General features: G+C 72.9%; 46 protein-coding genes and 4 pseudogenes (1 of these 50 cut by a window edge). 27 read left to right on the top strand and 23 right to left on the bottom strand.

The features are described from left to right. Together ACFZCP_RS20095 and ACFZCP_RS20090 are read left to right on the top strand one after the other, a co-directional pair. On the top strand, window positions 1–1,327 hold the 3' portion of the coding sequence (locus ACFZCP_RS20095) for a SpoIIE family protein phosphatase (protein WP_391428404.1). It extends 1,190 nt beyond the left edge of the window; the window shows 1,327 of its 2,517 coding nt (coding positions 1,191–2,517); its start codon lies beyond the left edge, outside the window; the stop codon is at window positions 1,325–1,327. Between the two features lie 83 nt (window positions 1,328–1,410). Continuing rightward, entirely contained in the window at window positions 1,411–4,149 is a 2,739-nt protein-coding gene (locus ACFZCP_RS20090) for a SpoIIE family protein phosphatase (protein ID WP_391428402.1), read from the top strand. 147 nt (window positions 4,150–4,296) lie between these two features. Here the strand turns inward: ACFZCP_RS20090 and ACFZCP_RS20085 are convergent, their stop codons facing one another. Further along, window positions 4,297–6,135 (bottom strand): glycoside hydrolase family 15 protein, encoded by a 1,839-nt coding sequence (locus ACFZCP_RS20085; protein WP_391428400.1) that lies wholly within the window; start codon window positions 6,133–6,135, stop codon window positions 4,297–4,299. A gap of 201 nt (window positions 6,136–6,336) precedes the next feature. Here ACFZCP_RS20085 and ACFZCP_RS20080 point away from each other — a divergent pair, with 201 nt between their 5' ends. The 5 genes and pseudogenes from ACFZCP_RS20080 to ACFZCP_RS20060 all read left to right on the top strand — a co-directional run. Beyond that, entirely contained in the window at window positions 6,337–6,543 is a 207-nt protein-coding gene (locus tag ACFZCP_RS20080; protein ID WP_361121291.1) for a hypothetical protein, read from the top strand. A gap of 155 nt (window positions 6,544–6,698) precedes the next feature. Then, a complete protein-coding gene (gene sthA, locus ACFZCP_RS20075) occupies window positions 6,699–8,105 on the top strand; it encodes a Si-specific NAD(P)(+) transhydrogenase (RefSeq protein WP_391428398.1) in 1,407 nt (468 codons plus the stop codon). A gap of 472 nt (window positions 8,106–8,577) precedes the next feature. Continuing rightward, entirely contained in the window at window positions 8,578–10,047 is a 1,470-nt protein-coding gene (locus ACFZCP_RS20070; RefSeq protein ID WP_391428396.1) for an amino acid permease, read from the top strand. An 11-nt stretch (window positions 10,048–10,058) separates the two neighbouring features. Further along, entirely contained in the window at window positions 10,059–11,018 is a 960-nt protein-coding gene (locus tag ACFZCP_RS20065; protein ID WP_391428394.1) for a hypothetical protein, read from the top strand. 140 nt (window positions 11,019–11,158) lie between these two features. Further along, a pseudogene (locus tag ACFZCP_RS20060) lies at window positions 11,159–11,467 on the top strand (FAD-dependent monooxygenase); the annotation flags it as partial. Between the two features lie 55 nt (window positions 11,468–11,522). Here the strand turns inward: ACFZCP_RS20060 and ACFZCP_RS20055 are convergent. The 3 genes from ACFZCP_RS20055 to efeU all read right to left on the bottom strand — a co-directional run bounded on the left by ACFZCP_RS20055 (window position 11,523) and on the right by efeU (window position 16,201). Then, a complete protein-coding gene (locus tag ACFZCP_RS20055; protein WP_362690123.1) occupies window positions 11,523–12,692 on the bottom strand; it encodes a HoxN/HupN/NixA family nickel/cobalt transporter in 1,170 nt (389 codons plus the stop codon). 147 nt (window positions 12,693–12,839) lie between these two features. Next, on the bottom strand, window positions 12,840–14,102 hold the full coding sequence (efeB, locus tag ACFZCP_RS20050) for an iron uptake transporter deferrochelatase/peroxidase subunit (protein WP_391428391.1): 1,263 nt from the start codon (window positions 14,100–14,102) through the stop codon (window positions 12,840–12,842). 68 nt (window positions 14,103–14,170) lie between these two features. Then, a complete protein-coding gene (efeU, locus tag ACFZCP_RS20045; RefSeq protein ID WP_391428389.1) occupies window positions 14,171–16,201 on the bottom strand; it encodes an iron uptake transporter permease EfeU in 2,031 nt (676 codons plus the stop codon). A 201-nt stretch (window positions 16,202–16,402) separates the two neighbouring features. On the opposite strand from efeU, the gene ACFZCP_RS20040 reads away from it, so the two are divergent. Genes ACFZCP_RS20040 through ACFZCP_RS20020 form a run of 5 tightly spaced genes read left to right on the top strand, consistent with a single transcriptional unit; the run spans window position 16,403 to window position 20,421 of the window. Next, complete coding sequence (locus ACFZCP_RS20040; protein ID WP_391428387.1) at window positions 16,403–17,065, top strand: VTT domain-containing protein; 663 nt, start codon at window positions 16,403–16,405, stop codon at window positions 17,063–17,065. Next, on the top strand, window positions 17,062–17,664 hold the full coding sequence (locus ACFZCP_RS20035) for a phosphatase PAP2 family protein (protein ID WP_391428385.1): 603 nt from the start codon (window positions 17,062–17,064) through the stop codon (window positions 17,662–17,664). Before ACFZCP_RS20040 ends, ACFZCP_RS20035 begins: the two co-directional genes overlap by 4 nt. Next, entirely contained in the window at window positions 17,661–18,386 is a 726-nt protein-coding gene (locus ACFZCP_RS20030) for a phosphatase PAP2 family protein (protein ID WP_391428383.1), read from the top strand. The genes ACFZCP_RS20035 and ACFZCP_RS20030 overlap by 4 nt, the downstream gene beginning before the upstream one ends. Further along, window positions 18,368–19,033, top strand: coding sequence for a response regulator (locus ACFZCP_RS20025; protein ID WP_391428381.1), 666 nt, complete (start codon window positions 18,368–18,370; stop codon window positions 19,031–19,033). The genes ACFZCP_RS20030 and ACFZCP_RS20025 overlap by 19 nt, the downstream gene beginning before the upstream one ends. Beyond that, window positions 19,030–20,421 (top strand): ATP-binding protein, encoded by a 1,392-nt coding sequence (locus tag ACFZCP_RS20020; protein ID WP_391428379.1) that lies wholly within the window; start codon window positions 19,030–19,032, stop codon window positions 20,419–20,421. Before ACFZCP_RS20025 ends, ACFZCP_RS20020 begins: the two co-directional genes overlap by 4 nt. A gap of 166 nt (window positions 20,422–20,587) precedes the next feature. Here the strand turns inward: ACFZCP_RS20020 and ACFZCP_RS20015 are convergent, their stop codons facing one another. The 4 genes and pseudogenes from ACFZCP_RS20015 to ACFZCP_RS20000 all read right to left on the bottom strand — a co-directional run bounded on the left by ACFZCP_RS20015 (window position 20,588) and on the right by ACFZCP_RS20000 (window position 23,101). Next, window positions 20,588–21,415 (bottom strand): hypothetical protein, encoded by an 828-nt coding sequence (locus ACFZCP_RS20015; RefSeq protein WP_391428377.1) that lies wholly within the window; start codon window positions 21,413–21,415, stop codon window positions 20,588–20,590. A 54-nt stretch (window positions 21,416–21,469) separates the two neighbouring features. Then, a pseudogene (locus tag ACFZCP_RS20010) lies at window positions 21,470–21,753 on the bottom strand (proteasome subunit beta); the annotation flags it as partial. Between the two features lie 45 nt (window positions 21,754–21,798). After that, window positions 21,799–22,746, bottom strand: a complete 948-nt coding sequence (locus ACFZCP_RS20005; RefSeq protein WP_391428943.1) for a lysylphosphatidylglycerol synthase domain-containing protein — start codon at window positions 22,744–22,746, stop codon at window positions 21,799–21,801. A gap of 97 nt (window positions 22,747–22,843) precedes the next feature. Continuing rightward, window positions 22,844–23,101, bottom strand: coding sequence for a hypothetical protein (locus ACFZCP_RS20000; protein ID WP_391428375.1), 258 nt, complete (start codon window positions 23,099–23,101; stop codon window positions 22,844–22,846). Window positions 23,102–23,346: 245 nt separating this feature from the next. On the opposite strand from ACFZCP_RS20000, the gene ACFZCP_RS19995 reads away from it, so the two are divergent. Continuing rightward, window positions 23,347–23,730 (top strand): BlaI/MecI/CopY family transcriptional regulator, encoded by a 384-nt coding sequence (locus ACFZCP_RS19995; RefSeq protein ID WP_391428373.1) that lies wholly within the window; start codon window positions 23,347–23,349, stop codon window positions 23,728–23,730. Beyond that, the gene (locus ACFZCP_RS19990; RefSeq protein ID WP_391428371.1) at window positions 23,727–24,620 is read left to right on the top strand and encodes a M48 family metalloprotease; all 894 of its coding nucleotides are present in this window, start codon (window positions 23,727–23,729) and stop codon (window positions 24,618–24,620) included. Before ACFZCP_RS19995 ends, ACFZCP_RS19990 begins: the two co-directional genes overlap by 4 nt. Window positions 24,621–24,623: 3 nt before the next feature. Here ACFZCP_RS19990 and ACFZCP_RS19985 read toward each other — a convergent pair whose 3' ends face one another. Together ACFZCP_RS19985 and ACFZCP_RS19980 are read right to left on the bottom strand one after the other, a co-directional pair. Further along, entirely contained in the window at window positions 24,624–26,975 is a 2,352-nt protein-coding gene (locus ACFZCP_RS19985) for a glycosyl hydrolase family 65 protein (protein ID WP_391428369.1), read from the bottom strand. Then, window positions 26,972–27,712 carry a beta-phosphoglucomutase family hydrolase gene (locus ACFZCP_RS19980; protein ID WP_391428366.1) on the bottom strand — a complete coding sequence of 247 codons (741 nt, stop codon included), beginning with the start codon at window positions 27,710–27,712 and terminating at the stop codon, window positions 26,972–26,974. The genes ACFZCP_RS19985 and ACFZCP_RS19980 overlap by 4 nt, the downstream gene beginning before the upstream one ends. 86 nt (window positions 27,713–27,798) lie before the next feature. Between ACFZCP_RS19980 and ACFZCP_RS19975 the strand changes: the two genes are divergently transcribed. Next, a complete protein-coding gene (locus ACFZCP_RS19975) occupies window positions 27,799–28,458 on the top strand; it encodes a nucleoside/nucleotide kinase family protein (RefSeq protein ID WP_391428364.1) in 660 nt (219 codons plus the stop codon). Here ACFZCP_RS19975 and ACFZCP_RS19970 read toward each other — a convergent pair. Further along, entirely contained in the window at window positions 28,442–30,271 is a 1,830-nt protein-coding gene (locus ACFZCP_RS19970; RefSeq protein ID WP_391428362.1) for a hypothetical protein, read from the bottom strand. The two genes, ACFZCP_RS19975 and ACFZCP_RS19970, sit on opposite strands and share 17 nt — an antisense overlap. 711 nt (window positions 30,272–30,982) lie before the next feature. On the opposite strand from ACFZCP_RS19970, the gene ACFZCP_RS19965 reads away from it, so the two are divergent. The 4 genes from ACFZCP_RS19965 to ACFZCP_RS19950 all read left to right on the top strand — a co-directional run bounded on the left by ACFZCP_RS19965 (window position 30,983) and on the right by ACFZCP_RS19950 (window position 36,891). Continuing rightward, a complete protein-coding gene (locus ACFZCP_RS19965; RefSeq protein WP_391428941.1) occupies window positions 30,983–32,530 on the top strand; it encodes a phospholipid carrier-dependent glycosyltransferase in 1,548 nt (515 codons plus the stop codon). 85 nt (window positions 32,531–32,615) lie between these two features. Beyond that, window positions 32,616–33,533 carry an SIS domain-containing protein gene (locus ACFZCP_RS19960; RefSeq protein ID WP_391428360.1) on the top strand — a complete coding sequence of 306 codons (918 nt, stop codon included), beginning with the start codon at window positions 32,616–32,618 and terminating at the stop codon, window positions 33,531–33,533. Between the two features lie 474 nt (window positions 33,534–34,007). Then, window positions 34,008–34,388 (top strand): hypothetical protein, encoded by a 381-nt coding sequence (locus ACFZCP_RS19955; protein WP_362690172.1) that lies wholly within the window; start codon window positions 34,008–34,010, stop codon window positions 34,386–34,388. Window positions 34,389–34,488: 100 nt separating this feature from the next. Further along, window positions 34,489–36,891, top strand: a complete 2,403-nt coding sequence (locus tag ACFZCP_RS19950; protein WP_391428358.1) for a SpoIIE family protein phosphatase — start codon at window positions 34,489–34,491, stop codon at window positions 36,889–36,891. Window positions 36,892–36,946: 55 nt separating this feature from the next. On the opposite strand, the gene ACFZCP_RS19945 is transcribed toward ACFZCP_RS19950, so the two are convergent. The 3 genes from ACFZCP_RS19945 to ACFZCP_RS19935 form a co-directional block, all read right to left on the bottom strand. After that, window positions 36,947–37,111, bottom strand: a complete 165-nt coding sequence (locus tag ACFZCP_RS19945; RefSeq protein ID WP_391428356.1) for a hypothetical protein — start codon at window positions 37,109–37,111, stop codon at window positions 36,947–36,949. A gap of 69 nt (window positions 37,112–37,180) precedes the next feature. After that, window positions 37,181–38,047 (bottom strand): peptidoglycan-binding protein, encoded by an 867-nt coding sequence (locus tag ACFZCP_RS19940; protein ID WP_391428353.1) that lies wholly within the window; start codon window positions 38,045–38,047, stop codon window positions 37,181–37,183. Window positions 38,048–38,258: 211 nt separating this feature from the next. After that, entirely contained in the window at window positions 38,259–39,137 is an 879-nt protein-coding gene (locus ACFZCP_RS19935) for a hypothetical protein (protein WP_391428351.1), read from the bottom strand. Between the two features lie 185 nt (window positions 39,138–39,322). Between ACFZCP_RS19935 and ACFZCP_RS19930 the strand changes: the two genes are divergently transcribed. From ACFZCP_RS19930 to ACFZCP_RS19920, 3 genes are all read left to right on the top strand, one after another. Then, complete coding sequence (locus ACFZCP_RS19930) at window positions 39,323–40,078, top strand: TetR family transcriptional regulator (protein WP_391428349.1); 756 nt, start codon at window positions 39,323–39,325, stop codon at window positions 40,076–40,078. A gap of 184 nt (window positions 40,079–40,262) precedes the next feature. Continuing rightward, a complete protein-coding gene (locus ACFZCP_RS19925) occupies window positions 40,263–40,679 on the top strand; it encodes a zinc ribbon domain-containing protein (protein WP_391428347.1) in 417 nt (138 codons plus the stop codon). Window positions 40,680–40,936: 257 nt separating this feature from the next. Then, on the top strand, window positions 40,937–43,699 hold the full coding sequence (locus ACFZCP_RS19920; protein ID WP_391428345.1) for a hypothetical protein: 2,763 nt from the start codon (window positions 40,937–40,939) through the stop codon (window positions 43,697–43,699). Window positions 43,700–44,057: 358 nt separating this feature from the next. Here the strand turns inward: ACFZCP_RS19920 and ACFZCP_RS19915 are convergent, their stop codons facing one another. Both ACFZCP_RS19915 and ACFZCP_RS19910 read right to left on the bottom strand, forming a co-directional pair. Further along, window positions 44,058–44,444 carry a PPOX class F420-dependent oxidoreductase gene (locus tag ACFZCP_RS19915; protein WP_391428344.1) on the bottom strand — a complete coding sequence of 129 codons (387 nt, stop codon included), beginning with the start codon at window positions 44,442–44,444 and terminating at the stop codon, window positions 44,058–44,060. Window positions 44,445–44,503: 59 nt separating this feature from the next. Continuing rightward, window positions 44,504–45,682 carry an aminotransferase class I/II-fold pyridoxal phosphate-dependent enzyme gene (locus ACFZCP_RS19910; RefSeq protein WP_391428343.1) on the bottom strand — a complete coding sequence of 393 codons (1,179 nt, stop codon included), beginning with the start codon at window positions 45,680–45,682 and terminating at the stop codon, window positions 44,504–44,506. 413 nt (window positions 45,683–46,095) lie between these two features. On the opposite strand from ACFZCP_RS19910, the gene ACFZCP_RS19905 reads away from it, so the two are divergent. Beyond that, a complete protein-coding gene (locus ACFZCP_RS19905) occupies window positions 46,096–46,926 on the top strand; it encodes an SAM-dependent methyltransferase (protein WP_391428342.1) in 831 nt (276 codons plus the stop codon). A 153-nt stretch (window positions 46,927–47,079) separates the two neighbouring features. Then, window positions 47,080–48,468 (top strand): alpha-lytic protease prodomain-containing protein, encoded by a 1,389-nt coding sequence (locus ACFZCP_RS19900; protein WP_391428341.1) that lies wholly within the window; start codon window positions 47,080–47,082, stop codon window positions 48,466–48,468. Window positions 48,469–48,623: 155 nt separating this feature from the next. Here the strand turns inward: ACFZCP_RS19900 and ACFZCP_RS19895 are convergent, their stop codons facing one another. Beyond that, a complete protein-coding gene (locus tag ACFZCP_RS19895) occupies window positions 48,624–48,809 on the bottom strand; it encodes a hypothetical protein (protein ID WP_391428340.1) in 186 nt (61 codons plus the stop codon). Window positions 48,810–48,908: 99 nt separating this feature from the next. Next, on the bottom strand, window positions 48,909–50,057 hold the full coding sequence (locus ACFZCP_RS19890; RefSeq protein WP_391428339.1) for an ROK family protein: 1,149 nt from the start codon (window positions 50,055–50,057) through the stop codon (window positions 48,909–48,911). 138 nt (window positions 50,058–50,195) lie between these two features. On the opposite strand from ACFZCP_RS19890, the gene ACFZCP_RS19885 reads away from it, so the two are divergent. Further along, window positions 50,196–51,398, top strand: coding sequence for a Gfo/Idh/MocA family oxidoreductase (locus ACFZCP_RS19885; RefSeq protein WP_391428338.1), 1,203 nt, complete (start codon window positions 50,196–50,198; stop codon window positions 51,396–51,398). A 90-nt stretch (window positions 51,399–51,488) separates the two neighbouring features. On the opposite strand, the gene ACFZCP_RS19880 is transcribed toward ACFZCP_RS19885, so the two are convergent. After that, entirely contained in the window at window positions 51,489–52,184 is a 696-nt protein-coding gene (locus ACFZCP_RS19880; RefSeq protein ID WP_391428337.1) for a L,D-transpeptidase family protein, read from the bottom strand. 117 nt (window positions 52,185–52,301) lie between these two features. After that, window positions 52,302–52,937: a maleylpyruvate isomerase family mycothiol-dependent enzyme gene (locus ACFZCP_RS19875; RefSeq protein ID WP_391428336.1), complete on the bottom strand. Its 636-nt coding sequence runs from the start codon at window positions 52,935–52,937 to the stop codon at window positions 52,302–52,304. A 70-nt stretch (window positions 52,938–53,007) separates the two neighbouring features. Between ACFZCP_RS19875 and ACFZCP_RS19870 the strand changes: the two genes are divergently transcribed. Beyond that, on the top strand, window positions 53,008–53,904 hold the full coding sequence (locus tag ACFZCP_RS19870) for a LysR substrate-binding domain-containing protein (RefSeq protein WP_391428335.1): 897 nt from the start codon (window positions 53,008–53,010) through the stop codon (window positions 53,902–53,904). Between the two features lie 137 nt (window positions 53,905–54,041). On the opposite strand, the gene ACFZCP_RS19865 is transcribed toward ACFZCP_RS19870, so the two are convergent. Next, entirely contained in the window at window positions 54,042–54,626 is a 585-nt protein-coding gene (locus tag ACFZCP_RS19865; RefSeq protein ID WP_391428334.1) for a TetR family transcriptional regulator, read from the bottom strand. 83 nt (window positions 54,627–54,709) lie between these two features. Here ACFZCP_RS19865 and ACFZCP_RS19860 point away from each other — a divergent pair, with 83 nt between their 5' ends. Beyond that, complete coding sequence (locus ACFZCP_RS19860; RefSeq protein WP_391428333.1) at window positions 54,710–55,513, top strand: SDR family NAD(P)-dependent oxidoreductase; 804 nt, start codon at window positions 54,710–54,712, stop codon at window positions 55,511–55,513. A 117-nt stretch (window positions 55,514–55,630) separates the two neighbouring features. On the opposite strand, the pseudogene ACFZCP_RS19855 reads toward ACFZCP_RS19860, so the two are convergent. Both ACFZCP_RS19855 and ACFZCP_RS19850 read right to left on the bottom strand, forming a co-directional pair. Beyond that, window positions 55,631–55,945: pseudogene (locus tag ACFZCP_RS19855) on the bottom strand (SDR family oxidoreductase); the annotation flags it as partial. A gap of 22 nt (window positions 55,946–55,967) precedes the next feature. Further along, window positions 55,968–56,119: pseudogene (locus ACFZCP_RS19850) on the bottom strand (IS110 family transposase); the annotation flags it as partial.

The following is a 56,119-nucleotide window of genomic DNA, read 5'->3' as shown; positions in this document are numbered from 1 at the left end:
CAGCCGCATGGACACCTCCGTGGAGGAGCCGGCTCCTGCCGGTCCCGAGCCGCACGTCCCCGAGGAGGCCGTGACCGGGGATCCGTCGATGACGCCGCTGTACCGGCCCATCGCCCTCGCCATCGCGCTGACGGACGCGGTGACCGCCCGGCAGGTGTCGGCGGTCGTCGTGCAGGAGCTGCTTCCCGCGTTCGGCGGGCGCCGTCTGGCCATCTACCTGCTCCAGGACCGGCACCTGTACCTGGCCTGGGAGACCGGCTTCCCGCAGGGCTTCCTCGCCCCCTTCGAGGGGGTCAGTCTCGACGCGCACCTGCCGGGCGTGGAGACCCTGACCACCGGCCGCCCGCTCTTCTTCGAGTCGATGCAGCAGCTGGACGCCACCTATCCGGGCATACCGCTGGACGCCGAGGAGGGGGCCCGTGCGTTCCTGCCGCTGATCTCCTCCGGCCGGCCGGTCGGCTCGTGCATCCTCGGCTTCGAGCGTCCGCGCAGCTTCAGCACCGAGGAGCGCACGGTCCTCACCGCGCTGGCCGGACTGATCGCGCACGCGATGGAGAAGGCGCAGCGCTACGACACCGAGGCCACGCTCGCCCGTGGTCTGCAGCAGGCGCTGCTGCCCCACCGCCTGTCGGCACACCCCCAGGTGGAGACGGCGGGCCGCTATCTGCCGGGCACCCAGGGCATGGACGTGGGCGGGGACTGGTACGACGTCGTGGAGGCCGGGGACGGGCTCGCGCTGGTCATCGGCGACGTACAGGGCCACGGGGTGCAGGCGGCGGCCACCATGGGCCAGCTGCGCAGCGCCGTACGGGCCTTCGCACTCGGCGACCGGCCGCCCGACGAGGTGATGAGCGGGACGAACCACCTGCTGATCGACCTGGACCCGGGACAGTTCGCCAGCTGCTGCTACCTGCGGCTGGACCCCGCCACCGGACGGGCCCGGGTGGCCCGGGCGGGGCATCCGCCGCCACTGCTGCGCAGCGCCGACGGACGCACCCGGGTGCTGGACATCCCGGGCGGTGTCGTCCTCGGCGTCGATCCGCGGGCCCAGTACCCGGTGGCCGAGCTGCATCTGGAGCCGGACGCGATCCTCGCCCTGTACACGGACGGTCTCGTGGAGCGGCCCGGCGCCGACATCGACGACGGCATCACCGCACTGCGTCTGGCGCTGGCGAAGGCCGGTGCGGCCGCCGGACGCAGGGGCGGGCGTTCACTGGCCGGGGTGGCGGACCGGCTGACGTCGACCGCCCGGCATTCCACCGACCGCCCCGACGACGTGGCGCTGCTGCTCGCCGCCCTCCGCCGGGCGCCCGGGTACCGCCGATGACCGGGGCGCGCCGCCGGACCCGCGGGCCGTCACCCCGTACAACGGTCTCGCCTGACGGGGCCGGGCAGTGTAGACATGGCCTCATGGTCCGTCTGCCCGCGCGGCCCACGACCCGGCCGCTCCGTCGTTCCGGGCACCCGCGCGCAGGGACGGGCCCCGGGCAGGCGGAGCCGGGCGGGGACGGCGGCAGGCGTGGTGTGCTGCGCTCGGCGGTGACCGGGAGCAGCGTCGCCGGGCAGGTGTTCGTCCTCCAGGTCGTGATCGTGCTGCTGCTGATCGTGTCGGCCGTGGTGGCGCAGGTGCTCCAGGTGCGGCACGACAGCAACACGGAGGCGCGCAACCGCTCCCTCGCCGTCGCCGAGACGTTCGCCCATGCCCCGGGCACGGTGGCCGCGCTGGCCTCGCCGGATCCGACGGCGATCCTGCAGCCGAAGGCCGAGGCGGCCCGCAAAACCTCCGGCGTGGACTTCGTCGTCGTGATGAACACCGACGGCATCCGCTACACCCACCCCAAGCCGGACCGCATCGGCAAGAAGTTCGTCGGGACCATCGCCCCGGCCGTGGCCGGGCACACGGTCGTCGAGCAGATCAACGGGACGCTCGGCGAGCTGGTGCAGGTCGTGGTGCCGGTGAAGGACGCCGACGGCAAGGTGGTGGGCCTGGTGTCGGCCGGAATCACCACCGCGCACGTGGGCGGGACCGCCAAGCAGCAACTGCCGCTGCTGCTCGCGGCGGCGGCCGTCGCGCTCGCGGTCGCCCTCGGCGGCACGGCCCTGATGAGCAGACGGCTGCTGCGGCAGACGCACGGCCTGGGCCCGTCCGAGATGACCCGTATGTACGAGCACCACGACGCGGTATTGCACGCGGTCCGCGAGGGCGTGCTCATCGTCGGCGGCGACGGCCTGCTGCTGCTCGCCAACGACGAGGCGCACCGCCTGCTCGACCTGCCGGTGGACGCCGAGCAGCGGCATGTGCGGGAGCTGGGTCTGGACGACGAGACGGCCGGGCTGCTCTCCTCCGGGCGGATCGCGACGGACGAGGTGCACCTGGTCAAGGACCGGCTGCTGGCCATCAACCAGCGCCCCACCGATCTGCGCGGCGGCCCGCCCGGCAGCGTCACCACCCTGCGCGACTCCACGGAGCTGCGCGCGCTGTCGGGCCGTGCGGAGGTGGCGCGGGAGCGGCTGAACATGCTGTACGACGCCGGAGTGGGCATCGGCACCAGCCTGGACGTGAGCCGCACCGCCGAGGAACTCGCGGCGCTGGCCGTGCCCCGGTTCGCGGACTTCGCCACCGTGGACCTGTTCGACGCCGTGCTGAGCGGGGAGGAGCCCAGGCCCGGGACCGCGCTGCGCCGGACGGCGTTCAGCGGTATCCGCGAGGACGCCCCGCTGTACCCGGTGGGCGAGCGCATCCGGTTCGTGACGACCTCGCCGCAGGCCCGGAGCCTGACGACCGGGCAGTCCGTCGTCGAGCCCGTGCTGAGCGAGGCGCCCGGCTGGCTCGCGCAGGACCTGGAGCGCACCGGGCAGGTGGTGGACTCGGGCATCCACTCCCTGATCACCGTGCCGCTGCGGGCGGGCAACCTGGTCCTCGGTGTGGCCAACTTCTGGCGTTCGCAGAAGCCGGAGCCCTTCGACAGCGAGGAGCTGGCTCTTGCCGAGGAACTGGTCACGCGGGCTGCCGTGTCCATCGACAACGCCCGCCGCTACACCCGCGAGCACAGCATGGCGGTGACGCTCCAGCGCAGCCTGCTGCCGCGCTCCATGCCGGAGCAGAGTGCCCTGGAGATCGCCTACCGCTATCTGCCGGCGCAGGCCGGCGTGGGCGGTGACTGGTTCGACGTGCTGCCGCTGTCGGGTGCCCGGGTGGCCCTGGTGGTGGGGGACGTCGTGGGCCACGGGCTGCACGCGGCGGCGACGATGGGCCGGCTGCGCACGGCGGTGCACAACTTCTCGTCGCTGGACCTGCCGCCCGACGAACTCCTCTCCCTGCTGGATGAGTTGGTGGGGCGGATCGACCAGGACGAGACCCCGGACGACGGGGCCGCCGCGGTCACCGGTGCCACCTGCCTGTACGCGGTGTACGACCCGGTCTCCCGGCACTGCACCATCGCCCGGGCCGGCCATCCGCCGCCCGCTCTGGTGCATCCCGACGGCCGGGTGGAGTTCGCGGAGGTGCCGGCCGGTCCCCCGCTGGGCCTCGGGGGGCTGCCGTTCGACACGGTCGATCTGGAGCTGGCGGAGGGCAGCCGGCTGGTGCTCTACACCGACGGCCTGGTCGAGGACCGGGACCGGGACATCGACATCGGTCTGGAGCTGCTGTGCGACGCCCTGCGCCGGGCGCCGGGCGCCTCGCCCGAGGACACCTGCCGGTCCGTGCTGGAGCGGCTCCCGGCCCGGCCCAGCGACGATGTCGCGCTGATCGTGGCCCGTACCCGGGTCCTCGGCGGCGACCGGGTCGCCGAGTGGCAGGTGCCGTCCGATCCGGCGGCCGTCTCCCAGGCACGGGCCTTCGTCGCCCGCCGGCTGGCAGAGTGGGGCCTGGAGGAGCTGTCGTTCTCGACGGAGCTGATCCTGAGCGAGCTGGTCACCAATGCGATCCGCTACGGGCGCGGCCCGATCGGCATACGGCTGCTGCGCGAGCGGACCCTGATCTGCGAGGTCTCCGACCGCAGCACGACCTCCCCGCATCTGCGGTACGCGGCGAGCACCGACGAGGGCGGCCGGGGCCTGTTCCTGGTCGCGCAGATCGCGGACCGCTGGGGCACCCGTTACACCCCCGACGGCAAGATCATCTGGGCCGAGCAGCCGCTGCCCTGAACGCGCGCACCAGGGCAGTGCGGGGCCCCGGCCGAGCAGTCCGCGCCGGCGCCCGCCCGGGGCGGGCGCGCTCGGGGCGGGCGCGCTCGGGGCGGGCGCGCTCGGGGCGGGCGCGCTCCGCCGGGAACAGCCGTCCAAGCCAGGCGGTCAGCCCAGGGCCCGGTCGAGGTTGAAGGCGGCGCTGATGAGGGACAGATGGGTGAACGCCTGCGGGAAGTTGCCCTGCTGCTCACCGGTACGGCCGATCTCCTCGGCGTACAGGCCGAGATGGTTGGCGTAGGTGAGCATCTTCTCGAAGGCCAGCCGGGCCTCGTCGAGCCGGCCGGCCCGCACCAGGGCCTCGACGTACCAGAAGGAGCAGATGGAGAAGGTGCCCTCGTCGCCGCGCAGGCCGTCGGGGCTGGCCTGGGGGTCGTAGCGGTAGACGAGGGAGTCGGAGACCAGGTCCTCGGTGAGGGCGTCCAGGGTGGACAGCCACTTGGGGTCGGTGGGCGCGATGAACTTGGCCAGCGGCATCATCAGCACGGAGGCGTCGAGCACGTCGGCGTCCTCGTACTGCACGAAGGCGCCCCGGCGCTCCGACCAGCCGTGGTCCATCACCCGCCGGTAGATCGTGTCCCGTGCCTGGCGCCAGCGGCGATGGTCGGCGGGCAGCCCGCGGTGGTTGGCGAGGCGGATGGCGCGCTCGATGGCGACCCAGCACATCAGCCGGGAGTACAGGAAGTTCTTGCGGCCGCCGCGGGTCTCCCACACGCCCTCGTCGGGCTGGTCCCAGTGGTCGCACACCCAGTCGACCAACTGGCACACATCGTCCCACTGGCCGCTGGAGATGGGCTGCGCCCACTTGTCGTAGAGGTAGATGGAGTCGATCAGGGCACCGTAGATGTCGAGCTGGAGCTGGTCGGCGGCGGCGTTGCCGACCCTGACCGGCGCGGAGCCCAGGTGCCCCTCCAGGTGGGGCAGCTCGCGTTCCGGCAGGTCGGCGCGGCCGTCGATGCCGTACATGATCTGCAGCGGTCCGGAGGCGGCGCCGTCGCCGGGGCTGATGTGCGTGGTCAGGAACTTCATGAAGGCCTCGGCCTCTCCGCTGAAGCCGAGCCTGAGCAGCGCGTAGACGGCGAAGGCGGCGTCGCGCACCCACACGTAGCGGTAGTCCCAGTTGCGCTCGCCGCCGAGTTGCTCGGGCAGGCTGGTGGTGGGCGCGGCGACGATGGCGCCGGTGGGGGCGTAGGTGAGCAGCTTCAGGGTGAGGGCGGAGCGGTGCACCATCTCGCGCCAGCGGCCCCGGTAGCGGGACTGGTGAAGCCAGGTGCGCCAGTAGGCGACGGTGGTGTTGAACTCCTGCTCGGCCTCGGCGTGGGCGCAGCCGCGCGGCATCACCTCTGCGCCGAGCTGGTCGAGGGCGAACACGGCTGTCTCGCCCTCGCTCAGCTTGAAGTCGGCCCAGGTGTCACGGCCGTCGTGCTCCACCACGACGGTGGAGGTGAGCGACAGGGACCGGTCCGGGGACTCGAAGACGACCACGCCGTCCACGGACCGCAGCGTGTGCGGGTCGGCGCCGTAGTTGAAGCGCGGCGCGATCAGGGCGCGGAACGGGACGGTGCCGCGGACGCACACCACGCGGCGGATCAGCCGGTGCCGGCGCACCTCGCCCGACTTGTCGCAGCAGACGGGCATGAAGTCCTGCACCTCCCCGACGCCGTCCTCGGTGAAGAACCGGGTGATCAGCACGTTGGTGTCCGGGAAGTAGAACTGCTTGGTGCGTGCCGGTACGGACGCGGCCAGCTCGAAGCGGCCGCCGCGCTCGGCGTCCAGGATGGCCGCGAAGACGCTGGGGTCGTCGAAGGACGGGCAGCAGTACCAGTCGATCGTGCCGTTGGTGCCGACCAGGGCGATGCTGCGCAGGTCCCCGATCAGGCCGTGCTCGGCGATCGGCAGGTAGCGGGTGCTTGCGGACGACTGCTGGTGGAAGGGCATGCCGGCCATGTGAGGCCTCCGCGGTTGCGAGGTGCGGGCTCTTTTCCAGCTTAGGGGCGAGTGCTCGGCGGCGACGTGGGCAGACGCTCCTCGACCCGGCCCCGAGGCGCCCTCCGGATGCAGGGTGCGCCGAGGCGGGGAATCGTAAGAACGTGCCCCGTTCGGCGGCACCGGCACGGATGCGGTCATCCGGACCGAGGAGGAGGCATCATGTCGACATCCACACCCGAAGAGTCCCGGTCGTCCGACGACCACTGCACCCCGGACGCCCTGCTCCACTCCGCCCCCGCGAGGGACGTCACCCCGGAGGACCTGGTGATGGCGGCGGGCAGGGACGTCACCCCGGCGACCCTCGACTGGGCGCGCCGCAAGCTGGAGACCGAGGGCCAGGCGGCCGTGGAGAAGCTGCTGCCCTAGGGCGGTCCGGGAAGCGTCGAGGACACCGAAGGGGAGGCGTCGGGCAGGGCGCGCGCCGTTCGCGCCGGGGCACGTCCGTCCGGCGTCCTGTCCTGTCCGCGCGGGGAGGGCACAGGCCTTCCGCAGGGCACCCGGCGGCTGACACACTCCGGAGGATGCCCGACTTTGACGTGCTCGTGATCGGATCAGGACCCGGCGGGCAGAAGGCCGCCATCGCCGCGGCCAAGCTCGGCCGCCGGGTCGCCGTCGTCGACCGCCCCGACATGCTCGGCGGGGTGTCCCTGCACACCGGCACCATCCCCTCCAAGACCCTGCGCGAGGCCGTCCTCTATCTGACCGGTCTCACCCAGCGCGATCTGTACGGGCAGAGCTACCGGGTCAAGGACGACATCACCGTCGCCGACCTGACGGCCCGCACCCGGCACGTGGTCGGCCGGGAAGTGGACGTCGTGCGCAGCCAGCTGGCCCGCAACCAGGTGGCCGTGTTCTCCGGGACGGGGCGGTTCACCGACCCGCACACCGTGGCCCTGCGCGACGAGGCCACCGGGAACGAACGGCTGCTGAGCGCCGGGCACATCGTGATCGCCACCGGCACCCGACCGGCCCGCCCGGACAGCGTGGAGTTCGACGGGCGCACGATCATGGACTCGGACAACGTGCTCTCACTGGAGCGGGTGCCGCGCTCGATGGTGATCGTGGGCGCCGGCGTGATCGGGATGGAGTACGCCTCGATGTTCGCCGCGCTCGGCAGCAAGGTCACCGTGGTGGAGAAGCGGCCCGGCATGCTGGACCTGTGCGACGTCGAGGTCGTGGAATCGCTGAAGTACCACCTGCGGGACCTCGCCGTCACCTTCCGCTTCGGGGAGACCGTCGCGGCGGTCGAACGCCATGCGCGGGGCACGCTGACCGTGCTGGAGAGCGGCAAGAAGATCCCCGCCGACACCGTGATGTACTCGGCGGGCCGCCAGGGCCTGACCGCCGGACTCGACCTGGAGAGGGCGGGGCTCGCGGCCGACCCGCGCGGCCGGATCAGGGTGGACGAGCACTACCGCACCGAGGTGCCGCACATCTACGCCGTCGGTGACGTCATCGGGTTCCCGGCGCTCGCGGCGACCTCGATGGAGCAGGGCCGGGCGGCCGCCTACCACGCGTGCGGGGAACCGGTCGGGCGCATGCACAACCTCCAGCCGATCGGCATCTACACGATCCCGGAGATCAGCTTCGTCGGCCGCACCGAGGACCAGCTCACCGAGGACTGCGTCCCCTTCGAAGTGGGCATCGCCCGCTATCGGGAGCTGGCCCGGGGCCAGATCATCGGCGACTCGCACGGCATGCTGAAGCTGCTGGTCTCCCCGGTGGACCGCACGCTGCTCGGCGTGCACTGCTTCGGCACGGGTGCCACCGAACTGATCCACATCGGCCAGTCCGTGATGGGCTGCGGCGGCACGGTCGACTACCTGGTCGACGCTGTCTTCAACTACCCGACGCTGGCGGAGTCGTACAAGGTGGCAGCCCTGGACGCGACGAACAAGCTGCGCCAGATCGACCATCTCGGGGACTGAAGCGACCATCTCGCGGGCCGAGGGGGCTGAGGGGCCTGCGGCACGGCAGGCGGCAGGCGCAGGCGGCAGGCGGCAGGCGGCAGGCGGCAGGCCGAGCCTCTCGGGGGGCGCGGTGAAGGGTCCCGGCCGGCCGGGGCCGCCCGCACCGGCCGCACCCCACAACCAGTGCGGGCCGCGGCACCCGCGACAACCAACAGCTCAGCGCAGGTTACCGGTTGGTCATCTTGAAACCGCAAGGAGTGACGCTATAGTCACACCGCACGCACGGTGACCGTTCGCCGACGCCCGGCAGCACGGTGTGTCCACCGTGCCCTCGGCACCACCCCTTGCCACCGCTCCCTCCCTTCTCCCGGCCGGCCGCCGACCCGAGACCACCCCTTCCTTCGGGTTCGAGGCGGGCCCACCCCCCACCCGTACGCCGCCGGGCAGGCCGCCGTCCGTGCGCCGTGCACAACCGGAAAGCGGCACGACCATGAGCAACCTCAGGGGCAGAGGCCTGCAGGCCAACGTCCTCGGCACGTTCGACACCGTGGTGATGGCCGTCGCCGGCAGCGCGCCGGCGTACTCGCTCGCCGCGACCACCGCCGTCCTCGTCGGCGCGGTGGGACTGGCCAGCCCGGCCGCCCTGCTGTACTGCGCGATACCCATGCTGGGCATCGCCCTGGCGTTCAGCTATCTCGGCCGGATCGACGTCAACGCGGGCGCCAGCTACTCCTGGGTGGGCCGTACGCTCCACCCGTTCCTGGGCTTCATCAGCGGCTGGGCGCTGGTGATCTCGGCGACCATCTTCATGGTGGCCGGTTCGCTGCCCGCAGGATCGATGACCCTGTCCCTCTTCGACGCGGGGCTCGCGGACAACACGGCGCTGTCCACGGTCGTCGGCGCGGCGTGGTTCCTGGTCATGCTGGGCGTGGTGCTGGGCGGCGCCCGGCTCACCGTCCGCGCCCAACTCCTCATGTCCGGAGTCGAGTTGGGCATTCTCGCGCTGTTCGCGGTGCTCGCCCTCTTCCACTCCCACGACGCCCGCCCCTTCGACTGGTCCTGGCTGGGCTTCTCCCACTTCGACGGCACGGGCGGATTCGCGTCCGGGGCGCTGATCGCCGCCTTCTACTACTGGGGCTGGGACGTCACCAGCAACCTCAGCGAGGAGACCCGCAACAGCCGCCGCACGACGGGACTGGCCGGTCTGATCGGGGTCGGCATCGTCTTCCTGCTGTTCGAGGTGTTCACCGTCGCGGTGAACGTCATCCTGTCCTCGAAGCAGATCGAGGAGAACGACGCCAACGTGCTCGCGGTGCTCGGTGAGGAGATCTGGCCCGGCTGGGGCGGCAAGCTGCTCATCGTGTCCGTGATGCTGTCCACGATCGCCACGCTGGAGACCACGCTCATCCAGGTCACCCGCTCGCTGTTCGCGATGGGCCGCGACCGCACGATGCCGTCCGCACTCGGCCGGGTGCACCGCGCCTGGAACACACCGTGGGTGGCGATCGTGGTGGTCGGCGCGGTGGCCCTGGTGATGTTCATCGCCTCCAACGCGCTCGGCTCGGTGGGCGACATCCTCGCCGACGCGATCGCGGCGATCGGCCTGCAGATCGCGGTCTACTACGGCCTGGCCGGCCTCGCGGTCGTCGTCGCCTACCGCAGGATGCTGCTGAAGTCGGCGTCCAACTTCGTCTTCGGCGGACTGTGGCCGCTGCTCGGCGCCGTGTTCATGTTCTGGATCTTCGTCGAGTCGCTGGGCGACCTGAGCGGGGCGGCGATCGCGATCGGCATCGGTGGACTGGCGCTCGGGCTGGTCCCGATGCTCTGGTACTGGCGGCAGGGCAGCGACTACTACCGGCCCGCGAAGCTGGATGCGACCCGCACCGTCGAGGCGGAGTACGTTCCCGACGGCGCCGCGGTGCCGTCGCGGCTGCACGAGGGTCTCCCCACCGACTTCTGAGGGAGCTCCCGATGGCGCGAGACCGATTCACGCCCGATTTCGACCCCGACTGCGGAGACGCACCGCTCACCTCCGCCCGGCAGGACATCGTCATCGGCCGCTGGCAGGGCCTGAGGGACCTGCTGTGGGTCACCGGCGACGACTGGACGCTGCGCGGCCACCGGATACGGCTGCTGGCGCAGGCCTGCGCGGGCAGTTCGACGGTGGAATCGTGGCTGGCCGCCGAACCCGGCAGCGCCGACGCGCAGGTGCTGCGCGCGGCGACCGAGACCGCCCGGGCGTTCCATGTGGCCATCACGGCCGGGCGGGGCGTGCCGATCGACCGGGACCGCATCGACAGCGCGGTCCTGGCCTGCCTGCACGCCACCGACGCCTGCCCCGAGGACCCGACGCCGTGGGTGTCGCTGATCTCGGTCGCCCGGCTGTATCCGAAGGGCGTACGCCGTCAGGAACTGGCCCGCTGGTGGGACGAGTTGCACCGCCGGGACCCGTACGGCGTGGAGGCCCATCTCCAGGTGCTGCACTACTACTCGGCCCGCTGGCACGGCACGCACGGCCTGATGTACGACTTCGCCCGGGACGCCGCCGGGGTGGCACCGCCCGGCTGCCCGCTGCCGGTGCTGGTGCAGTACGCCCGCGTCGAGGAGTACCGCTACGCCCTGGACGGTGCCCGGGGGCAGCACGGCTCGGTGGGCCTCGGCCAGCACTGGGACCACGACGGTGCGGTCAACGACGTACGGCGCACCTGGGAGCGCTGGGTGCGGGCCCGCCCGCCGGGCGGTGTGGCCCCGACCGAGCTGCGGGACCTGAACCACCTGGCGCACGCGGCCTGTCTGGCCGGCACCCCGGACCTCGCCGCCGCGCTGCTGCGGATGCTGGGCCGCCGCGTCAGCCGCACCCCGTGGTCGTTCACGGGAGACCCGGAACAGCAACTGGGCAAGTGGCGCAGGGAGTTGGGGGTGCGGGCCTAGCCGCGGGCCGAGGTGAGGCCGGGTCCGGGGACGGCGTGATCCCGACGGGCCGCGGGGAGTACTGGCGTCTACGCCGAGGGGAGCGACGCGAGGACGCGGGCATGGCCGCCAGACGATGCGGCTCGTCGAGCAGGACGGGACCGTTCTTTGCCTTGCCGGCCGAGCACCGGTGGGACCGAGGGCCGGGGGTGACCCTCCTCCCTGACGCCGCCCACCTCGCGGCCCCCAACGGTGAAGGCGCCAACCTGGCCATGCTCGACGGCGCCGAACTCGGCAAGGCCCGCGCCGCGAATCCCGACGACATCGAGGCCGCGCTCACCGAGTACGAACAGGCCCTCTTCGCCCGCAGCACCGAGGCAGTCACTTTTGACGGCACCGAGGTGCACGGGATCGACTCCGAGAACAACACAGCCCAAGCCATGCTCAAGATGATCACCGAGCAGGGGTGACAAGCCACCCTTGGGCCGAAAACGCCGAGCCCGACCTGATCCGCCCGGACAAGTCCTAGTCGGCGGGTCCCTCGGCCAGGCCCGCGGTCCACTTCTCCTCGATGCGGCCCGTCCTCCACACCAGCAGGGCGATGGCCCAGGTGGCGAAGAACAGGCCGACGATGACGAAGCCGACCGTGTTGAGGTCGAGGCCCTCGATCCAGTCCCAGAACGCGCCGTGCAGGCCCAGCCTGCCGGCGAGCAGACCGAGGAGTTCGACCGTGCCGATGATCAGGGCGACGGCGACCGACAGGCCGGTGATGGTGAGGTTGTAGTAGACCTTGCGGACCGGCTTGGAGAAGGCCCAGCCGTAGGCGAAGTTCATGAACGAGCCGTCGATGGTGTCCAGCAGGGACATGCCCGCCGCGAACAGCACGGGCAGGCACAGGATCGCGTACCAGGGCAGGCCGGATGCGGCACCGGTGCCGGCGAGGACGAGGAGGGCGATCTCGGTCGCCGTGTCGAAGCCGAGGCCGAACAGCAGGCCGAGGGGGTACATCTGCCAGGGCTTGGTGATGGAGCCCGTGACCCGGCCGAGGAGGCGGTTCATGAAGCCGCGGTTGTTCAGGTGCTGCTCCAGGGCCGCCTCGTCGAAGTCGCCCGAGCGCATCCCGCGGAACACCTTCCAGATCCCGGCCAGGATGACGAGGTTGATACCGGCGATGAGGTAGAGGAAGGTGCCGGAGACGGTGGTGCCGATGAGGCCGGTGACCTCGTGCAGGTGCGAGCCGTCGTCGCGGACGGGGCCGGCCAGGCTCTTCATCCCGAGCGAGAGCAGCACGGAGAGCCCGAAGACGATGCTGGAGTGGCCGAGCGAGAACCAGAAGCCGACCGACAGCGGCCGCTGCCCCTCGCCCATCAGTTTGCGGGTGGTGTTGTCGATCGCCGCGATGTGGTCGGCGTCGAAGGCGTGCCGCATGCCGAGCGTGTACGCGGTCACTCCGATGCCGATGCCGAACGCCGCCGGTCTTCCGTCGGATCCGGTGCCGGCGCTGAGATGCTGCGGTGCGACGATCCCGGCCAGTGTGCCCCATCCGATCACGTGCAGGGCGAGGACGAAGGCGGCCATCCCACCGACCCTGGTCCACTCCTGCCGCGTCATCGAGCCGCGGACGCGGTGCCAGGCCGAGCGCTGCGCGTCGGCCCGGGCGGGGAGGGAGGGAGCGGAACCAGGGACGGCCGTCATCGGGAGGGTGTGTCCTTCGCTGCCGGGTACGGGCACGGCTGCGCTGGACAGCCTCGTGCCATCTTCCCGTACTTGCAACTCATGTGCAGTAAAGCCCGCGGCAGGCCTTCCCCATGGGAAGGGAAAGGCCGTGCTCCCGGGGGCGGTTCAGGCGGACATCAGGCCCCGGCCCAGCCAGTCCTTCGGGTCCCGTACACCGGGCAGGGCGAAGAAGTAGCCGCCGCCGGTCGGGGAGATGTAGTCGACCAGGGGCTCGTCGATCAGCCGGGTCTGCACGGCCTCGAACTGGCGCTGGACGTCCTGCTGGTAGCAGCAGAAGACCAGGCCCATGTCGAGGTTGCCGACGTTGTCCACGCCCCGGTCGTAGTTGTAGCCCCGGCGCAGGATGCGGGAGGCGTCGGTCCGCGGGCTGCGCGGGTTGGCGAGGCGGATGTGGGCGTCCAGCGGGATCGCGGTGCCGTGCGGATCCTTGGCGTAGTCGGGGGCGTCGGTCTCCCTGGCGCCGTCGAGCGGGGCGCCGGTGTCCTTGCGGCGGCCGAACATCTTCTCCTGCTCGCTCAGCGAGACCCGGTCCCAGAACTCGACCAGCATCCGGATGATCCTGACGACCTGGTAGCTGCCGCCGGTGGCCCAGGCCGGCTCGCCCTGTCCGTCGCCCACCCAGATGAGCCGGCCGGTCTCGCGGGCCGAGGTGACGTCCGGGTTGGCGATGCCGTCCTTGAAGCCGAGCAGGTTGCGCTGGGCTCCGGTGGGTCGCGGGGCGTTCTGGAAGCCGTCGATGCGCCACTTGATCTGCATGGCTCCGCGGGTGTGCCGGGCGATGTCGCGCAGCGCGTGCAGCACGGTGTCCTGGCTGCCGGCGCACAGCTGGAGGGAGAGGTCGCCGTGGCACTCGGCCGGGTTCAGGTTGTCGTTGGGGAAGGTGCGCATCGGGGTGAGCCGGGCGGGCCTGGCCCTGGCGAGGCCGTAGCGGTCGTCGAAGAGGGAGGCGCCCACGCCGACGGTGACGGTCAGGGAGTCCGCGGGGACCTCGGGGCCGAGGATGCCGTTGTCGGAGGGCGGCGCGCCGACGCCGAGGTCGGTGGGCGCGCCGCCGGAGGTGAGGAAGCGGGCCCGCTCCGTGATGGTCCTGAGCAGGTCGGCGAGGCCCTTGCGGTCGTCGGCTATGACGTCGAGCGAGACGAAGGTGGCGGCGGCCGGTGCCGGGGTGACGATCCCGGCCTGGTGGGCGCCGTGGAAGGGGACCTTCGCACCGCTGTCCGCGCCCGCGCCCTCGGCCCGCGCGGTGCCGCCGCCCTCGCCGAGCGCGAAGCCGCCGCCGGCCAGGACCGCTCCGGCGGCTCCGGCGCCCAGCGCGGTCCGCACGAAGGAGCGGCGGGCCGGGCAGGCGGGGGTGTCGGCAGAGGACATCGGAGGGTTCCCTTCGGGGTGCGGGTGCTCGGGGTGCGGGTGCTCGGGGGCCGGGTGGGCGGCGGTCATCAGGCCGACTTCCTGATCTCCAGGAGGTCGGGCACCGGGGCGAGGTCTTCCAGCAGCTGTCCGGTGGCGCCGTCGATACGCTGGCGGTCGGCGGCGGCGAGCCTGTCGACCGGGGTCCAGGTGCTGCCGTGACGGGCCGCGTCGAGCAGCTTCTGCACCCGGGCGATGTCGGCGTCGACGGTCGGGAGGAGACCACGCGCGCGGGTGGCCAGCAGCGGCCTGAGGACGGTGAGCAGCTCCCGGGTGCCGGCGAGGTTGGCGTCGGCGGTGCCCAGGCCCGTGCCGCTGCCCTGGTCGGTGTCGCCGGTCAGCTCGAACTGGAGGGTGTTCTCCAGGATCTCGTGGGCGCGCAGCGGAAGGTCGCCGGGGTCGAAGGCCTGGGCCGGGAAGGCCTTCTGCAGTCCCGCGGCCGCGTCGGCGAGCTGCCGGGCGGGCGCGCGCAGGTCCTTGGCCGGCTCGCCGTGCCACAGGCCGTGCTCCAGGCGCAGGAAGCCGGTGAAGTCCTTGTCCCGGACGCCTCCCGGCAGTCCGTCGGGCCGCCCGTCGATCTTCTGGTCGAAGTCCTCGAAGGTGCCGTAGGCGGCGCCGAGGGAGGCGTAGGTGCGGTGGGCGGTCAGCCAGTGGGTGCGGGCATGGTCGAGGTGGCCGCCCTCGATGTCGTGGTCGAGGGTGCGGGTCTGGCCGACGAGGGTGGCCAGACCCTTCCCGACGTACGTCTTGTACGCCGCGAGGGGGGCGGCGAGGTCCTGCGCGGAGACGGGGACGACCGGCTTGGCCGCTCCGCCGCCGTGGACGCTGACCGGCTTGGAGGTGACGGCCTTGCCGCCGGTGGGCACGCAGCGCCAGGCGTAGGTGCCTCCGGCGACCGTGGCGACCAGGTCGCGGGTGGTGCCGGGGGCCAGGCCCTCGATCTCGCCGTAGACCGCGTTGCTGGCCGGGTCGACGAGGTAGACCTCGGACGTCCTGCCGCCGGTGTTGTGCATCTGGAAGGTCTGCCGGCCGGGCTTGGGTGCGGTGAAGCCCTTGCCGCACTCGGTCTCGGAGACGACGACGGTCTGGTCGCCCGCGGGCTTGGGACGGGCGAGGGCGACGACGAGGCCGGCGAGCACGGCGGGGACGGTGACCACGGCGGCCGGGATCACCCATACGGGCCTGCGGCGCTGCGGGCGGGCCGCCTTCGGCCCGGGTTCCGGCCGGTCGGCGGCGGCCCGGGGGGCGGTGGCGCGGACGCCGCGGACGAACAGGGTCATCACGACGGCCAGGTAGGAGAGGTAGCCGGCGACCTGCAGCCAGGTCATGGCCGGGGTCAGGTTGAAGACGCCCTGGACCAGCGTGCTGTACCAGGAACCGGCGTCCACGCCGGAGGACAGGTCGACCGCGAAGGCGGTCCTGCCGGGCAGCACCCCGCCCTCCTGGAGGTCGCGCAGGCCATAGCCGAGGACGCCGGCCGCGATGACGATCAGGACGGCGCCGGTGGCGGTGAAGAACCTGGTCAGGTTGATCTTCAGGACGCGGCGGTACAGGCCCCAGCACAGGCCGGCCGCGAGGACCAGGCCGACGGCCGCGCCGGTCAGCGGTCCGGCCGACTCGCCGGCCGCGCGGGCGGTGGTCCACAGGAACAGCGCGGTCTCCAGCCCCTCGCGGCCCACGGCGAGGAAGGAGGTGAGGATCAGTACGCCGGATCCCATGGCCAGCGCGCCGGTGACCTTCTCCTTCAGCTCACCGGAGAGGGTGCGGGCCGAGCGGCGCATCCAGAAGACCATCGCGGTGACGAAGGCCACGGCGATCACGCTGAGGACGCCGCCGAACGCTTCCTGGGCGGTCTGTGTGAGGGAGGCGGCGGTGAAGGTGAGGACCGCGCCGAAGCTCATGGCCAGGGCGATCGCGGCCAGGACGCCGGTCCACACCTGCGACAGCCGGGAGCGGGCCCCGGCCCGCACGAGGGTGGCGATGAGTATGGAGACGATGAGTCCGGCTTCGAGTCCCTCCCTCAGCCCGATCAGGAAACTCGGAAACGCGTCGTCCCACATGCCCTTCTGCCCCTCCCACTTAGTGAAGGCATGCCTTACCTTCGCGGACCATCATGACTACAGGCATGTAGTCAGTCAGTCATGAATGGGCAATGGGGAGGCAAATCCCGGGAACGGTGCGGGCCTGTCGATCGTCTACAGTTCGGTAGACCGTCTACAAATGTGTAGTCGGAAATAACCGGACGGAAAGGGCGTGCGGCGATGGCCACCCCCTCAGACCTGTCGTCGCAGCTCGCGGTCAATGTGCTCGACGCGCACTCACTGCTGGCCGCCTTCGGCGTGCTCGGCGTCGCCGTGGTGCTCTTCGCCGAGACGGGACTGCTGATCGGCTTCTTCCTGCCCGGCGACTCCCTGCTGTTCACGGCGGGCCTGCTGTGCACGGGCTCCTCCGACCGCGGCGTGCATCTCTCGCTCGGGCCCCTGCTCGTCGCGTCGGCCGTCGGCGCGCTGGCGGGCTCGCAGTGCGGGTATCTGCTCGGCCGCAAGGCCGGCGGCGCCCTCCTCGCCCGCAGCCGGTCGGCCCGTCTGCACGAGGGCGCGCAGCGCGCCGAGGAACTGCTTCAGCGCTACGGACACGCGAAGGCGATCGTGCTGGCCCGCTTCGTACCGGTGGTGCGCACGGTGCTGAACCCGATGGCGGGCGCCCTCGGCGTCCCTGCGCGGACATTCACCCTCTGGCAGGTGGCGGGAGGGCTCGTGTGGAGCCTCGGCCTCACGCTCGCCGGATACGCCCTCGGCTCCTCGGTCCCGAACGTCGACAGGTACCTGCTGCCGGTGATCGCGCTGATCGTCGTCGTCTCCCTCCTCCCGCTCGCCGCCGAGGTCCTGCGCTCCCGCAGGGCCGCCAAGGAGGCCCGCGGATGATCCTCGCGCTCACCGGCTCGTCGGTCGACGGCCCACTGTTCCGGGACGTGGTGGAACTCGCCCACCGCGCCCCCGGCCCGCTGGACGGCGTGGTGACGGTGTGGTCGGCCTACGGTGCGGCGGCGTTCGCGCTGCTCATGGCCGTGGGCTGGTGGCAGGCCCGGAGGTCCGGCCCCCTGGCGGGCATGACGGCCCTGGCCGTGCCGGTGGCCGTGCTCGTGGCCTTCTGCGCGGACGCGGCCCTGAAGCTGCTGGTGCGGGAGAACCGGCCGTGCCACGGCCTGCCCTTCCCCACCCTGGAGAGGTGCCCGGCTCCGGGCGACTGGTCGTTCCCCAGCAATCACACCGCCGTCGCAGCGGCGGCCGCCGTCGCCCTCTTCTTCGTTTCCCGCCGGCTGGGCGTCGTCGCCTCCGTGTGCGCGCTGGCCATGGCGGTCTCCCGGGTCTGGGTGGGCGTCCACTATCCGCACGACGTCCTCGCCGGCGCACTCCTCGGAGGCCTGGTCTCGTGCCTCGTGATGACCGTGCTGCGGCGATGGCCGCGGGGCCTGGCCGGGCGGCTGGCGAGGACCAGGCTGCGACCCCTGCTGGTGTCATGAACCGCCGGCGCATCGCGGAGACCGCGGGCAGTGTCGCGCTCGGCGCCTGGGCGGCGTTCGTGGTGCTGGCGATCACGGTCTCCGGCCGGCACGGCGCGGCACTCGCCCTGGACCACTCCCTGCTGGCCTGGTCCCTCGGCCACCGTCCCGGGACCGCCGTGGCCGTGGCCCGTGGGCTGACCGCCACCGGCACCGGCGCCGTTCCGTACGCACTGGTCGTCCTGGCCGGGCTGCTGGCGGGCCGCACCCGGCGCCGGCGGCTGCTCGCCGCGCTGCTGGCGGTCACCTGTCTGGCCACCGGGCAGGCCCTGCGCTACGGCGTCATGGAACTCGTGGGCCGGGCCCGCCCGCCGCACCGGGACTGGCAGACGGCTGCCTCCGGCTGGTCGTTCCCGTCCGGGCACAGCACCACCGCGGCCCTGACGGCCTCCGTGGTCATCCTCGCGCTGTGCGTGCGCGCCCCGCGCGGCCAGCTTCCGCTGTGTCTGGCGGCGGCTGTCTGGGGAGCGGGGGTGGGCCTGACCCGGGTGTTCCTCGGCGTGCACTGGTTCACCGACGTGCTCGGCGGCTGGCTGTTCGCCGTCGGCTGGCTGGGCGTCTGCGTGTGCGCGGCAGCATGGTGGCTGCCCCCTTCTCTGATATCCACCACCGGCGAGGCGGACCCCCCACCCGCCACGGACCAGGCCGACACACCGGGAGAAGCATGCGCCCCAAGATCCTGATCGTCGAGGACGATCACGCCCTGCGTGACGTCCTGCGGCGCGGACTGCACGACGAGGACTTCGACACGGTGACGGCCGCCGACGGCGCCACCGCCCTCAGGCTCGCCACCTCGGACGTCGCCGCCGCCGTGCTGGACGTCGGGCTGCCGGACGCGGACGGCCGGGACGTGTGCCAGGCGATGCGTGCGAACGGCTTCCTCGGGCCCGTCGTGTTCCTGACCGCCCGGCACGGGCTGACGGACAGGCTGTCGGGATTCTCGGCCGGCGGAGACGACTACCTGTCGAAGCCGTTCCACCTGGCCGAGCTGGCCGCCCGGCTGCGGGCCGCCCTCAGACGGACCGCTCCCCCGCCGGCGGCCGGCGCCGCGGGCGGGCTCGTCCTGGACGCCGTCCGGCACAGCGTCAGCGTCGACGGCACCCGCATCGAGCTGACCCCCACCGAGTTCCGGCTGCTGGCGGCGCTCGCGGCGGCGGGCGGCGATCTGGTGCGCAGACGCGAACTGGTGCGGGCGGGCTGGCCGGAGGGCGCTCAGGTCAGCGAGAACACGCTGGACCAGTACCTGACCCGGCTGCGGCGCAAGCTGCGCGCGGCGAGCAGCGAGCTGACCGTCAGCACCGCGCGCGGGATCGGCCACCGGCTCGCATGAGACACCCCGCCGCCCCGGCCTCCTCCGCTCCCCGGAGTCCCGCCGCCCGGCTCGCACCGCGCACCCTGCGGGGACGGCTCTCGCTGGTCGCGCTGACCACGGCCGCGCTGTTGATGCTGATCCTCACGGTCGTCTTCAACACCGTGGTCCGCCACCGGCTCCAGCGGGAGGCCGACGACGAACTGCGCACCCGCGCGGCGGCGGTGGCCACCACCGTCGACACGCGCGGCGGACGGGTACGGGTGCTGGAGACCGTCAACGACCGGCTCCTGGACACCAACGTGTGGATCTACGACGGCACCCGGCTGCTCGAACAGCCGCCGACCGCGAGCCGCACGGACGCTCTCACCCGTGCCGCCGACTCCCTCGCCGCCGGGCGGAGCGGCTGCGCCACGCTCGCCGGCCACGACCCGGTCCGTCTGTGCGCCCACCCGGTGCCCGGGCCCGGGACGCGGGCCACCGTCGTGACCGCGCTGGACCTGTCGCCCTACCGGAGTTCGGCCGAGACGATGCTGCTGGGTTCGTTCGCGCTGGACGCGGTGATGCTCGCCTGCACCTATGCGCTGACGCGCCTGGCGGTCGGGCGGGCGCTGCGGCCGGTGCGCACCATGACGGACCAGGCGACCCAGTGGAGCGCCGTGGCCTCCGAGGAGCGCTTCGGCGGCCGGGGCAGACCCGCCGAACTGGCGGCGCTCGGGACGTCCCTGGACGCGCTGCTCGACCGGATCCGGGCCGTGCTGCGGCACGAGCGCCAGCTCACCGGCGAGCTGTCCCACGAACTGCGCACCCCGCTGAGCCGGATCGTCGCCGAACTGGACTGGTGGCGCTCGCGGCCCCGCTCCGAGGCCGAGACCCGGGCGACCCACGAGGTCATCGCCGAGGCCGCACGCTCGATGCGCACCATCTGTGACACACTCCTGGACGAGGCCCGCGACGGCGTGCCCACGGCGCCCGGCACCACCGAGGTCCTGCCCGTCCTGCACCGCGTGGCGGCGTCCCTGGACGTCCCCGGCCCGGTGCGGGTCACCGTGAGCGGCGACGGGACGCCGCTGCGGGCGGGTGTGCAGGGCGCGCTGCTGGAGCGGATCGTCAGCCCACTGCTCGCCAACGCCCTGCGCCACGGCCGTACGCAGGTCGTCCTCACCGCCCGGCGGACCGCCGGCGGGGTGTGTGTGGAGGTCACGGACGACGGGCCGGGCGTACCCGAGTCGTTCACGCCTCTGCTCTTCCAGCCCGGCAGGCGCGCCGATCCCGGGGACGGCCACGGCGGAGCGGGCCTCGGGCTGCCGCTCGCGCGTCGCCTGGCCCGCTCCGCCGGAGGCGAGGTGGCGTACGACGCCCGGTACGCCACCGGAGCCCGGTTCGTGGTCACGCTGCCCGCCGGATGAACCGCTGCCGGACGGCCTGACACACGGCCCCCGGCCGGACGGTCGCACACACGGCCCGGGTCGGACGGGTCTGACCCGCAGCCGGCTGCCGGACGGTCTGACACGCACGGCCGGCCGACGGACGGTCCGACGCACAGCCGGCCGTCGGACGGTCCGCCGTATTCGCTCAGACGTGCTGCTGTACGGCCCGCTGCTCGGTGACGTCCTTACGGGTGACCGACAGGAGGACGACCAGGCCGAGGATGACGGCGAGGAACAGCACGCTGGTCACCACGGTGCCCAGGCCCAGACCGCCGTCACCGGTGGGCTGGGAGAGGTAGTCCCCGACGGAGGCGCCGAGCGGGCGGGTGAGGACGTAGGCGATCCAGAAGCTCCACACCGCGTTCAGGCCGAGCGCGAACCGGGCGATGGCGATCGCGGCGATGGCCGCCGCGAACAGCACGGCCGAGAGCCAGTGGCCGAGGTCCAACCGCTCCGCGAGCAGGTCGCCGGCCGAGGTGCCGAGGGCGAAGGTGAACAGGACGGCCAGCCAGTAGAACGCCTCGCGCCTGCCGGTGTCGATGTGGTGGATCGACAGGCTGCGCTCGGAGCGGTACCAGGCGGCGAAGGCGACGGCCAGGGCGATCGCGAAGACGGTGGTGGTCGTCTCCAGCGCCACCCCCATGTTGTCGGTGAGGTTGTCGCTGACCAGGGTGCCGACGACGCTGATCAGGGCGACGGCGAGCCAGTACACGGCGGGGCGGTAGGCCCTGGTGCGGAACTGCACCACGAGCACGACCGCGAGCAGGGCGCTCATCAGCAGCGACACACCGGTCAGGCCGAGACCGGCCTTCTCGTTCAGAAGGTCGGCGGCGGTCTCGCCGACGGTCGTGCACAGCACCTTGATCACCCAGAAGTACACGGTGACTTCGGGCACCTTGTTCCAGCGCGGCGGCAGGCCGGGGGCGGTGGTGCCGGCGGCGGCCGTCGAGGTCCGAGAAGTCTCTGATGTCATGGGACCCGACGGTGCCCGCTGACTCCTGAATGCATCCTGAGCGCAGGGGAGGCGTCAGGGTGCGGCGTGCGGTCCGTCCGGGCGATCGTGGCGCTGCCGGACCGCCTCTCCGCTCAGTTCCTCCGTCTCCGCCTCGCTCAGGCGCCCCACACCGTCCTCGGCGACACCGGGACGACGGGGAAGACACGACGGCTCAGATCGGGGCCGCCGGTCGCCGAGTCGCCGTCCGCGGCGTCGTACAGCGCCTGAATCGCGGTCAGAGCGGCCTCACGGCGGGTCAGGCCCGGCCGGTACAGCTTCTTGAGTGCGCCGCGGGCGTACGGGGAGCCGGAGCCCTCGACGCCCGCAACCCGGCTGCCGGCGTCCCGGGATCTCCGCCCCTCTCAGAGTGCCTTGCGCCGCACCAGCATCGCGAGGACCAGCAGGCTCGGCAGCAGCGGCAGCCACACGGTCAGCAGCCGGTAGCCGAGCACGGCGGAGGCGGCCGTCGCGGCGGGGGCGCCGGCAGCGGTGAGCGCGAGGGCGAGGGCGGCGTCCAGGGAGCCGAGGCCGCCCGGGGTGGGCAGCAGGGCGGCCGCGCTGCTGGCGGCGAGGTAGAGCAGGGCCACCTGGAGCGGGGACAGAGGCAGGGCGACGGCCCGGCCGACGGCGATGACCACCAGGGCGTGCAGGGTGGCGAAGGCCAGTGAGCCGCCCCACAGGGCCGCCGCGCGGGCCGGGCGGGTGTGCACGGCCCGGATGTCGGCCCGCACAGCGACCAGCGCCCGACGGCAGCGCCGCCGCAGCGGGCCGGCCAGCAGCACAGCGAGCAGGAGGGCGGCGACCAGGCCGCCTGCGAGCAGGGCCGGGGAGATGTGCGGGACCCGCAGCAGGCCCGGGCAGAGCGGGGCCAGCACCGCGAGCAGGATGAGCCGGACCCCGGCCCCGGCGGTGGCCTTGACCGCGAGCGCGCCGGCCGAGCGGCCCGCCGACAGCCCGCAGCGCATCAGGAAGCGCAGGTTCACCGCGCCCGAGCCGAGCCCGGCGGGCAGCAGGTGGTTGGCCGCGGAGGCGGCGAACTGCGCGGCCACCAGACGTGGTCCGGGCAACCGCCGGGTGACCGCGCCCTGCTGGGCGAGCGCGGAGGCCGCCCAGGTGCCCACGGCCGCAGCCGCGCCGACCAGCAGCCACTCCTGGTCGGCGACGGCAAGACGCACCGCGCCGGTCTCCAGCGTCGGCCAGTGCCGCCGCGCCAGGTACGCCGCACAGAGCAGGACCGCGAGGCAGATCAGGGTGTGCCCGTAGGCCCGGCGGCGGCCGGCGGCGGTGGCGAGGTCCACCGGGGACCTCATGGGCACGTCGGCGGGCGGGGAGCTGACGTCCTGGGCGGCCTCCGGTACGGCGTGCTGGGTCATCGACCGTCTCTCCTGGGTCTGCCATGGCGCCCGGTCAGGAACCGGCCCCCGGTGCGGCGTCGGCGCGCAGGTCGTCGAGCGGCGCGGTCGGCCGGTGCCGGGCATGCCCGGGCGGCCGGGAGCCGTGCGGCGCCGGGGCGGCCGGCGGGGTGCCGCGGGCGGTGCCGGCGACGGCCGGTGCCGTGCTGTTGGCGTTGTCCCCGTTCGTCGCTCCCGGGGAACGGTCTGCGCGGAACGCCACCGGGATGGCCCCGCGCACGGGTGCCGCTCCGCGCCCCGTGAGGGCGCTCACGCGAAGCCGGGTCGGCCGTGGCGCGCGTGCTGCCTGCCATCGTCACCTCCCTGCTCCCACCGCCCGCGAGACCCTACGCCATGTAGGGCCCCACATAACCTACAGCTTGTAGTGTGTCGGGGTGCTGCGCGTCACGAGCAAGGGCGGCAGCCACGGCAAACAGGCCTGAATCACCGCGGATCGAGGCTCTCCGCCGGGACGGTGGGCCATCCGGCCCAAGCCCCTACGCGCTGTAAGGTTGGGGCATGGCTGGCACAGGGTCCCGCGGCAGAGTGGAGCGGCGTAGCGCCGGGGCGCTGGAGAGCGAGGTGCTGGCCGCCCTCTGGGCCACCGAACGGCCGCTCACCCCGGCGGAGATCCAGGCCGAGATCGGCGGCGGGCTCGCCTACAACACGGTCCACACCATCCTCAAGCGGCTGTTCGACAAGGGGCTCGTGCTGCGCGACGCCGACGGGCGCCGGGGCGCGTACCGGCCGGCGAAGAACGCGGCGGAGCTGACCGCCCAGGCGATGCACGAGGCCCTGGACCGGGGCCCGGACCCGATCGCGGCGCTCCATCAGTTCGTGACCGGGCTGAGCCCCGAGGAGGAGCGGGCGCTGCGCGAACTGCTCGCCGGAGGCGGCCCATGAGGTTCGACGTGTACACCCCGCTGGTGCTGTCGTTGCTGCTGTCCGTCGTCGCCCCGGTGCTCGCGGGCCGGGTGGCCCCCGCGCTCGCCGCGCGCGTGCTGACGTCGGCGGCCGTGGTGACCGCCGCGGCCACGACCTGGACGCTGATCCTCCTGGTGGCCGCGTTGCTCGGGGATGCGCCGCCCGTGGTCCGCGAGGCCCGCGAGAACGGGCGGCGGCTGGTGGACCCGGTGCCGGAACTGGTCGGCGTCGCCGCGGGTGTGGCGCTGGCCGTCGTCGTGTGGCGGGTGCAGCGGACGGTGCGCGCCGAGCGGCGCACCCGGCGGGCCCTCCGGCGGCTGTGCGCGGAGCAGCCCGCGGACACGGAGCTGATCGTCGCCGCCTCCGAGGTGCCACAGGCCTTCGCGATTCCGGGCCGCCCGGGCCGGATCCTGGTCACCTCCGCGATGCTGAGCGCGCTGGAGCCGGGCGAGCGGCGGGTGCTGCTCGCCCACGAGCGCGCGCATCTGGCGCACCGGCACGGGCCGCTGGTGACGGCGGCCACGCTGGCCGCGGCGGCCAACCCGCTGCTCTCACCGGTCCGTTCGGCCGTGGTCTTCCTGGTGGAGCGCTGGGCCGACGAACAGGCGGCGGCCGCCGTCGGGGACCGGCGGGCCACCGCGCGCGCCCTGGCCCGTGCCGCGTTGAGCGCCGGCCGGGCCCGCACGGCGTGCGCCCTGCACTTCACCGACCGTGCCGTCACCCGCCGGATCGCCGCGCTCCAGGTGAGCCCGCCGCCGCAGCTGTGGTCCGCGGCGACGGCCGTTCTCGCCCTGGGCGCCCTGCCGGCGCTGCTCGCCGCGGACGCGACGGGCGATCTGCTGGGTCTGCTCTTCGGGGTGCTGTCCTGAGGCTCAGCCGGTGTTCGGGGCCCGGTGCTCGGGCTGCTCGGGAGCCGGGCGGGGGCCGATCGGCGGGACGGAGCGGACGGCGGGTTCGTCGGTGCTCACCGTCAGCGGCTCGCCGTGGTGGTGCACCGTGAGCGGCTCCCCGTCCAGCAGCGTGTACGAGGCCTTGTCCGCGGCGATCTCCACCCGCAGGCGGCGTCCGCGGAACTGCAGGTGGAAGGCGAGCCGACGCAGCCGTTCCGGGAGGCGGGGCGCGAAGCGCAGCCCGGCCGTGTCCCCGGTGGCACGGCGCATCCCGCCGAACCCTGCCACCAGCGCCATCCAGGTGCCGGCCAGCGACGCGATGTGCAGTCCGTCGCGGGTGTTGTGCTCCAGGTCCTGAAGATCCATCAGGGCTGCCTCGGCCGTGTAGGCGTGGGCGAGCCCCAGATGCCCCGCCTGGGCCGCGATCACGGCCTGGCAGCAGGCGGACAGGGAGGAGTCGCGTACGGTCAGCGGCTCGTAGTAGGCGAAGTTGCGGGCGACCTGCTCGTCGTCGAAGTGGGTGCCGCAGGTGTACATGGCCAGCACCAGGTCGGCCTGCTTGACGACCTGTTTGCGGTAGAGGTCGAAGTAGGGGAAGTGCAGCAGCAGCGGGTACTGGTCGGGGCGGGTGCCCTCGAAGTCCCAGCGCTGGTAGCGGGTGAATCCGGTGTGCTGTTCGTGGACGCCGAGTTCGTCGTTGTAGGGGACGTGCATGGCCTCGGCGGCGTCCCGCCAGGCGGCGCTCTCCTCCTCGTCCACGCCGAGGCGCTCCGCCTCCCCCGGGTGCCGCAGGACGGCGTCGGCGGCGGACAGCAGGTTCTGACGGGCCATGAGGTTGGTGTAGGTGTTGTCGTCGGCGACGGCGCTGTACTCGTCGGGGCCGGTGACACCGTCGATGTGGAAGACGCCGTGGTGGTCGTGGTGGCCGAGCGACCGCCACAGGCGGGCGGTCTCCACCAGCAGTTCCACGCCTGCCTCACGCTCGAAGTGCGTGTCGCCGGTGGCCTCGACGTAGCGGACGACCGCGTCGGCGATGTCGGCGTTGACGTGGAAGGCCGCGGTGCCGGCCGGCCAGTACGCCGATCCTTCCGAGCCCTGGATGGTCCGCCAGGGGAACGCGGCCCCGCCGAGCCCGAGCTGCGCGGCGCGCTCGCGGGCCGCGTCCAGGGTGTTGTGCCGCCAGCGCAGCGCCTCGGCGACGGCCGCGGGGGCGGTGTGGGTGAGCACGGGCAGCACGAACATCTCGGTGTCCCAGAAGGCGTGCCCGTCGTAGCCGGAGCCGGTCAGCCCCTTGGCCGGTATCGCGCGCTGTTCGGCGCGGGCCCCGGCCTGCAGGACGTGGAAGAGGGCGAACCGTACGGCCTGCTGGATCTCCTCGTCGCCGTCCACCTCGACGTCCGCGCGGGCCCAGAAGTCGTCCAGGCAGGCCCGCTGGTCGGCCAGCAGCCCCTGCCAGCCGTCGTGCGCGGCGGCGGCGAGGGCGGCGTCGACCTGGTCGGCCATCGCCGGCAGGGAGCGGGTGCCGGACCAGCCGTGCGCGACCAGTTTCTCCACCCTGAGCTTCTGCCCCAGCTCCAGCACGGAGGTGACGGTCAGCCGGGCCACGTCGGTGCCGCTCTCGCTGCGGGTCGTGGTGCGCCCCGGCCCGCTGACCACATGGTCGGCGGCGACGGCGACCCTGAGGCCGCTTCGCCGGGTGCGGTGCACCAGCCGCAGCCGGTTGCCGGAGGCGAGGTGGTCCTCCTGCTCCAGCGGCGACTGGAGCGCCATCGCGGCACGCGGGTCGCCGTTCGAGTCGGGCAGCTGCTCGTTGGCGACCAGCTCCGACTGGATCACCACCCGGCTGCGGCCGCCGACGGCCTCCACCTCGTACGCCACGGCGGCCACCGCCCGCTGGGTCAGCGAGACCAGGCGGGTGGAGCGCACCCGGACCGTGGAGCCGGCCGGGGACGTCCACTCGCAGGTCCGCTCCAGCACCCCGCGGCGCAGGTCCAGCACACGCTCGTGGCTGACGAGCCGGCCGTAGCGCAGGTCGAACGGCTCGTCGTCCACCAGCAGGCGCAGGATCTTGCCGTTGGTGACGTCGATGACCGTCTGCCCGGACTCCGGATAGCCGTAGCCCGCCTCGGCGTAGGGCAGCGGGTGCACCTCGTGCACTCCGTTGAGGTAGCTGCCGGGCAGGCCGTGGGGCTCGCCCTCGTCCAGGTTGCCGCGCCAGCCGACGTGTCCGTTGGAGAGCGCGAACACCGACTCGCTCTGGGCGAGGACGTCGAGGTTCAGCTCCGTCTCGCGCACGGTCCAGGGCTCGACCGTGTACGACCGGTGGGTGATCACCGCTTGCCTCCCAGCTCGGCGAGATCCTTGACGACGATGCTCGCGCCGTGCGCGTACAGCGCCTCGCTCTGGCCTGTGCGGTCGACGCCGACGACGTGTCCGAAGCCGCCCGCGCGGCCCGCTTCCATGCCCGCCAGCGCGTCCTCGAAGACGGCCGCCCGTGCCGCCTCGACGCCCAGGTCGCGGGCGGCGGCCAGGAAGGTGTCGGGGTGCGGCTTGCCCGGCAGGTTGCGCTCTGCGGCGACCACGCCGTCGATCCGCACGTCGAAGAAGTGCTCGGCGCCGACGGCCCGCAACACGTCCCGGCAGTTGGCGCTGGAGGAGACGATCGCGGTGCGCAGGCCGTGCGCGCGGACGGCCTCCAGATAGCGCAGGGTGCCGTCGTAGGCCTCGACACCGCCGGTGCGGATCTTCTCCAGGAGCAGGTCGTTCTTGCGGTTGCCCAGGCCGTGGACGCTTCGGGCGTCGGGCGGGTCGCCGGGGGTGCCCTCGGGCAGACGGATGCCGCGCGAGGCGAGGAAGGCGCGCACGCCGTCGGCGCGCGGGCGTCCGTCGACGTACTCGTCGTACTCGGCGATCTCGTCGAAGGGCCGCCCCTGGGCGCCGTCGTAGTCACGCAAGAACGCGTCGAAGGTCTCCTTCCAGGCGGCCGCGTGCACGACGGCCGTCTTGGTGACGACCCCGTCGAGGTCGAAGAGACAGGCCAGGATGGTGTCGGGCAGACCGAGCTCAGTCATACCCAGCACTGTTCCCCCGCCGGGCCGCTTCCAGTGAGTGGCGCGCGCCACACTGGAGGGCAACTGCGGGTGACACACTCTGCTGTGTGCCGCTGACCTTCGACGACCTCCTCACCCGTGCCCGCGCTCTCGCCCGGGACGAACGGCGTGCGCTGCTCGGGATCGCGGGCAGCCCCGGCGCGGGCAAGTCCACGCTCGCCGAGCACCTGGTGCGCACCCTGAACGCCGACGGCCCGCCCTGGGTGGCGCACGTCCCCATGGACGGTTTCCATCTGGCCGACGCCGAACTGGACCGGCTGGGCCGGCGGGACCGCAAGGGCGCGCCGGACACCTTCGACGCGGCCGGGTACGCGGCGCTGCTGCGCAGGCTGCGCGAGGAGGGGGACGAGGTGGTGTACGCGCCGGGGTTCGAGCGGGTGCTGGAGCAGCCCCTCGCGGGCGCGATCCCGGTGGAGCCGGCCGCCCGGCTGGTGGTGACCGAGGGCAACTACCTTCTCCTGGCGCAGGGTTCATGGGCGCGGGTGCGGCCGTTGCTGGACGAGGTCTGGTTCTGCGCGCTCGACGAGGAGGAGCGGATCCGGCGGCTCGTCGCCCGGCACGAGGAGTTCGGCAAGGGCCATGAGGCGGCCGTGGCCTGGGTGCTGGGGACGGACCAGCGCAACGCCGAGCTGATCGAGACGACGCGGGAGCGGGCGGACCTGGTGGTACCGCCCGGCGCGCTGCCCCTGCTCAGACGTTCAGCGTGAGACCGGGTTCGCCGGAGGCGTCGCCCGCCGGATCCCCGAGCACGGCGGTGAACGCCTCGGTGCGAACCGTCAGCCCCTGCTCGCCGTTCTCCAGGAGGGGCGCGAAGGCCCCACCCGGTCCGTATCGTACGGCGAACACGTGCAGCCCCTCCGGGGTGCCCGGTGCCGGACCGGCCTCCAGCGCGCTGGAGCCGACCAGGTGGCGCCAGCCTTCGTCGGGGTTGCCGTAACCACGCGGATCGGCGGCGAGCGCGAACGCAGCCTGTTCCTGGGTGAGTTCGGCGCGCGCGTCGAAGTGGTCGGGGCCCGATTCCGTGGGATGGACCAGGCGCAGCGTGCCCGCCGAGGCGACCTCGCCCTCGGCAACGCGGCGCACCCGGTCCCCGTCGTCGGCCGCGTACGGCAGCCCGGACAGCAGGTAGGGCGCCCCGCCGAGCCGCTCGACCGCGACCGTCACCCACAGGGCGGTGCCGTCGGTGACGTACAACGACCGCACGTGCCGCAGCACATGGTCGCGGCCGACGACCGGCTGGGTGACCAGCTTGGCCGCGAGCCCGTGGGCGCGGACGTCCCTGACGCGCACCTCGCCCATCGGACGGCACAGCAGGAACCCGTCCGTCACCGGACCGAACCCGTGCCGGCGGCGCACGGCCGCGGGCAGGTAGTAGGTGCCCGCCGCCTCGATGAGCGAGGGGGTCATCCGGCCGTCGAAGGCCACGGAGACCGTGCCGGAGCGCAGTTGGTGGCGCACCGGGACGGTGGCAGGGGTGCGGTGCCAGCGGGTCGTGTCCTGGATCTGCCAGACCAGCATGAAGGCGAAGTGCCCGTCGATCCGGCCGTCCCGCTGGACGGCGTGCCGGCCCCAGAGGGTGTCGCCCCGGTAGCGGCCCAGGTCGGTGCCGGTGCGCCGGCCGAAGTACCGCAGGCCCAGCACGGATTCGAAACCGGAGTGCTGTTCGCCGTAGCGGGGGCCGCCGATGTCGAAGCCGCCGCTGGTCAGACGGGCGTCGAGGTAGCGGGCGAGCGTGTCGCCGTCCTCGGCGAACACCTCCTCACCGCTGATCCGGTGGGCCTGGGCGAGGAAGGACAGGGAGATCGGGCCGTAGTTGTTGTCGTACGCCCCGCCGTGCTCGGGCGGCAGCAGGGCGCCCCGGTCGGGGATCCGCCGGTCGTGGATCTCCTCGGTGTACAGGGCGAGCGCGCGGGAGCGGACCGGCTCGCCGCGGTCGCCGGGCAGATGGCGGGCCAGCATCAGACCGCCGACCACGCAGCCGATGGCCTGGTTGCCCGCCTCCTGCGGGTTGAAGAAGGTCGCCTCGGTCAGCCAGCGCCAGTGGCCGTGTGCCGCGCGCGTGAGCGCGGTGCGCTGGTCGTCGCCGAGGAGGCCGTCGGCTGCGTCGAGGACGTTGACCGCCTGGAGCAGCGCCCACACCGTGCTGGGCCAGTCGCCGATGGGGTGCGCGCCCGCCTCCCGCACGTAGCGGGCGTGCGGCAGACCCGAGTCGGTGACGCGCAGGTTCGGGTAGCCGGGGTTGTCCCGGGTGTGGACGCGCTCGCGCAGGTGGAAGGCGAGGCTGCGGCGCACCGCCTCCGGCAGCCGCGGGTCCTTGCCGCGCTGCCAGGCGAGGGCGAGCAGGGAGGTGATGCCGAGGGAGGTGTCGCCGATGTCGTCGTGGGCGTCGGGGTGTTCGAGGCTGCCCTCGGGCGTGAGACGGGCGAGGGCCTGCTCGGTGACGTCGGAGAGGACGGCGTCGTAGGCCTGCGGGGTGTCCGGCAGGTCGTGCAACGGGCGGCGCTGGTGGGGCAGATGCATGCGTGATCAGCCCTTCGATGCGGTGGTCGCCAATCCTTCCACCAGCCTGTTCCGGAAGATGAGGAAGCAGATGAGGGCCACAAGGAGGGCGAGTGTCGGCCTGGCGAACATCGCGCGGCTTCGAGGCGCGCGGCCGTGTGGGGACCGGCCCGCGACCTGCGGTGCGCGACGTGCCCGGGCGGCCCCGGCGGTTCGGCCGCGTCGCGGTGAACCCTCACGCGTTGCGGGCCGTACCCGTCTGTACGGCAGAAGGTCTGCCGGTACGACTCGTGCAGCGGCGACGCCCAGGGCGACGGGAGCGGTGCGACGGCGGGACCGTGATCGGGTCCCCGACCGTTCCCGTACCGAGCGGCCGGTGCCACCGCGGGGCGGATGATGGCGCGCGAACAGCACACGGTGCCCACGGACCGGGCGGACGCAGCGGGGTGGGCGGACCCCGCGCGTCGAGCGGACGCAGCGGTCCCCGCGGACGGCATCGACCGGGCAGGCCGCATCGAACAGCCAGGTCCCGTCGAACGGTCGGACCGGGCAGGGCAGACGGGCCGGGCAGGGCAGGCGGTCCTGGCCGGGCAGACGGTCCTGGCGCCCGAGGCCCCCGCTGCGGGTCCCGCAGGGCCCGGGCCGGGATCGCCACGGGCACGGCTGTCTGCGGCACTGCGTCGCCGGCGGCGATGGCTGGTGCCGCTCCTGGTGGCGCTGCTGCTGGCCCAGATGGCCGCCGCGATGGTCACCACGGCCGTCCGTCAGACCCCCACCATCGACGAACCCGTGTACGTGGCGACGGCCACCGACTATCTGCACGAGCACCGGCTGCGCTACAACCCCGAGCACCCTCCGCTCGGCAAGCTGCTCATCGCGGCCGGCGTGGCGGTGGCCGGACCGCACTACGACCCGTCGTACACCGGCACCCAGGGCGAGGTGGGCCGGCATCTGCTGTACGAGTCGGGCAACGGCCCCTGGCGGCTGATGCTGTGGGCAAGGCTCCCGGTGATCGTGCTGACCCTGCTGTTCGGGCTGGTCGTGTTCGCGTTCGGGCGTGACGTGGTCGGCGGGGCGGGCGGGCTGGTGGCGCTGGCGCTGTACGCCTTCTCCCCGGATGTGATCGCGCACGGCTCGCTGGCCACGCTGGACGCGCCGGAGGCCGGTTTCGTACTGACGTCGGCCTGGCTGGTGTGGCGGGCCCGGCGGCGGCCGCTGCCGTACGTGCCGCTCGCCGGGGCGGCGCTCGGGGCGGCCGTGGCGACCAAGATGAGCGCACTGCCGGCCGTGCCCGTGGTGATGCTGCTCGCGGTGGTGTCGGTGTGGGGTCCCCTGGGCGGTGCCGACCGGCGCAGGCGGGTACTCCTCGGACTCGGGTGGGCGGCGGTCGTGGCGCTGGTCGCCGTCGCCGTCGTCTGGGCCGCGTATCTGGCGGTCGATCCACGGCTGCGGTTCGTGCCCGCCGAGCCGGTGCCGGCGGTGCACGGGCTGCGCGGGCGCCTGACGGATCTGCTGCCCCTGCCGCGGGCCTACCGGGCCGGGATGCGGGTGCAGTTCGGGCTGGAGGACTATCCCTGGCAGGGCTATCTGTTCGGGCACCTGTACACGGGCTCGCTCTGGTACTACCTGCCGGCCGCGCTGCTGGTGAAGACGCCGCTCGGACTGCTCGCGCTGGGCGCGGCGGGCGTCGTCGCGACCGTGGCGGTACGCCGGCTGCGGCCCGCGGCGCCGTATCTGCTGCTGCCGACCGTGGTACTGCTGGCGGCGGCGATGACGGGTTCGCGGGACTTCGGGACGCGGTACGCGCTGTTCGTGCCGATGTTCCTCGCGGTGGCGGGAGCCGCTGTGCTCGCCCTGCGCGTGCGGTGGACGCAGGTGCTGACGGGGCTGCTGGTGCTGTGGGTGGCGGTGAGCTCGCTGCGGACGTTCCCGTACTACCTGCCGTACGCCAACGAGGCGTTCGGCGGGCCGGCAGCCACCCACCGGCTGCTGCACGACTCCAACGTGGATTGGGGGCAGGACCTGGGCCGGCTGGCCGACCGCCTGCGGCAGCGGTACCGGGGCGAGAGGGTGTGGCTGGTCTACAAGGGCAGCGGTGTGCCGTCGTACTACGGCATCCACGCCTCCGATCCGCGCAGGGTGACGCCGGACCGGGTGCACGGGCTGCTCGTCGTGTCGGACTCCGCGGCCGCCAAGGCACGGGGCGAACTGGCCGAATTGATCGACACGAGCCGTCCGGTCGATCAGGTGGGCCATTCGATCACTCTGTACCGGCGATGAGCCTGCCGGCCCGTCGTCACAGCCCCTGGTCACCGCGGTCGGTGAGCTATGTTGAGTGGTCGTGGGAGACAAAGGAGCCGGGCCGGTGCCCTCGCCTCAGCAGGCACGCGCCCAGGCATCAGCGATCACCTCGGGCAGGACCGGGCCGGAGGCCGAGGCGGCACCGACCTCCCAGCTCAGGGAACTCTTCGACGGGCCGCGGCTGTCCCCGGGGCAGCGGCGGGTCGCCCAGTACCTGATCGAGCACATCACCGAGGCGGCTTTCCTGTCGATCACCGAGCTGGCGGACCGGGTCGGGGTCAGCCAGCCCTCCGTCACGCGCTTCGCCGCCGCGGTCGGCTTCAGCGGCTACCCGGCGCTGCGGGAAAAGCTCCAGTCGATCGCGCTGAGCACCCTGGCCGGCGGTCCCGGCGAGGAGAACCGCGCCAACGAGCTCCAGGCGGCCGTCGACGCCGAGATCCAGAACCTGGAGAACCTGCGCCGCGACTTCGCCGACCCCGACCGGGTCATCCGCACCGGCCGCGCCCTGTCCCGCTCCACCCCGCTGACCGTGCTGGGACTACGCATCTCCGTGTCGCTGGCCGAGTACTTCGGCTATGCCGCCCGCCGCATCCATCCCGACGTGCGGCTGGTGACGCGGGGCGGCAGCGTGGCCTACGACGCGCTGCTGCAGTCGCGCGAGGCCGGCGGCACCTGGGTGCTGGCGTTCGCCATGCCGCGGCACGCACAGGAGACGCTCACCGCGCTGCGGGTGGCGCGCGGCGCCGGCCTGAAGGTCGCGCTGATCACCGATCTGGCGCTGGGCCCGCTGGCCGACGAGGCCGACGTCACCTTCGCCACCGGCACCGGTTCCCGGCTGGTCTTCGACTCCTACGCGGCCTCCGGTGTGCTGACCGCGGCGCTGCTGCAGGCCATGACCGACGCCGACCCGGAGCGCACCCAGGCACGCCTGGAGAAGTACGAGCAGGTGGCCGACCAGCACCAGTTCTTCCTCCGGGACTGATCCGCCGTTCCCTCTGGGTGAGTGATCCTTTCGCCGTGGCGGATCCTCCCCGCAGTTCTTGCTGCCCCGGGCCGCGCCCACGGGGATCATTCGCCAACCGGGGATCATTCACCGCATTTCGCGCATGAATGTTTTCATACGTCTTGCAAACAGGACGGCATATATAAATACTGCTCACGGATCGCACCCGACCCGCTCCGGGCACGTTCCGCACCTGCGGGTTCACCTCCCGCGCACCGCCCCGAGAAAGCCGACGGACCGCCATGCGCACGCAAGCCCGCCCGCCGCGCCGGCCCCCGACGCCCGGGGTCCCCGCACGGACGCCCCAAGCCGCCGTTTCCTACCCGCTGCGGCGCTCGGGGTGTTCGGTGGCGCACCGCCCAGGCGATGCGCCCGTGGCGGCCCCGGTCATCCCCTAGACCGGGGCCGCCCCAATCGTCGGACCACCCTCACGACGCCCGCACACCGGAAGCGATGAACATGCCCCTGACCACCACGCGCATCAGCCCCGACTGGCCCTGTCAGGTCAAGACGCCGGGCAGCTACGACTGGGAACGCTCGGCGGCCAAGTGGCTGCGCGATCTGATCCCGGCGCGCTACGCCAGCTACCCCGCGCTGATACGGCATCCCGTGCTGCTCGCCCGGCACGCGCAGATCCAGGTCCAGCAGGAGATCCGGGTGGCACGGACAGCACTGCAGACGGCCCGCGCCGAGCTGCCCATGCTCGGCCTGCCCGAGTCCGTCATCGAGCACACGATCAAGCTGTACGCGGCCGAACTGCTGCAGCTCCAGCACATCGCGCGCAGCGTGCGCGCCGTCAGCGACGCCATGGCCGGACGCGGCGCCGGCCGCTGACCCTGCGGACCGCCGTGCCGGTCGCCCGTGCCCACCACCCGTGCCCACCGCTCGTGTGCGGCGATCCCGACGTGGCAGACGGGTGATCGAACGGGCCGGGATGTGCCATGCTCGTCGCGTGACGAGCGAGCCCGCGCGTCCCGCGGACCCCGGTGCCGGCGCCGATCCGGCGGCGCTGGCCAAGGTGGTGGCCCGGCAGCGCGCCGAGATGGAGCGACTGCGGGACACGGCCGCGGTCTCGGCTGTCCTGGAGCGCGCCAAGGGCGCGCTGATGGCGAGGACCGGCTGCTCCCCCGACGCCGCCCACGACGAGCTGGCCCAGCGCGCGAAGGCCGGCAACCGCACGCTGCTGGAGGAGTGCTGGCTCACACTGGGTGCCCTCCTCCCGTCGCGTGAACAGGCCCCCGGGACAGCGCAACCCGGTGCCGCACCGCCCCCGGCCGCCTGGGAGACCCCGCCCGCCGGCACCGACGACCTCGCGGAGCTGCTCGGCCGCATCGGCCGCGACCTGGTCCGGGTCGGCTCCGCGCAGGAACTCGCCGGATGCTTGCTGGATCACCTGGGGCCCGAGGCGGGCGCGAGCGCCGTGCTGCTGTACGAGCGGCTGCGCGACGGCGGGCTCGAACTGATCGGGCACGCCGGCATCGGCAGGGCCTTCGCCCTGCGCTGGCACCGGATGGCGCCCCTGAGCGGCGTCGCCCCGCTCGGTGCGCTGGCGGTGGGCGAGCCGCGCTGGCTGGAGGACCTCGCCGCGGACCGGCAGGACTACCTCCTGATCGGTGACCCGCCCGAGCGATGGCCGTCACGGGCCTGGCTGCCCGTGCCCGGCGGGGACGCCGCCGACTTCGCCCTCGGCGTGCTGCGCCGCCGTGACGGGGCGTTCGCCCCGCGCGAGCGGGAACTGCTGCGGGCCGTGGCGCGGCTGTGCGCGGGCCGGCTGCGGGCCTTCGACGCCCCGCCGGAACAACCCGAGGACGACTTCGCCCAGACCGTGCAGAGCATGCTCGACGCCCTGCCGGGAGCGGTGATCCTGCTGACCCCGCTGCGTGCCGCCTCCGGCGAGGTGGCGGACTACCGCATCGACGCCGCCACCCCCGACGCGGTCGACGTGTTCGGCCGGACCGGACGGGACATGGTGGGCACGCACATTCTGGAGAGCTACCCCTCCGTCGCGGGCGAGCCGCTGTGGCACGGCTACCTGGATGCGCTCATCACCGGGGTGCCGTTCGAGAGCGAGCCGTTCGCCTACCAGGACGTCGCCGACGGGGTGCCCGTGACCGCCACCTACTCGGTGCGGGCGGCGCCCCTGGGCAAGGGACTGCTGGTGACCTGGCTGCGGCACGACACCATGGACCGCCAGGAGCGGCGGCTGGCCGACGTCCAACGGCTCGGCAACCTCGGCTGGGCCAACTGGAACCTGGTCACCGGGGAGATCTCCTGGTCCGCGCAGACCTACGCCGTGCTCGGGCTGGATCCCGCACGCGGACCGGTCCGCCTGGAGCGGCTGCCCGATCTGGTCCTGCCCGACGACGCGGGCATCCTGGCCGACGCGATCGCCTCACTCGTCCGGCAAGCCCGGCCGTTCGACGTCCCGTTCCGCATCGGCGCACCCGAGGGCGTACGGCACCTGCGGATCGTCGCCGAGGCCGTGACGGAACCTGACGGCACCCCCGCCGAGGTGCACGGCTTCGTGCAGGACCTCACCGCGCAGCGCAGCGCCGAGCTGGCGCTGGTGGAGAGCGAGCGCGCCATGCTGCTGCAGCGCGGGATCCTGCAGGCCGAGCGGGCCCTCGCCGCCCGGCTGCAGCACGCGCTGCTGCCGCTGCCCAGCACGCCGGTGCGGCTGGCCGGGCTGCGCGTCGAAGTCGCCTATCTGCCCTCCCAGTCGGGCATCCACGTCGGCGGCGACTGGTTCAGCGCCGTCGAACTGGCCGACGACGCCGCGCTGTTCGTGGTCGGCGACGTGGCGGGCCACGGCATCGGCGCGGTGGCGACGATGGCCCAGCTCCGTTTCACCGCCAAGGGCATGGTCAGTACGGGCTCCTCGCCGACCGGCGCCCTCACCCGGCTGAACCGGCTGCTGCTGAACTCGCGGGACGGCCGGACCACCGCCACCATGGTCCTCGCCCGCTACGACCCGAGGACCGGAGTCCTCGCGTGGGCCCAGGCCGGCCACCCACCGCCGCTGCTCGTACGCCGCGGCGAGGCGCGCTACCTCGACCGCCCCGGCGGCATACTGCTCGGGGCCACCGCGCACCCCGTCTTCGAGTCGGCCGAGCTCCGCCTGGAACCCGGGGACCGGCTGGTGCTGTACACCGACGGCCTGGTGGAGCGTCCCGGCGAGGTCATCGATGCGGGCTTCGCGCGCCTGGCCGCCGCGGCCCGCGCGGACTCTCGCGGCGGGGCCGGTTCCCTGGAGGCGCTGCTCGCCACGCTGCCCGCGGACGAGCGGCGGGACGACGTGTGCGTGCTGGACATCCGGATGCCGCCGGACGAGGAGTAGCCGGACCACGCCGCCCGTCGTCCGCCGTCATCCGTCGCGCCGTCATCCGTCGTCATCAGTCGTCGTCGCGATGTCGCCAATACCAGCAGACGCCGACGACCAGGGCGAGCAGGAAGACGGCGGGCACAAGCAGGCCCGGGATGCGGGAGCCGGTCATCGGCGTGGCCTTCGGTCGTGGTGCGAGGTGCACCCTGCGGCCGAGCGCAGGGTGACTGCCCATGGTGAGACCCGGCGGCCGGCCGCACCTCCGGTTTTCCCGAGGCGTTGCCGGGTGTTCGAACCAAGGTGATCAGCCGCCGTCGACGAGGCCCGTCCGGGACTCCAGCGCACGCCGGGTGTCGTTGCCGTAGACGCCGGTCTCGTCGCCGCTGATGCCGTACCAGAGCTGGAAGCGGGCCACGGCCGCGGTGAGGACCGCGTCGTAGGTGCCGTCGGTGGAACCGTCGCGGTAGATGTCGGGGATGCGCAGCAGGCGCTGCTGCAGGTCGACCACATCGGGGCCGGTGTCGCCCTGACGGAGGGTGCCGGCTCCGTCGGGATCGGCCGACGGGCTGGTGGCGGGGGCCGACGGGGCCGTGTCGGGCGGTGTACCGGTGGCGGGGGCCGCCGGAGCGGCGTCGTGCGGTGCCGAGGTGGCGGGGCGGGAGGGGCCCGCGGTCGCACCGGCCTCCTGGCGGCCGGGGAGCAGGAGGGCACAGGCGAAGCCGAGGAGTGCGGCAGCGCCGACGGCCACGGCGACGGCGGTCCTGCGAAGCCCGGCACCCTGGCGGGGATTCCCCTGGGCGGGCCGGCCGGTGGGATGCCGGGTGCCCGCGACGGGCGGCAGTTCCTGGGTTTCCTCCTCGGCGGTGCGCAGTGCCCGCGCCGCGAGGACATCCGGCGAAGAGGGCGATGACGAGGGCCGCCGGGAGGGCGCCGGAGAGGACGGCCGGGAGGGCGCCGGAGAGGACTGCTGAGAAGGCGCCGGAGAGGACTGCCGGGAGGACAGCGTCGACGGCGGCGACGGCGGCGATTCGAACGAGTCGTACGCCTCCGGTTCCGGGCGCATCTCCCGCATCAGCTCGGCGAGGGCGTCGAAGTGGCGCAGTCGCAGGACCCGGACCGGTTCGAGGACCGGTCCGGAACGGGGCTCTTCGGAATCGGGCGGTGTCGGCACCCTGCTCTCCTTCCGTCCCCCGGAAACGGGAGTGCGCGGTTCCCGTGAGGAGATACGGCGCTCGAAGCGGACCCGTTCAGCCCGTCCGCCGCTGCCGCTCCGGCTCCCGTCCTCGCCGCGCAGCACCCCGTCCTCGACCAGCGGAGCGACACACCTGCCCCTGGCGAACCCCGGAGCGACGCCCGCCGACTTGCCGGGGCCCCGGCCACCGTCAGGCCGAAAGGAGCGCCCCCTGCGTTCCCCGGGCCCCGTGCGCCTGGTGGACGAACCGGGCGAGGGACGCCGTCAGGGCGGTGACGAAGGCGTCCCGGTCCTCCTCGGGGAGGGCGTCCAGGGACAGGTAGGGATTGAGGTCCTCCAGCTCGACCAGGAGCAGCTCGCCGTCCCGCACACGGCAGGCGTCGACGCGCTGGATGCCGTGCACGAGCCCGTTCCAGTCGACGAAGCGCCGGGCGAACTCCAGGTCGGCGGCGGTGGCCCGGTACGGCTGAAGCTCCCAGCGCCGCTCGGGGTCGGGAGCGTGGAGGGCGTACTGGAAGTCGTCGTCCACGAAGTAGAAGGACACCTCGTAGGCGAAGTCGATGCACGGCTGGACCAGCACGCTTCCGTCGCTGATCCCGGCGAAGCCCGCGAGCTGGTCGGCAGGGAGGATCCGCAGCCCGAGGGAGTCCGCGCCGAGCTTGGGCTTGACCACGTACCGTTCGGCCGCGGGCAGCCGGTGCAGGTCCTCGGCACGGTCGACGGTGGGGATGACCGGGAAGCCGGCGGCACTCAGGTCGAGCAGGTACTGCTTGCCCGCCATGTCCGCCTTGCCGCTGAGGGGGTTGTACACGGGGGTGCCGCCCGCGAGGGCGCGTGCACGGAAGGCGTCGTACTCCTGGGCGTAGCCGAGGACGGGCCCGCTGTTGCGGACCACGACCGCGTCGTAGCCGTCCATGAGCGCGGCCGCGTCCAGCGGATGGCACAGGGCGAGGTCGAAGTGCTCCCGCAGACGCGAGGTCAGGAAGACGTCCTCGTCGCCGTAGCGGCGCCCGCGGGCCGGGTACGCCAGGTCGGTGACGTAGAGGATGCGGGGGCGGGCGGCGGACATGCGGGACTCCTCGCGCAGCTGGGGTGCAGAAAGGTTACGCCGCAGGGTGACGCCCCCCTCCCCCGGCCCGGTTCCCAGGGCCCCGTGCCGGGTGGACCGGTTTCCCACTGCACTCAGTTCCCCCACGAGCCCTCTCTTGCTGCACCGAGTGCCAGGGATGGCGGCCGGGTGCTACGTTCCCGTTCATGAGCTCCAGCAGCGCGGCACCGGCCGCGAAGCCGCCGATGCGGGACGCCCTGGTCGCAGCGGCGTTCCAGCTCTTCCTGGAACGCGGGTACGAACAGACCACCGTGGACGACATCGTGACCCTGGCCGGTGTCGGGCGGCGCTCGTTCTTCCGCTACTTCCCCTCGAAGGAGGACGTGGTCTTCCCCGACCACGAGCGCTGCCTCGCCGACATGAGCACCTTTCTCACCGAGAGCGCCGAGGACGACGAGCCGGTACGGCGGGTGTGCGACGCGGCCCGGCTGGTGCTGCGGATGTACGCGGAGAACCCGGCCTTCTCCGTGCAGCGCTACCGCCTGACCAAGAAGGTGCCAGGGCTGCGCGCCTACGAACTGTCGGTGGTGTGGCGCTACGAGCGGGCGCTCGCCGCGTATCTGCGCGGGCGCTTCGCCGGGCGGCCGGACGGGACGCTGCGGGCCGACGTGGTCGCCGCCGCGGTCGTCGCCGCGCACAACAACGCCCTGCGCTCCTGGCTGCGTTCGGACGGCAAGGGGGACGCCGGCGTGGCGGTGGACCACGCCCTGGGATACGTACAGGCCGCCTTCGGGCGGCCGGCCCACCCCCGCGCCATCACCCCCCTGCCCGAGGCCGGCCCCGCCGCGGCCGGCGGCGAGCGGGCCGAGCACCCCGACGACGTGGTCGTCCTCGTCACCCGCCGCGATGCCCCGCTGTGGCGGGTGCTGCAGGAGTTCGAGACCACGCTCGGCCGCGCCTGACACCGCACCCTGCGAACCGCATCCTCACCGGACCTCCGCAGATTCGGGGTACGGAGTGCCTTTACGAGTGACACTCAGTGCCATACTCTGTCGGCGTGCACGGTGGCCCGGTCACCGCGCACCTGCGTGTGCGGCTCGCGCCCGGCACGTGGGATTCCGGCCGAGCGCAGGGGAGTTGACCAGCGTGTTCCACCACTCAGCAAGCACCTCGTATCCGGCGGCCGGCTCCGCGGCGGGTGTGCTCGACCCCGCTTCCACGGACTCCAGGGACGCCATCGTCTACCAGCGCTGCGGCTGGTGCGGCACGGCGACCTACCACCGGCTGCTGTGTCCGGTGTGTCAGGGCAGTGAGCTGAGCACGGAGCGCAGCGAGGGCACCGGGACGGTCCGCCACTCCACCGTGATCCACCGCAACACACCCGCGGCGCGCAATGTGTCGTTGATCGAGATGGCCGAGGGGTTCGTCGTCCGCGGCCGGGTCATGGGGCCGCCCGTCGGCATCCACAGCGGAGACCGGGTCCGGCTGTCCACGGCCAAGGACCCCGTTCGGGGCGAGCCCGTCTTCCAGCTGGTGGACGAGCCGTTCCGGGCCTGGACCTGAGGGCGATCGCACAACCCTCCGCAGCTGCGCGGACATCGGCAGCGACCCGCGGACCGCACCTGGCTTCACCCGACCACGCCCGACCATTCTTGACCCTGCCCGACCGCTCCTGACCGCATCCGACCGCGCTCTCGTGCCCGGTGTGATCGATCACTTGCACTTCACAGGCAACCCACAGACTCCCCCTCCCGTCCTCCGGGGGCGAGGGGTGCCCGGGTACGGCCGTGGCGCCCGAGGTCGGGGTTCGAGGAGGAGCCGTGGTCCGTGCCCGGCGCATATGGGTCGCCGCCGCCGCGTTACTCGCGGTGGCGGGGGCATCCCCAGGAGTGGCAGCCGCGCAGAGTCAACCACGTTCGCAACCAAGGGCGTTGGCGGGTGGCAGCGACGGGACGCTGCCACCCGGGTGGAACGTGGCCGGCGGCTCGTCCGCGCCGCAGCTGGTGTGGCGGTCGAAGCGACCGGTGCCCATGGGTGACGCTCGCGTCGAATTCCGTGCGGACGGGCGGCTCCTGGGAGTTCCGCAGCCGGGCACGGACGGGCGCACCTTCCGGCTCGGCCTGGACGGGCAGGAGGCCGGGAAGCTGCGGGACCTGGAAGTCTGGTCCGGGGGACGGCGGCTGGACCGCCGGCAGACCACCCCGGACACATCACCGGTCCGGCCGCCGGCACCCCTGCCGGCAGCCGGCGTGGACCCGGGCAAACCGGGTTCGTACCGCACCAGGACGGGTGAGTACAGCCTCAAGTCGGTCCGGCTGCCGGGCTTCGCCGCCCCGGTGGAGATGCGCGCGGTGGTCGTCGCTCCCACCGGCGCCCGTGGCCCGCGCCCGCTCGCGCTGTTCCTGCACGGCCGCCACTACACGTGCTACAAGGGCCAAGAGATCAACGGTGACTGGCCCTGCCGGGCGGGCACCGAGCCGGTGCCGAGCCACCGCGGCTATCTGCGCGACCAGAAGCTGCTGGCCTCGCAGGGCTATGTGACCGTCTCGATCTCCGCGAACGGCATCAACGGCCAGGACGGAGACGTCCAGGACGGCGGCGCCCAGGCACGTTCGTCGCTGGTCCGGCTGCACCTGGCCCGGTGGGCCGAGTGGGCCGCGCACCCCGCGACGGCACCGGCCGTCGTACGCGACGCGCCCCGCGCCGACCTGTCGCGCGTCCTGCTGGTCGGGCACTCGCGCGGCGGCGAGGGCGTGAACCGTGCCGCGCTGGACAGCCTCTACCCGCCGCCCGCCGCCCAGGACGGCTACCACGGACCGGTGCGCTGGAACATCCGCGGTCTGGTCCTCATCGGCCCCACCGTCTTCGGCCAGAACCCGGTGCCCGACGTCCCGTCGGCGACGATCCTGCCGGGCTGCGACGGTGACGTCTCCGACCTCCAGGGCGAGGTCTACGTCGACGGCACCCGCGCGGTCAGCCGCGGCGCCGCCCTGCACAGCGCGGTCTACGTCATCGGCGCCAACCACAACTTCTTCAACTCCGAGTGGACGCCCGGGCAGGCCGCCGCGCCCGCCGAGGACGACTTCGGGGACGATCCGCAGCACCCCGACCCGGTGTGCGGCAAGCACTCCGCCACCCGGCTGACGGCCGACCAGCAGCACCGGGCCGGTTCGACCTACATCGCGGCCGCCGCGCGTCTGTTCCTCGCCGGTGACGACGAGGTGCGACCGCTGCTGGACGGCTCCGGCAAGCGCGCGCCGTCGGCGGACCCGGCGCGGGTCCTCACCCACGCGGTGGGCGGGCGCCGCAATGCCGGGTTCCTTCCGGACAGCGGGGTGTCGGTGGCCGGTGGCAGGCTCTGCGCGGCGGTGGACCCCTCCCCGGCCAAGGCCTGCCTCGGTGACGGGGCCAGGGGGAGCTCGCCGCACTTCGCCCGGTGGGAGACGGACCACGAGACCGGACGCAACGCGGTCGCGCTGCGCTGGACCCGCTCCGGCAGCCCGGCACGGGTACGCGTGAAGCAGCCGGTCTCGCTGGCCGGTGACAAGTCTCTGGCGCTCAGGCTGTTCGTGCCGCCGAACTCGCGGGGCACGCGCCTGGACGTGTCGGTCAGCGATGCCTCCGGCCGCAGGGCGGTCCTCGGCACGGCCCGGGTGGACGGGCTGCCCGGCAGTGAGCGCACCGCCTCCTACTGGGCGCGCGAGATCCGGGTGCCGCTGACCGCGGCCACCCGTGGCGGGCTCGACCTGCACAGGATCAAGTCGCTGGAACTGACTCCGCGTTCGGGGTCGGGACAGGCCTGGCTGATGGACGCATGGGGCTGGCAGCCCGGACTCCCGGCGGTGCGGGCGGCCGCACTGGCACGGGTGGACGTCGGCCGGATGACCGTCGACGAGGGCGACTCCGGCGTGCGCACCTACCGGGTTCCGGTCCAGGTGTCGGGGCACGGCAGCGGTCAGGTCCGCGTGTACGCCCCCGATCCGGCCACCGGCAGGGTCACGGACCGCCTGGTCACCGTGCATCCCGGCGGCCATGACATCGACGTCCCCGTCCAGGTGAAGGGCAACACGCGCTACGGCGACGACGTGTCCAACGACATATTCGTCAAGGCGGTGCGGGGGGCGGTCATCGGCTCGTACCAGGGCGGGATCACGGTGCACAACGACGATCCGGCGCCGAAGATGACGGTCACTCCGGTGGCCGACCGGGTCACCGAGGGGCAGGCCCTGAAGTGGCGGGTGTCGCTGTCCGAGGCCGCCGACTCGGACATCGCCGCGACCTTCGTCGCGGTGGCGCCCACCGGCCCGGAGCTGTCCACCAAGGACGTGTCCGCGCGCTGGCTGCGGGACGCCACCGGCACCTCGCCGGACCCCCAGCGGCCCCTGTCCGGGGTGGACGGCGGTCTCTATCTGTGGAAGACCGTCCCCGCGGGCAGGACCAGCGTCGACATCACCGTTCCGACGGTGAAGGACCGGGTGACGGAGCCCGCCGAGTCGGTGCGCTTCCGGCAGATCGACCAGCGGACCGGCGAACAGCAGCCGAACGGGCTGGAGTTGAACGGCACGGTGCTCGACGCGTCGTAGCCGCACCGAGACACCGAGGGGGCAACGGCCTTCTCGGTGCCTCCGACTCGATGGCTCAGGATGCCTCTGGCTCAACGCCTCAGGACCTCCGGGCTCAACGGCTCGGAGCCTGTGCAACCGGGCCGGCTCAGAGCCTCGGAAACCGGCCGGCTCGGGGCTTCCGGGCCGGCCGGCCGAGAGCCTCCGGGTCGGTCGACTGAGGGCCTCCGGGTCGGTCGGCCCTGAGCGTCCGGGTCGGCCGGCCGAAGGACTCGGAATCGGCCGGCTCCAAGCCTCCTCGTCGGCCGGCTCGGGGCCCTGCGGCCGGCAGTATCAGAGCCTTGTGGTGGGCCGGATCAGACCCCCGCAGGCGGCCGGATCACGGTTTCAGGGTCACCCGGATGCCGACCGTGCCCTCCAGCCCACGCCGCAGCCGGCTGCCCAGCAGAGTGAGGCGGCCGGTGATGCCGTACTTCCGGGCGATCAGGGTGCGGTAGCGGGCAGTGGTGGCCGCGTCGGCGATCTCGGCGGTGGCCGGGACCTGGTCGCCGGTGGGACGGCCGCGCAGGTCGCAGGGCCCGACGAGAACGTCGGCGCGGCGGCGGATCCGCTTGACCTTCCAGCTGTCGGCGGCCGTCCAGACCCCGAGGCCGTCCCCGTCCCGGACCACCCAGACCGGGGTGTCGACGGGGGTGCCGTCCTTGCGGTAGCTGGTGACCAGCAGGTACTTGCCCTCGCCGAGCCGGGCCGGCCGCGTGTCGTCCATCCCGGCAGTGTAGGAGGCCGCCCCGTTCCCGGGCACCGCGGGCGGGGCGCGGCCTGCGCTCAGGCCAGCGCCGTCGCCATGCGCCGCACCGCCTCCGTGAGGATCTCCGGGGAGGTCGCGAGGTTGAGACGAACATGACCTGCGCCGCCGGTACCGAAGGGCAGGCCCGAGCTGAGGGCGACCCGGCCGCGCTCCAGGAACGCCTCTGCGGGGTCCTCCCCGAGGCCGAGGGCACGGCAGTCGAGCCAGGCCAGATAGGTGGCCTCGGCGGGACAGGGGCGGATCGCGGGCAGCCGCTCGGCGAGCAGGGCGGTGAGCAGGCGCCGGTTGGCGTCGAGACCGGCCAGCAGGGCGTCGAGCCAGCCGGTGCCCTCGATCAGGGCGGCCGTGTGGGCGATGACGCCGATGTGGCTGGGGCCGTGGCTCACCTCCTCGGGCAGCCGGGCCAGATCGGCGCCGGCCGCGGGACCGGCGAGAGCGAGCGCGGCCTTGAGCCCGGCCAGGTTCCAGCCCTTGGACGCGGACATCAGCGACAGGCCGCGCGCGGCGCCGGGCACGCTCAGATAGGGCACGAAGGTGACACCGGGGACGACGAGCGGGGCGTGGATCTCGTCGGCGACGACCCGGACGCCGTAGCGCTCTGCCAGGTCGGCGACGGCGGCCAGTTCTGCGGCGGTGTGCACGGTGCCAGTGGGGTTGTGCGGGCTGCACAGCAGGTAGGCGGCCCGGCCGCCGGCGGCCGTGACCTGCCGGAAGGTGTCCGCCAGCAGTTCGAGGTCGAGGCGCAGACCGCTGCCCAGCGGGGCCTCCACCACGCGTCGGTCCATGTGGGTGACGAACTGGTAGAACGGCGGGTACACCGGCGAGTTGACGATCACCGGATCGCCGGGTCCGGTGACCAGTCTGAGCATCTCGACCACGCCGAGCATCACGTCCGGGACGATCGCGGTGCGCTCCACGGCGATTCCGTCCCAGTTCCACCGCTTGGCGGCGAACCCGGCCAGGGCTTCGGCGTAGGCGGTGCCCGCGGGGTAGCCCGTGTCGCCGAGAGCAAGCGCGTCGGTAACGGCACGGAGCACCGGCTCGGCGAGCGGCACGTCCATCTCGGCCACCCACAGGGGCAGCACGTCCTCGGGGTAGGCGCGCCATTTCATGCTCGTACGACGTCGCAGCTGCTCCAGGCCGAGAGCGCGCAGCGGATCGGGTTCACCGGGTGTGCCGTGCGGGATGCGGGTCATGGGGCTCAAGATAGGCCGCTGCGGTGCGAGCGAAAACGGGGCGAACCGGTCGGACGCGCAAAGGAGTGCGGCGGCCGGGGCTGGAGGCGGCTGCCTGGGGGCCGCCCAGGAGGTGAAACACCGCGTCCGTCTCCTGGAAGCAGGGCCGGCCCCGGACGCGGGGGCCGGGCCCCGACGCGGTCCGCGACGAGCCGGGGCGGACGGGGAGAACCCCGGAGGCGGGAAGACGGGTGCAGCCGGGGTGCGGCCGGTGCGCTCGCGGTGGGACGCCCCGGGCGCGGACGGCCGGCTCCCGTGGCGGGCCGCGGCTCGGGAGGACGTGGAAAACCCCGGACGGTCGCCGGCCAACTCGGCGGTCTAGATTGCGTCTTGAATGGTGCACTTCTTCTCAGGCATCCAGGAGCTGAACCCACGTGACCGACAACCCGGCAGCCACCAACGACGTGGCCGTGTCGCTGCGCGCCCGCATCAACACCAGCCAGCCGCACACGGCCCGGATCTGGAACTACTGGCTCGGCGGCAAGGACAACTACGAGGTCGACCGCGCGGCCGGCGACCAGATCCGCGCGCTCCACCCGGGCATCGGGGAGTACGCGCGTGCCGACCGGCTGTTCCTGGGCCGGGCCGTGCGCCATCTGGTCGGCGAGCTCGGCATCCGCCAGTTCCTGGACATCGGCACCGGGCTGCCCACCGCGGACAACACGCACGAGGTGGCCCAGCGCATCGCTCCGGACGCCCGGATCGTGTACGTCGACAACGACCCGCTCGTCCTCGCGCACGCGCGCGCCCTGCTCACCAGTACGCCCGAGGGCCGCACCGACTACCTGGACGAGGATCTGCGCAACGTCGACGCGATCCTCGAACACGCTCAGAAGACCCTGGACTTCAGCCGGCCGGTGGCGCTGATCCTGCTCGGCGTGGTCATCTTCATCGGCGACGAGGAGGACCCGTACAGCCTGGTGCGGCGGCTGACGGACCGGCTGCCGGCCGGCAGTCACCTGGTGCTGTCGCACACCATCACCAGCCCGTCGATGCCGGACGTGGACGAGGCCGTCGCGTTCTGGAACGAGCACGGCACCCCGAAGCTGACCCAGCGCACGCCCGGGGACGTGGCCCGGTTCTTCGACGGTCTGGAGCTGCTGGAGCCGGGCGTGGTGTCCTGCTCGCGCTGGCGCCCGGAGAACACCGAGGGGGGCGAGCCGGAGGAGGTCGCCATGTTCGGCGGGGTGGCGCGCAAGAGCTGAGCGCGCGGCGCCGGGGCACAGGCGGGCCGAGAAGATCGCCGCCGTCGCTGAACGCCGCCGGGGCGGGCCACGTACTCAGGCGTGGGCCCTCGACGACCAAAGGGCCCCGCGGTGCCGGCAGGGGCATCGCACGTTCGGGTTCGGGAGCCACGCATGAGGCACGCACGACGACGAGTCGTGAGGCGAGTGACACGACTGGCGGCGGTCGGCGGACTCCTTCTGGGAGGCGCGATGGTCGCACAGGCGGCCATGGCGAGTGAGCCTCCCCCGGCGTCCGTCAAGCCGTTCAGTACGGCCCACACGGCCGGTGACGGCGGCGCGGCGCTGGTGGCGAAGCTCGGCACGGCGCGGACGGCGGGCAGCTGGACCGGCAGCGACGGTCGGCCGGTCGTGGCGGTGACCGACTCGGGGGCGGCACAGACGGTGCGCCGGGCGGGGGCCGAGGCGAAGGTCGTCCCGCACAGCATGAACGAGCTCAAGTCGGCCACGGCCACACTGCGTTCGGCCCCCCGCGTGGCGGGCACCGCATGGGCGGTGGACTACCGGACCAACCGGGTCGTGGTGCAGGCCGACTCCACGGTGTCGGCCGCCGACTGGTCCCGGATGACCCAAGTCGCCACGGGGATCGGCAGCTTCGTGCACATGGAACGCACGAAGGGCACCTTCACCACGCGGCTGAACGGGGCGCAGCCGATCCTGTCGACGGGCGGCCGTTGCTCGGCGGGCTACAACGTCACCAACGGGCAGAGCGACTTCATCCTGACCGCCGGCCACTGCGGGCCCGCCGGGTCCATCTGGTTCGCCGACAACCAGGGTGACCAGCAGTTGGGCAAGACGGTCAGCAGCACCTTCCCCGGGAACGACTTCTCGCTCGTCCAGTACAACTCGGGCAAGGCCGGTGACGGTGCCGACGTGGTCGCGATCGGCGGCGGCAAGGGCGTCAGGATCACCGGGGTGGCCGATCCCACAGTGGGCCAGCGGGTGTTCCGCAGCGGCAGTACCAGCGGGCTGCACGACGGCCAGGTCACCGGCCTGAACGCCACCGTCAACTACCCCGAGGGCACGGTCACCGGGCTCATCCAGACCACCGTGTGCGCCGAACCGGGCGACAGCGGCGGCCCCCTGTTCTCCGACGGCATCGCGCTGGGCGTCACCTCGGGCGGCAGCGGTGACTGCAAGACGGGCGGAACGACGTTCTTCCAGCCGCTGACCAAGGCGCTGGCCGCGCTGAACGTCCGGCTGCTCGTGGCGGCGCAGAACGCGGGCGGATCCCAGAGTGCACCGCCCTCCCCCGCGCCGTCGGCCGCGGCCGCGCAGGGTGCGGCCGCCGCGCCGAGCGCGGCCTCGCCGGGCTCCTCGGCGCCCGTGACGGGCACCACACAGGGGCAGACCCTGCTGGCGCAGCTCACGGACACCCGGACCGTCGGTCCCGGTCTGCTGGTCATCGCGGGCAGTCTGATCGCGCTCGTCGCGACCCGGTACATCCGCTCCGAGCAGGATCGCAGGGCGTACCAGCGGTACTACTCGGCGACGTGGGGCTGACGGAACGACGGGGCCCTCGGCATCGGCGAGGGCCCTCGGCATCGGCGGGTCCTCGGAGGACATCGGCGGAGGTGCTGCGAGAAGGGCCCCCATGCGCTCACGGGTGGCCCGGACGGTGCGGCGGGTGACCGTCGGCCCAGAGGCCGGCCGGTCTTTCAGGCCGCCCGGCGGGACTGCGGGGCCGCGGCGGCCCACTCCAACACGAGGCGCTGGTACTCCGCGCGCTGCTCGGTGGTCAGTGTCCCGCCCGACCGGAGCCACAGGGCCCTGATCTCCTCGTTGACCTCCGCGGCCGATCGCTCGGAGACGGCTTCAACAGTGGTGGACATGCTGTGAAGCATATGCCGATCGACGTGAAGACGCTGTGAGCAAGCACACCGGATACGGACATTTCGGACCGTGTTACTCATCACGTCAATGAGTCGAGCGGCAGCGGGAGTTCATGCCGCCGACGCGCCGAGCACAAGGACCTGGATGGCCAACACCGCTGCGCCACGCGCCCAGTCGTGGAAGTCGGCGACCTTGGTTTCCAGGTCCACGGGAGCGGCCAGCGGGTGCCGGTGGGCACGGATGGCCGCGCGGACCGTGTCCCCCGCCACATCCATGAGGCCGACGCCCTCCCCGGCGAGCAGGATCTTCTGCGGCATCGCGAAGTTGGCGATCTGCGCGACCAGGGTGCCGAGGGCCCGGGCAGCCTCGTCGATCACCCTGAAGGCCATGGGTTCGCCCTCGGCGGCACCGGCGAGGATCTCCTCGTAGGCGGCGTCCCGGCCCGAGGCGGCGCGCATCTGGTAGCGGATGCTCGGGATGGTGAGCAGGGACACGGCACTGCCGCGCTCGCCGTCCGGGGTGAGGGGGCCGTGGGGGTCGATGATCCAGTGCCGGCCGAAGCCGCGGTTCTCCTCGGCACAGGGCACCCGCGTGCCCCCGAGGACCAGCCCGTAACCGATGCCGGCCCCGATGGTCAGGACGACGAAGCGGTCGAGGCCGCGTCCGGCGCCGAACCAGGTCTCCGCCTCGACCAGGGCGGCGACGTCGTTCTCCACGGCCACCGGCAGGCCGGTGCGCTCCCGGACCAGCTCGGCGAGCGGAACGTCCCGCCACTGCAGGAAGGGAGACTCGCCGACCACCGCGCGCTCCTGCACCAGTCCGCCCACACCGATGCCGATGCCCGCGGCGGCGGGCCGGCCGCCGGCGAGTTCGGCGGTCATCTCCGCCAGCAGGTCGGCGACGCGTGCGGGATCACGGTCGGCGAGCGGCCGGTCGAGGCGGGCGACGACCTCGCTGCGCAGGGTGGTGACGACGCCGTACACCGCATCGGCAGTGATCTTGAAGCCGAGGAAGGAACGGGAGGCGGCGACCACGTCGAGCGGCTGCGACGGCCGGCCCTGGCGCGCCTTTGGCGGGGTCGCCGCCTCCGGCACCTCGACGAGCAGGCCGGACTCGATCAGCGGCTTGGTGAGCCGGGTCAGGCTGCCCTGCGAGAGGTCCAGCCGGCGGGCCAGCTCGGTGCGGGACAGCGGTCCGTGCACGAGGACCTCGATCGCCACGAAGCGCTCACCCGGGCTCAGCGGCAGCCAACTACTCATGCGGGACAGCCCTTCCATTTCTTCCGAGAGAGAAGTAACCGCCGCACTCTATCGGGGCCATGGCCCACACTGGGACGATCAGACGGAAGCAGATCGCCCCCTTGACGATCCAATTCTTCTGAAGCAAAAGTAAACTGCATGACCTTTTCCCTCGGCATCATCGGCGCCGGACAGTTCTCCGGTCAGTTCGCCGCGCTGTTCCGGGCCCATCCCGGTGTCGGCGACGTCCACGTCACCGATCTGCTGCCCGAACGGGCCGAGCGGCTCGCCGCCGCCCAGGGGCTGGCGGGTACGTTCCCCTCGTACGAGGCCATGCTGGAGTCACCGGCGATCGACGCGGTCGCGGTCTTCACCCAGCGCTGGACCCACGGCCCACTGGTTCTGCAGGGGCTGAACGCGGGCAAGCACGTGTACTCGGCGGTCCCGATGGCGGTCACCGCCCAGGAGATCGCCGCGATCATCGACGCGGTCCGGGCGACCGGGCTGACGTACATGATGGGCGAGACCAGCCAGTACAACCCGGCGACGGTGCACGCCCGCAACCGGATCGCCGAGGGTGCCTTCGGCCGGCTGTTCTACGCCGAGGGCGACTACGTCCACGACATGGATCTCGGCTTCTACGACGCCTACCGGTACAGCGGCGGCGAGAACTGGAAGGCGACCGCCAGCTATCCCCCGCTGCTGTACCCGACGCATTCCGTGGGCGGGGTGCTCGGGGCCTGGCGGACCCATGCGGTGAGCGTGTCGGCGATCGGGGTGCGCGACGACCGTGACGACGGCGTCTTCGACCGTTCGGTCAGCCGGTTCGACAACGACATCTCCAACGCGACGGCGCTGTTCGAAGCGGCGGGCGGCGGGTCGTTCCGTACGAACGAGTTCCGGCGGGTCGGCTACCCCTCGCACATCCGCGAGTCCCGGTTCCGGTTCTTCGGCACGGAGGCCAGCATGGAGCAACTGGCGACGGTGGCCCTGTGGCAGGACAAGAACGGGGTGAAGGACATCAGCCAACTGCTGGAGCCCAGGCCGACCCTCTCCCCCGACGATCCGTCGCTGCGGCACGTCGCGCCGGAGCTGCGGGCCGCCTTCACGTCGGGTTCGGCGCCGGTGCACGACCGCTCGCGGCTGCCGCGGGAGTTCGACGCGCTGCACAACGGGCACGAGGGCAGCCATCACTTCCTGGTGGACGACTTCGTGACCGCGGTCACCACGCGGACCCTGCCGCCGGTGAACGCATGGGTCGCCGCCCGTTACACCCTGCCGGGCATCCTCGCGCACGAGTCCGCACGGCAGGGCGGGGTCCGGCTGGAGATCCCCGACTTCGGGGACGCTCCGGAGAACTGAGCCCCGAAAGACCGGGGGCCGGGCGCCCGGCTCGGACCGGGCACCCGGCTGAAACCAGGTGCCCCGCTCGGCTCAGGTGCCAGGTTCGGCTCAGGTGCCCGGCTTGCGGCCGTACACGAAGACGTCGTCGCCCGTCCGCAGCAGCGACCAGTACTTCTTGGCGTCCGTCGTGGTCATGTTGACGCAGCCGTGGGAGCCCGGCGGGTTCCACATGCTGAGGTTCACCGAGTGGAAGGCCTGTCCGCCGTCGAAGAACTGGCTGTAGGGCATCGGCACGTTGTAGAGGGTGGAGACGTGGTCGATGTCCCGCCAGTAGACCTTCTTCAGACCGGTGCGGGTCACATAGCCCTTGCGGCCGGTACGCACAGGCACGGGACCGTGGACGAGCTTCTTGCCGTCCTGGATCCAGCTCAGCTGGAGCGTGAGGTTCACGCAGGCGATACGGCCCTTGTTCACCGGGCACTTGCCGTCCTTGTTGGGATTGTTCCCGACGGCCTTCTGCTTGTTCATCAGGTCCATCACGCCCCAGGTCACGGGGCCGGCGTAGCCGATGGCGGGCGTGATGCCGTGCTTGTTCTGGAAGGCCTGGACGGCCCGGCAGTCGGCGGAGGACTGCTTGCCGTCGACCGGGCGGCCGAGGAACTTCTCCACCTGCTTCTGGTACGGCCCCGCCTGTGTGGTGCAGCTCGCGGCCTGGGCCGGCGCCGCGGTGAAGGCGAGCGTGAGCGGCGCCACCAGCCCGGTGACGCCGAGCGCGATGACACCTCGTCTGCGTATGTCCCCCATGTCGTCCTCTTCCCCTTCTCCCCTTGCGTCCCGGGCCCTGCCCAGGTGCTCCCTTTCGCGATGCCCGCGGTTTCCGCCTACTAGACCCGCCTCCGGATCCGACGGTTGTACTTCCGGTCAGGCTGTGACGAAACGGTGAACTTCGTCGCCGCGCAGCCGGCCGGCGGGGAGCCTGCGGCCGTAGGCGACCAGCAGCAGGTCCTGGGCGGACCCGTGCAGCGGGGTGCCGGTACCGAAGGACCAGTCGAGGTCGTCGGCGCACAGCCGCACGCCCCTGAGGTCGGTGCCGAAAAGGCGGAAAGCGCGCGGGTCGATCGCGTCGAGGACGATCCGTACCCGGTCCTCGGAAACCTTCCGTTCCAGGCCGAGGGCGACCGTGACGTCCAGGCCGTGGACGACGTCGTGGCCGAGCGCGGCCGCGAGTCCGCCGACCGGGGGCTTCCAGGGGTGGTGGGCGTGGGTGCGCAGGAAGGCGGCGAGTTCGGTGTCCGGGTGGGCGGCCGCGTCCCGGCGGGCGAGCCGGTCGGTCATGCGGTTCAGGCTGCCGCGCGCCCTCACCAGTTCCCCGAGGACCTTCACGGTCGGATACCGGAACCCCATCGACATGTGTGCGACGACCTCCCGCACCCGCCAGCCCGCGCACAGGCTGGGCGCCTCCCACTGCCCGGGCGTCAGGGTGCCGAACAGGTCGGCCAGCTCCCGGCGTTCGGCGGCGACGGCTCCTGCGGTGACGGTGTCTGCTGCTTTCCCCATGACTCAAGGGTCTGCACCGGAGGCCGACAAGTCCAAGAGCCGGCACGTCTCGGAACTAGCATGATCGGTTATGGAGTTGAGGCAGCTGCGGTATTTCGTGACGGTCGTGGACGAGGCCGGTTTCACCCGGGCCGCCGAGCTGCTGCATCTGGCACAGCCGGGCCTGAGCGCGCAGATACGGCAGCTGGAGCGGGAGCTGGGGCAGCCGCTGCTGGACCGTACGGGCCGCAGGGTGCGGCCGACGGAGGTGGGCGAGGCGGTGCTGCCGTTCGCCCGGGCCGCGCTGGCCGCCGTCGACGGAGTGCGGCAGACGGTGCAGGAGTTCACGGGTCTGCTGCGCGGCCGGGTCGCTGTCGGGCTCCTCCCGGGCACCCTCACCCACGCCTTCGACCTGGCCGGGATGCTGGCCGCATTCCACGCGGCACATCCGCACGTGGAGGTCACGCTCACCGAGGACACCTCGGACCGGATGCTGGCCGCGCTGCGCGCCGGGGAGCTGGACCTCTCGGTGATCGGCGTCGCACAGGAGGAGCCCCCGCCGGGTGTGGACCTGCTGATCGTCGTCGACGAGCCGCTGGTCGTGGCCGCCGTCCCGGAGCATCCCCTGCCGGCCGGGCACGAGGACGCCACGGCCGTCCCCGTGTCCGCACTGTGCGGACACCGCCTGATCAGCCTGCCCCGCGGGACCGGAGTGCGCACCGTACTGGACCGGCTGTGCGCCGAGGCCGGCTTCCGGCCGGACATCGCCTTCGAGGCGGCCACCCCGGGTGCCCTGGCCCGGCTCGCGGCCAACGGTCTCGGTGTCGCGGTGGTGCCGCGCCCGCGGACGGCACCCGGACTGCGCACGCTGCGGATCGCCGACCCCCGGGCACGCGGCCGTGTGGCGCTGGCCTGGCGTACGGACGGTCCCATGGGTCCGGCCGCACGACAGCTGCTGGGGTGCCTGCGCTCGGCGATGGCGGGGTGAGCCGCAGAGCCGGCGGACGGCGCGCAGGGTGACCCGCGGACCGGCGTGACGAACGGCCGCGCAGCACAGGGACGCGCGTCTCAGCCCTGGCCGCGCACCGCCGCAAGGCACGCGTCGTACGCGTCGTCGTACGCGTCTCAGCCCTGGCCGCGCACCGCCGCGAGGCACTCGTCGTAGAGGTCTGCCAGGTCGAGTCGTCCCTCGTGTGCGGCCCAGAGCTCGCTCGCCGTGTCGACGCAGGCGAAGACCGTCGCGACGACCGCCTTGGCACGCACGTCGAGAGCCGGGCCGGGATCGGTGCCCAGCCGCGTCCGGACGACGGGAACGAGGTCGCGCTGCCAGCGCAGGCGCTTCTCGATGTAGCGGGCGTGCAGAGAGGGGGTGTCGAAGATGAGACGGGACAGCTCCAGCACCCGCTCCGGGGGGTGGTGGGCGGTCAGGACGACCTCGAATCCGGCGCGCAGGGCGTCCCAGGCTGACACCTCGGCCGGCTGCTGCTCGACGGTCCGCTTCAGCAGCTCACCCAGTGCCTCCTGGTCGCCGCAGACCAGGTCCTCCTTGGTACCGAAGTAGCGGAACAGGGAGCGCTGCGAGATCCCCGCCTCCCGCGCGATCTGCGCGATCGTCGTCTGCTCGTAACCCTGCTCCGCGAACAGGCGAACCGCCGTGTCCAGGATCGCCTGGACGGCCACCTGTCGCGAACGGTCCCACAAGGTCGTCATGGACGTCAGGCTACCTCACTGGACAGCGACCGCCTACTTGGCATTAACTGCCAGAAAGGCAGCGACTGAAAGAAGGAACGACCATGCCGCCCGTCGACTACCACGGACAGACCACACTGATCACCGGCGCCAGCGCGGGCCTCGGCGCCGAGTTCGCCCGCCGGCTCGCCGCCCGCGGCTCCGACCTGGTACTGGTCGCTCGCCGCAAGGAGCGCCTGGAGGAGCTGGCCGCCGAGTTGCGCACACGCCATGGGATCCAGGTCCACGTCGTGGCGATGGATCTGGCCACGGACAACCCCGGGCAGGCGCTGGCGGCGCGGCTGGACCTGCTCGGCCTGCACGTCACCAGCGTGATCAACAACGCCGGATTCGCCACCTTCGGCTCCTTCCACGCAGCGGATCCGGATCGGCTGCGCCGGGAGATCGCCGTCGACGTGACCGCAGTGGCCGACATCAGCCGCGCCTTCATCGGGCAACTGCGCGCGGAGGGGCGCGGCGTCCTGGTCAACGTGGCGAGCATGGCCGCCTACCAGCCCAACCCGCGCATGGCGCTCTACGGGGCGACCAAGGCGTTCGTGCTGAGCCTCACCGAGGCGCTGTGGGAGGAGTCGCGCGGCACCGGCCTGCGGGTGCTCGCCCTGTCCCCCGGCGCCACCCGGACCGAGTTCTTCGACGTCGTCGGCACCGCCCAGGCCGCCGGCGGGACAAAGCTCGCCACGCCCGACGATGTGGTCCGGACGGCGCTGGCCGCCCTGGACCGCAGGAACCCGCCGCCCAGCGTCATCGCAGGGCGCATGAACCGGCTGATGGCCTTTCTCGCCCGCCGCCTGGCCACCCGGCGGCAGGTCATCCGGGCCATCGGCCGGCTCACCGCCGAGGCGGCATGAGGAGCCGGCCTCACGCAGGAGGCATGACGAAGGCGGCATGACGCGGGCGGCATGACGCGGGCGGCATGACGACGGGGCGTGAGGCAGGCCGTCCTGGCGGCGGCCTCGGGCCGACGGTCAGCTCTTGCCGAGCGCCGTACGGAACCCGGTGTGCACGGCCGTGAGTCCGCCGTCGACCACCAGGGTGGTGCCGGTGATCCAGGCGGCGTCCCGGGAGGCGAGGAAGGCGACCGCCGCCGCGATGTCCTCGGGCTCGCCGACCCGGCCGAGCGGGTAGAGGGCGCGGACGGCGTCGAGTTCGTCGTCGCGCCCCTCCCAGGCGGAGGTGCGGACCGTTCCGGGGGCGACGAGGTTGACCCGCACGCCACGGGCGGCGGCGTGCCCGGCGAGGGTCCGGGCGAGCGAGCCGAGGCCGGCCTTGGCGGCACTGTAGACACCTCAGGCACTCAACATGTCAAGCGGCTTCGGCGAGAGCGGTTGGGAAGGCCGTGTCTTCGTCGAACAGCTTGCAGTTCTGGAGGCAGTGGTAGAGCTGGCCGAGCATGCGGTTGAAGAGGTTGCGCTGGGCGGCTGCGTGCCAGTCTCCGTGGTCGTCGCGTCGTCGCC

Origin of the sequence: Streptomyces sp. NPDC007971 (assembly GCF_042958635.1) — a bacterium.
GTDB lineage: Bacteria > Actinomycetota > Actinomycetes > Streptomycetales > Streptomycetaceae > Streptomyces.
Note: the sequence above shows the minus strand (reverse complement) of the source record. Positions and strands in the feature narration are given on the sequence as shown.

Bases quoted from the DNA above. Each gene is read 5' to 3' on its own strand.
- ACFZCP_RS20070 (WP_391428396.1), top strand. From the start codon at position 8,578: ATGAGCAACCTCAGGGGCAGAGGCCTGCAGGCCAACGTCCTCGGCACG.
- ACFZCP_RS19885 (WP_391428338.1), top strand. From the start codon at position 50,196: ATGACCTTTTCCCTCGGCATCATCGGCGCCGGACAGTTCTCCGGTCAG.
- ACFZCP_RS20035 (WP_391428385.1), top strand. From the start codon at position 17,062: ATGATCCTCGCGCTCACCGGCTCGTCGGTCGACGGCCCACTGTTCCGG.
- ACFZCP_RS19995 (WP_391428373.1), top strand. From the start codon at position 23,347: ATGGCTGGCACAGGGTCCCGCGGCAGAGTGGAGCGGCGTAGCGCCGGG.
- ACFZCP_RS19865 (WP_391428334.1), bottom strand. From the start codon at position 54,626: ATGACGACCTTGTGGGACCGTTCGCGACAGGTGGCCGTCCAGGCGATC.
- ACFZCP_RS20025 (WP_391428381.1), top strand. From the start codon at position 18,368: ATGCGCCCCAAGATCCTGATCGTCGAGGACGATCACGCCCTGCGTGAC.
- ACFZCP_RS19980 (WP_391428366.1), bottom strand. From the start codon at position 27,712: ATGACTGAGCTCGGTCTGCCCGACACCATCCTGGCCTGTCTCTTCGAC.
- ACFZCP_RS20055 (WP_362690123.1), bottom strand. From the start codon at position 12,692: ATGACGGCCGTCCCTGGTTCCGCTCCCTCCCTCCCCGCCCGGGCCGAC.
- ACFZCP_RS19890 (WP_391428339.1), bottom strand. From the start codon at position 50,057: ATGAGTAGTTGGCTGCCGCTGAGCCCGGGTGAGCGCTTCGTGGCGATC.
- sthA (WP_391428398.1), top strand. From the start codon at position 6,699: ATGCCCGACTTTGACGTGCTCGTGATCGGATCAGGACCCGGCGGGCAG.
- ACFZCP_RS20065 (WP_391428394.1), top strand. From the start codon at position 10,059: ATGGCGCGAGACCGATTCACGCCCGATTTCGACCCCGACTGCGGAGAC.
- ACFZCP_RS19860 (WP_391428333.1), top strand. From the start codon at position 54,710: ATGCCGCCCGTCGACTACCACGGACAGACCACACTGATCACCGGCGCC.
- ACFZCP_RS20040 (WP_391428387.1), top strand. From the start codon at position 16,403: ATGGCCACCCCCTCAGACCTGTCGTCGCAGCTCGCGGTCAATGTGCTC.
- ACFZCP_RS19970 (WP_391428362.1), bottom strand. From the start codon at position 30,271: ATGCATCTGCCCCACCAGCGCCGCCCGTTGCACGACCTGCCGGACACC.
- ACFZCP_RS19950 (WP_391428358.1), top strand. From the start codon at position 34,489: ATGTGCCATGCTCGTCGCGTGACGAGCGAGCCCGCGCGTCCCGCGGAC.
- ACFZCP_RS20090 (WP_391428402.1), top strand. From the start codon at position 1,411: ATGGTCCGTCTGCCCGCGCGGCCCACGACCCGGCCGCTCCGTCGTTCC.
- ACFZCP_RS20015 (WP_391428377.1), bottom strand. From the start codon at position 21,415: ATGACATCAGAGACTTCTCGGACCTCGACGGCCGCCGCCGGCACCACC.
- ACFZCP_RS20005 (WP_391428943.1), bottom strand. From the start codon at position 22,746: ATGAGGTCCCCGGTGGACCTCGCCACCGCCGCCGGCCGCCGCCGGGCC.
- ACFZCP_RS19875 (WP_391428336.1), bottom strand. From the start codon at position 52,937: ATGGGGAAAGCAGCAGACACCGTCACCGCAGGAGCCGTCGCCGCCGAA.
- ACFZCP_RS20080 (WP_361121291.1), top strand. From the start codon at position 6,337: ATGTCGACATCCACACCCGAAGAGTCCCGGTCGTCCGACGACCACTGC.
- ACFZCP_RS19955 (WP_362690172.1), top strand. From the start codon at position 34,008: ATGAACATGCCCCTGACCACCACGCGCATCAGCCCCGACTGGCCCTGT.
- efeB (WP_391428391.1), bottom strand. From the start codon at position 14,102: ATGTCCTCTGCCGACACCCCCGCCTGCCCGGCCCGCCGCTCCTTCGTG.
- ACFZCP_RS19910 (WP_391428343.1), bottom strand. From the start codon at position 45,682: ATGACCCGCATCCCGCACGGCACACCCGGTGAACCCGATCCGCTGCGC.
- ACFZCP_RS19945 (WP_391428356.1), bottom strand. From the start codon at position 37,111: ATGGGCAGTCACCCTGCGCTCGGCCGCAGGGTGCACCTCGCACCACGA.
- ACFZCP_RS20085 (WP_391428400.1), bottom strand. From the start codon at position 6,135: ATGGCCGGCATGCCCTTCCACCAGCAGTCGTCCGCAAGCACCCGCTAC.
- ACFZCP_RS20030 (WP_391428383.1), top strand. From the start codon at position 17,661: ATGAACCGCCGGCGCATCGCGGAGACCGCGGGCAGTGTCGCGCTCGGC.
- ACFZCP_RS19900 (WP_391428341.1), top strand. From the start codon at position 47,080: ATGAGGCACGCACGACGACGAGTCGTGAGGCGAGTGACACGACTGGCG.
- ACFZCP_RS19935 (WP_391428351.1), bottom strand. From the start codon at position 39,137: ATGTCCGCCGCCCGCCCCCGCATCCTCTACGTCACCGACCTGGCGTAC.
- ACFZCP_RS19895 (WP_391428340.1), bottom strand. From the start codon at position 48,809: ATGCTTCACAGCATGTCCACCACTGTTGAAGCCGTCTCCGAGCGATCG.
- ACFZCP_RS19965 (WP_391428941.1), top strand. From the start codon at position 30,983: ATGGCCGCCGCGATGGTCACCACGGCCGTCCGTCAGACCCCCACCATC.
- ACFZCP_RS19870 (WP_391428335.1), top strand. From the start codon at position 53,008: ATGGAGTTGAGGCAGCTGCGGTATTTCGTGACGGTCGTGGACGAGGCC.
- ACFZCP_RS19930 (WP_391428349.1), top strand. From the start codon at position 39,323: ATGAGCTCCAGCAGCGCGGCACCGGCCGCGAAGCCGCCGATGCGGGAC.
- ACFZCP_RS19880 (WP_391428337.1), bottom strand. From the start codon at position 52,184: ATGGGGGACATACGCAGACGAGGTGTCATCGCGCTCGGCGTCACCGGG.
- ACFZCP_RS20020 (WP_391428379.1), top strand. From the start codon at position 19,030: ATGAGACACCCCGCCGCCCCGGCCTCCTCCGCTCCCCGGAGTCCCGCC.
- ACFZCP_RS19915 (WP_391428344.1), bottom strand. From the start codon at position 44,444: ATGGACGACACGCGGCCGGCCCGGCTCGGCGAGGGCAAGTACCTGCTG.
- efeU (WP_391428389.1), bottom strand. From the start codon at position 16,201: ATGTGGGACGACGCGTTTCCGAGTTTCCTGATCGGGCTGAGGGAGGGA.
- ACFZCP_RS19990 (WP_391428371.1), top strand. From the start codon at position 23,727: ATGAGGTTCGACGTGTACACCCCGCTGGTGCTGTCGTTGCTGCTGTCC.